Here is a 53505-nt window from a genome sequence, read left to right as displayed (position 1 = left end):
CTAAAGCCACTACTTCTAATTGATTTCTTCTCTCTTCTTCACGTTTCGATAACATGTTCATCCCCCGCAGAATTGTGTTATTACCCTTATTATACAAAAAAGCTTGTAGACTTTGTCTACAAGCTGAGAACCCCAATAGATGGGGTTCTGGGTTCTTTTTTTATGCTGTAATTAATGTTGATTGAACATAGTGATAAAGAAGGTTGGCTGTATGGATCAGCGAGTCTTCATGTGTTCTTTCAAAAGCATGCGAGGAGTCAATACCAGGACCGATCAGTCCATGAATGATATCGTGACCGGCTCTAATAGCTGCTGAGGCATCTGAGCCATAAAAAGGATAAATATCAAGTCGGTAATCAACCTCATTCTCTTCTGCTAATGTCGCTAAATGCTTGCGTAAACCGTAATGATAAGGCCCACTTGAATCTTTCACACAAATGGACACACTGTATTCATCCGTTGATTGACCGTCGCCGATGGCTCCCATATCGACAGCCAAATACTCCACCGTTTCTTCTGGAATATTCGAGTTTCCGCCGTATCCGATTTCTTCATTATTAGAAATTAAGAAGTGCGTCGTATGTGGCAATGTGATGTTTTCTGTTTGAATGCGGTGAATCAATTGCAGCAATAACGCCACACTTGCCTTATCATCAAGATGTCTAGATTTAATAAAGCCTGAAGATGACACTTCTACTCTAGGATCAAACGAGATAAAGTCCCCTACTTGGATTCCAAGTGCTTTGACATCGTCTGCATTTTTCACCTTTTCATCTAGACGAATCTCCATATTCTCTTGGTTTCGTTTCGCCTTTCCAGCATCCTCATATACGTGAACAGACGTTTGATGCATGAGGATTGTCCCTTTATATGTTCGTCCTGATACTGTTTCAATTTCACAATATTCTCCTTCAATTGAGTTATATTGGAAGCCCCCGATTAGTGCAAGACGAATTCGACCATTTGACTTAATTTCCTTGACCATCGCACCAAGTGTATCAACATGCGCGGTCAGCATGCGGTGTTCCCCGTCATCCGATCCTTTTATTGTGGCAATTAATCCGCCTTTTCGATTTCGCTTTGTCTCTATATTCAAATCTTGTAAAAAACATTCAACAAAACCGATTATCTTTTCTGTATTTCCTGATGGGCTTGGAATTGATACGAGCTTTTGAATGAGTTGAACCGTTTCATTTACTTCCGTTGTCATTCGACATTTCCTCCTTTGTCTGAAAGCAATTCCTTCCATGTATACCTTTTTCAGCATCTCTTCTTAAAATATATCGCTTCGGGTTTCTGATGTCTAATGTTCTAATAGAAAAAATCCTTTCTCATTGAAAGAGAAAGGATTTACTCCTTAAGCTTCGTCTTGTTTCACTTTTCTTACGTTCCAAGCAAAGTATGCTGTGGTTGCCGCCATCATGATGATGGCAACTGTTCCAAGGATTGCTGCTTGATGCCATAGATAGCTGTAATCACCGCTTGCAATGATCGTTCTAAATCCATTGATTGTATACGTCATTGGAAGCAGATTATGAATGACTTGGAAAAATTTTGGTACAAGCTCAAGCGGGAATGTACCCGCACTTGCTGCAAGCTGAAGAACCAACATAATGACAGCAATGAAGCGTCCTGGGTTCCCCATTGTTGTCGCCAGAAGCTGAATGATTGCTAAGAAGGTCAGACTGACGATGATTGCAAAGAGATAGAAGCGCCAGAGACTCTCCACCTCAAGTCCAAGTCCAAAGATAAGCATAGAGCTTGCAATCACTGCTTGTAAAATACCAACAAGTAGAAGCACACTATATTTGCTGATAAACCATTCAAACGCATTTCTTGGGTGTCCAGCAGGTTCTTTCATCGGGAATACGACGGTGAGCATGAGAGACCCTACAAAGAGTCCCATAGATAAAATATAAGGCGTGAGCCCAGTTCCATAATTATCAATCTTTTTCGCCGTATCGTTCTCTGTTTTGACTGGGCTGGCAATTTTATTGTAATTGTCCTGACCTACATCAATTTCCCCTGTTTCATCTGCGGCACTTTTCAATTTATCGGAAAGTTTTCCTGTACCGCTCTTTAAGTCTCCCAATCCTTTATCAAGCAATTTTGAGCCTTCAGCAAGCTTAGATGTGTTGCTTTGGATACTCGCTGAACCACCTTCTAGCTTATTTAACGCTGCACTAAGCTGGCTTGAACCATTTGCGAGCTTATCTGCACCACTTTTCGCTGTATCAAGCTTCCCATTTGCTGTTTGCAGTCCTTCTTGTAATTGACCTTGGCCAGTTTGAAGATTGAGTGCACCTTGATACAATTTATTTGTACCTGTTGTCATTTGATCAATGGCGTTTTGTATCGCAACTGTGGATGTGTACAGCTGTTCTGTTTTCTCTGGCAGCTGCTTTATTTGCTGTAATTGTGCTTTTGCAGAAGCAACCGCAGATTGAACTTCACTTGCGTCAGGCAGTTCCTGTAAGGCTGCTAAGCTTTGCTCAAGTCCAGATAGGTCAGGCAGTTCGATTTTAGGAAGGCTTTCAAGCTGATCCATTGCCGCCTTTTTCTCTTCATCTGTCATTGAGCTGTTTTGAATTATGCTTTTTACTTTTTCATCTCGATTAGACAGTGCTTCTTTTAAAGAAGCAAGTTTTGTATTAAACGCTTTTGCATTTTTTTTCACCTGATCTAGCTTTGACGACATCTTTTCAAGATTCGCTAAATCTGGTGAAGACAATACATTCTCTACTGCTGCAATTTTCTCTGAAAATGATTGTGCTTTATTGTTGAGTTGTTCAATGCCTGCTGTGAATTGTGGCATTTTAGAAGCAAGCTGTTGATGTCCTTCAAGGCTTGTGTTTAATCCTGCAGTCAATGTATCAATTCCTGTGCCAAGCTCTCCAAATTTCTGATCAATGGTTTGATAACCCGTTAAGAGCTGAACAAGCCCGCTGTCAAGAGATTGAATCCCTGAGTTCAGTTCCCCCATTTTTCCTGCGAACTGATGAACACCCTCACTATATGTCAACGTTCCTTCTGCCAATTGAGCCATGTTGTCTTTTAACTTTTTACTACCGTCTTTTGCGCTTTTTGTTCCGTCATCAATTTTCTTCGCACCATCGCTTGCTTGATCTAATCCTTTTGCAATGGTTTTGAAGTTATCAAGGATAACTTCTGCATAATTTTTTGTGACTTCCTTTGAAACCGAATCTTTTAATTTGATAATGGCATTATTCGCAATTTGTGACGCAGCATAGTTTGCGCCTGGATTCGTATAATATTTCAAATTCGATTTTTTCGGATGTTTGTCTAGCACTGTACTTGCATTTTTAGAGAAATCTTTTGGAATTTCTACGACAAGGTAATAGGCCTTGTTATTTAATCCATTGATGGCCTTTTTTTTACTATCGACAAAGTGCCATTTAAAATGATCATTTTTCTTTAATTCCTTCACTAAATCAGCGCCAACTTGAAGTGTTTTACCTTCATACTGACTGCCTTCATCCAAGTTCACGACCGCTACAGGTAATTGATCAACTGTACCGTATGGATCCCAGTAAGCCTTTAAAAATACACTACTATAAATCAGCGGAATAAATAAGACAGCGAAAATCGGGATCAGTAGTTCTTTGCTCGTCACAATGTCTTTCCATTGATTCCGAATTAAATTCATTGCTGTTTTCCTCCCATTGATGATTGACTAAATTTCAAATTTGGTCATTTGAACTCAAAAAAAATTACGTTGTTGCAGAAAGTCCTTTTAATACATAAAGCTCCAAAGATTCAGCTACCTCTTCTTTTGTTAAAGGCTCATATCGCTTTTCCCAATCAAAAATAAGTGCAATATATAGTTTTACCATCACAAATGCAGTCAATTCAGGATCACAAGGCTTAATGTCGCCTTTTTCAATCGCTTCATTTACTTTTGTTTTAATATAGCGAATAATCATTTGCTCCATCTTTTCAATCATTTCCTTGACAGTTGACGTGCCAATCTCAGCATTTTCCTGAAAGATTTTAATTGTAAGTTGGTGGTTTTTTCTAAATTCCAATATTGCAAAGAGTGCTAAGTGAAGGTTTTCAGAGAAACGATTCTTCTCATCAATTGCCTCGTCCGCAATTTTCTTCATCTCCAATAAAAGTGATGTAAAAATTTCATCAAACAGCTCTTCTTTGTTTTTGAAAAAGGTATAAATGGTTCCTTTACCGACGTTGGCAAGCCTCGCGACAAGATCCATAGTCGTGGCTTTATACCCGAATTGAGTAAACGCCTTTGTAGCCCCATCTAAAATCATTTGTCTCCTATCAACATTCATGATCTCACTCCTGAAATGACTATTTGAACATTTTGGTCATTAAGTACAGAATGTAATATACCACATCCCTTTCCTCAGATGCAACTACTTTGTTCACTTTTATTTATTCACATCTCTTTTCTAAACTTACCGAACATAAAAAACTCCCTTTCTATGACACAAAGGGAGTTGATATTTAGGAGAATAGATAAGATACAGCCTCTTTGATGGCGGCTTTTCCTTGATCAATACAATCAGGGATACCAACACCTTCAAAAGCAGCACCTGTGATATAAATACCAGGATATGATTGCTTAAACCTTTCACGCATGTTCGAAATCTGTTTTTGATGACCGACGTAATATTGCGGCATGCTCGTCTTCCAGCGAGTCACTGTCGTCAGTTCTGGATCTGCTTTAATATCCATTATTTTCTTCAAATCTTCCAGCACGATGCTGACGATTTGACTATCTGACTGCTCGACAATCGATTCGTCACCAGCTTTTCCTACATACGCACGCAATAGCGTTTTTCCTTTAGGTGCTGTATGCGGCCATTTTTTGTTCGTCCACGTACAGGCTGTAATGGAGAAATCACTGTTTCTTGAGATGACAAACCCTGTGCCATCATATTCATTATGAACATCCTCTTCTTTAAAACCGAGTGCAACCGTTGCAACAGAGGTCGATGTCATGTCATGCAAGTACCCAAGCCCTGCTTCTTTTGGAAACATGGAATAGAACGATTGATGGGGAGTAGTGACAATGGCTGAATCTGCAAAAAGCGTTTGACCGCTGTCTAATTGAATGCCATAGCCTCCATCTGTTTTTTCGATCTGTGTGACTTTTGTTCCTTTATAAATTGTCGTCAGCTTGAGCTTGCTTTCTACCGCTTCAACAAGCGCTTGCAGCCCTTGATTGATCGTTTGAAACTGTCCTTGCTTTTTCGCTGTCACTTGCTGCGCTTTCGCATGCTGCTGTGACTTTTTCATCCCTAGAATCAAACTGCGATGCTTTTGTTCCGTTTGATAAAATTGGGGGAATGTGGACATTAAGCTAAGACGATCTATGTCACCTGCGTAAATGCCTGATAGTAGAGGTTCGATTAAATTATCGACCACTTCATCGCCCACACGTCTCCTAAAAAATTCACCAAGCGACTGATCTTCTGTCTGCTTGCTTTTTGGCAAAACGAAATCCATCGCCGCTCTTGCTTTTCCTGCAACTGAAAAAAGACCAGTTGTAATGAAAGGACTGATTTGAGTTGGAATTCCCATGACAGCACCCTTTGGCATCGGATGGAGTGTTTCATTGACTAATACATACGCTTGTCCTGTTTCATTATTGACAAGCTGATCGGACAGACCGACATCTTTTGCTAGCTGCTGTCCGCTGACCTTCCTTTCTAAAAATGAATCGGGTCCGCGTTCAATGATGTAGCCATCTTTATATAAAGTTTGTATTTTTCCACCTAGCCTTGGACTCGCTTCAATAAGAGATATTCGGATAGGAAGGCCTTTTTCCTCGGCTTCTTTTTCCAAATAGAAGGCGGCGGCCAAACCAGTGATGCCACCGCCAATGATGACAAGGTGTTTTTGATTGTCATGCATAGGATCGCCTTCTTTTTATATGATTACTTGTTTTCGTCAAGCTTCTTTAAAACGACTGTGGCGAGCGCATCAATAAATGCTGGCTTCGCATTAGGCATTTCTGGACGATGGTAGACTGCACCTATTTCATCTGTCACGACTTTACATTCAAAATCGTTGTCATATAACACTTCAAGATGATCAGCTACAAACCCAACAGGCACATATACGAACGTTTTATAGCCTTTTTGTTCAAATAGATCTCGCGTTAAGTCTTGCACGTCTGGCCCAAGCCATGGATCAGGCGTATTCCCTTCACTTTGCCAGCCAATTTCATAATGTTCAATTTCCGCTCCCTCTGCAATCATCTTTGCAGATTGCGTGAGCTGATCAGGGTATGGGTCTCCTGCCGCAATAATTTTTTCAGGAAGGCTATGTGCAGAGACAATCAGCACTGCCGATTCTCTTTCTTCTTGACTCATGGATGCATACGTATCTTTCACTTGCTTCACCCAGTAATCCACAAACTTCGGCTCATCATACCAGCTTTCAACAGAAGTGATCTTCAGATTGCCAAGCTTATCTGCCTCATCTTGCGCACGTTTGTTATAAGATTTCACACTAAATGTGGAGAAGTGCGGCGCAAGAACAATACTCACAGCTTCTGTAATGCCATCTTGGTGCATCTTAGCAACCGCATCCTCAATAAATGGCTCAATATGTTTTAACCCAATATAGACATGAAATTCAATGTCTTCTTGGATGTTATTCAAATGATCACACAAGCCATTTGCCTGCTGTTCTGTAATTTTTGATAAAGGTGAAATACCGCCGATTGCCTTGTAACGATCCTTTAAATCTTGCAGCATCTCTGGCTCTGGCTTTCTGCCTCTACGAATATGTGTATAGTAACGGTCAATGTCTTCTTCTTTATATGGGGTGCCATAGGCCATGACAAGAAGTCCCATTTTCTTTTTCTCCACAACCAACACTCCTTCAGATCATTTGAAATAGTTTAGATGGATAGTTTTTTCTGTTTAGCAGAATAGTCGTGGATAAAATCCGTTAGCTTCTTTAACGTTTCTGGTGAAACATCAGGAAATACTCCATGACCTAAGTTAAAAATAAAGTGATCTGATTTCATCCCTTGATTCAAGATGTCTTTTACTCTTTCTTCAATTACTTCCCAAGGGGAAAGTAAGATGGTTGGATCAAGGTTTCCTTGTAACGTTTTCGTTAAACCTTCTTTTCTCGCTTCGTCTACACTCATGCGCCAATCAAGTCCAACGACATCAAGCGGCAGGTCATGCCAATCTTTCGCTAAATGACTCGCGCCAACTCCGTACATGATCATGGGCACATTTTCAGATTTAAGCTCTGTGAAAATACGCTGTATGACCGGCTTAATAAATGTTCGATAGTCTGCTGCATTTAAAGTCCCAACCCAAGAGTCGAAGATTTGAAATGCACTAACTCCTGCTTTCACCTGTGCCCGAATGTACGTGATGGTCATATCAGTTAATTTGTTCATTAACCGCATCCATGTCTCTGGATCACTGTACATGAGTGCCTTCGTTTTATGATAATTTTTAGATGGACCACCCTCAATCATATAGCTTGCCATCGTAAATGGTGCACCGGCAAAACCTATGAGCGGAACATTCAGCTGCTCCTTCGTTAAAAGCTTGATTGTCTCAAGGACATATGGCAAATCTTCTTCAGGATGAAGCTCCCCGAGACGTTCTATATCTGTTTTTGTCCGAATGGGTGAATCAATCACAGGTCCAATACCATTTTTAATTTCAACGTCCACTCCAATAGACGGGAGTGGGGTCATAATATCTTTATATAAAATAGCGGCATCTACACCATATTGTTCTACTGGAAGTCTTGTTACATAAGCACACAGCTCTGGCTGATGCGTGATTTCAAATAGCCCGTATTTTTCTTTAAGGGCACGATATTCTGGCTGCGAGCGTCCTGCCTGTCTCATGTACCAAACAGGCACATGGTCTGTTTTTTCCCCTTTGCACGCCTTTAAGAACGTGTCATTAAAAGCCTTCGTTTTTCCCATTACCTTTCATTCCACCTTTCGCCTCACACTCTCTTTGTATAAGGCTCAAACAATGCTTTCACTATACCGTTTTTTCAAGGCACGGTACACTAAAGCGGCTCAATGTTCAAAAAATCGCCGAATATTAACGTCCAAAAGCCTCTGGCTTGACATAAGAACTGCCTTCGCCTTCTTCTTTTGTCTGGGTATTGTATGGGACGACCTTATACTGCACATCTGAAAACACATTGGCATACGGCATTGTGTAACTGTTTGTGCCTGTGACCGAGTCAATCAAGGTCTCACTTCCGTTTCTCTTTTCATAAATACGATATTCAACCCGTTGATCCTCTTGCTCATCCCAAGACAGCTCCAATATAAACAATTCTTTTATTTTAAATGTATAGCGGGCTTCAAATCCTGACAACCCTTCTAAACGGATGGGTGATTGAAGTTCCTTGATTCCCTCTGGCTTATCAAATGTTTCATTCGTGATTTGGGCTATCGTTAAAATATCTTTAAACATCTGGACTGGATAATGACTGCCGCCAGTTAAATAGTGACTGTTATCGGTTTTGTCATACCCCATCCAAATCGCACCCGTTGTACTAGGAGTATAACCAGCAAACCAAGCATCTTTCGTTGCACCTTTCACACCTGAATAGGTTGTCGTTCCTGTTTTGCCCGCAAGATCTCCAGCATATGAACCGCTCTGAGCTGTCCCGCCTTTGACGACTTGCTGTAGCATTCTCGTCATATACCAAGCGTTTTGCACACTAAACACTCGCTCTTGTTTGTTCCGATTCTTCTTAACGGTTTCCCCTTCACCATTGGTGATTTTCTCAATGAAGAAGGGCTTTTTATAGACACCTTCATTTGCAAATGTATGAAAGGCTCCAGCGATCTGCAAAGGAGAGACTCCATTTTCTAAGCCGCCAAGTGCCATGGCAAGTCCTTTATCCGAAATATCAATCCCCATTTTTTCAAGATATGATTTTGAAGTGTCAATGCCAAGCTGACTTAACGTCCATACAGCAGCTGTATTTTTACTTTTCATCAGGGCATCCACCATCGTGACTTGACCTTCATACTGTCCATCGTAATTCTTTGGTAAATAGCCATCATAGTTTTTTTCTTTGTCTTCAAGCAGTGAATAAGGTCTAAACTTTTTTTCCTGCAACGCCGGACCATAAACAGCAATCGGCTTAAAAACAGACCCAGGCTGTCTCAAAGCCGTTACCCTGTTATAGCCTCTTGCCTGATAACCTCGTCCTCCAATGGCTGCTTTTACTCCTCCAGACGCGTTGTCAATAAACACGGCGCTACTTTCCGGTGAACCGCTTTTTCCCGGGAAATAACGGTTGTTTTTCATCGCATCATAGGCGACTTTTTGCAAGTTCATATCGATCGGTACAGTAATCGTATAGCCGCCTTGGAGTAACTGCTCATGTGAAATGGCATACTCTGATTCTGCTTCTTTAATGATGAGATCTACATAACTGTCCATCCACGGCGTTTCTGATTTCTTTTTTAAATGGAGACCTAGTGTTCGGCCTTTCGCTTCAATCGTCTCTGTTGACGACAAATAGCCTTGCTCATTCATTAAATTCAGTATCGTATCTCGCCTTTGTTTATTTTTATCAGGGTGCAAAACAGGCGAGTAAGTAGAAGGTGCCTTTGGCATAGCGGCAAGTGTAGCACCCTCGCTAACAGTTAAATCTTTGACATCTTTATTAAAATAATAATTGGACGCTGCCTGAATACCATAGACCCCATGGCCGAAGTAAAGCTGATTCAAATACATCTCAAGCAATTTATCTTTTGAATAATCTCTTTCTAAATTAATAGCAATAATGACTTCTTTTGTTTTTCGAAGAAAGGTTTTATCGTTTGTAAGAAAAATGTTTTTTGCGAGTTGCTGGGTAATCGTGCTACCGCCCTCTACCTTTCCTCCAGCTAATATATCTCGATAAACCGCCCTTGAAATAGATTGTGCATCAATACCATGGTGCTCGTAAAAACGCTTGTCTTCTACAGCAACAAACGCCTTTGCTACTTTATCAGGTACCTCCTTCAATGACACAGGATCTCGATTTTCTGAATACATACTTGTGAGTTCTTTTCCATTCTGATCAATGATTTTTGAGGAAGCATGAAAAACAAGCTTCTTCTCATCTATGACATAATGTCCTAAAAATAAAATGGTCAGATAGCCAATAAATGAGAGTACAAGTGTACTTCCTACAATGACTAATGGAATGATTATCTTCTTTTTTTTCAAATTAGGGCACCTCATTCCTTTATACGATTAGTATGGGATGTATTGCTTCATAATATGTTTTATGGATTGACTACCAAAGAATTATATATCATTCTTTTGTTATACTATCAAGCAGGAGGCGGTTTAGATGAATGTCTATATAACATATGGAACAGCAGACTTTTTGCACAAAATCGCAAAAAACATCAACAGGAAAATCTGCTGTATATGGTTGGGAAAGAACAAGCTGCTCTGTGTCATGAAACAGAGGGCGATACTGTCTTTAAAGCTCCTCATGCATATGATGTGATTTACGCGAAAGGCGAGCTCGTCCAATCTGGCTTCGTCACCTTAAATCATATCCCCGTAAAGCTTGAAAGCAGACCCCTTTTTGAATCCACATTCCAGAAAAAAACAAACATTTCAGAACATCAGCGTGGCTTTCAGTCACTTCGTGTCCTAAGACCCCAAAAAGATGAAGAGGTCTATCTCATTTTGACGATTTGGAAATCAGAGGAGTTATTTCAAGACTTTCAAGCATCAGAGGCATTCTTTCAGCCACACGAAGATACAGGCTCTATCTTCTCTCGTCCTGCCTATCTGACATCCTACCATGCTGCCACAGACAATTAAGGAAGTGTTGCTTGCAGCACTTCTTTTTTCATGAAAAAAGCCCATTAGCTGGGCTCTCTTCTTTTAACCGTCTTCATTTTAGCTCGTACCGATGAATAATAGGCTGAAACACATAGAAATTCAGCAATATCCACCCTAATAAGATCGGCCACTTCAACATAGGTGAAGCGCCTTTCAACTGAAGAAGCATCACCAACAGCGGAATAAAGCAGAGCATGAAAAAGCTCATCTTTGAGACAAACGTTTCCTTGATTTGGTGCTGACAGCTTGGACACATCATCATTTTCGTATGAGATAAATGAAACTTTTCGACGAAAGAAAATGCTTTTGAACAACTTGGACAGCTTCCCAACGCCACGTCCCCCCCTTTTCCAGAGTTTCCAACCTTCGACTTTTATGTAAAATGACCTTTTATGTTGAACGGAAGTCCTCTTCTGTTGAAAGATTCTAACAATTACCATACAATCAATAAAAGAGCATGAAGGAGGTTTTCGGTTCAATGACAATATCCACTTTAAAAAGCATCAATGAACGTCTTGATGAACATTATGAGGAAATGGTTGAAATTAGACGCCATCTCCATATGAATCCAGAACTTTCTTTTCAGGAAGAAGAAACCGCCGCTTTTATCTCAAACTACTATGACACATTACATATACCGACACACACTCAAGTAGGTGGTCATGGTGTCCTCGCCTTTATTGAAAGTGCTGCACCGGGGCCAACCATTGCCCTCAGAGCTGACTTTGATGCGCTTCCCATTGAGGATGAAAAGGAGGTGACTTATCGTTCGACAAAGCCTGGTGTGATGCACGCATGCGGTCACGATGGGCATACAGCGACGCTTCTTGTATTAGCGAAAATTTTACATGCGCATCGGGATCAATTAAAAGGAAAAATTGTCTTCATTCATCAGCATGCTGAAGAATATGCCCCAGGCGGTGCAAAGCCGATGATTGAAGACGGCTGTTTAAACGGAGTTGATGTCATATTTGGCACTCACCTTTGGTCGTCAGAGCCTTGTGGCACGGTTCTTTATAAAAGCGGGAACTTCATGGCCGCCGCAGACCGTTTCTCTATTCAGATCCAAGGAAAAGGCGGACACGGCGCCCAGCCTCACCTAACGAAAGATGCCGTACTCATCGGTTCACAAATTGTTGCAAGCTTGCAGCAAGTCGTCGCCCGTAAAGTCAATCCAATTGATTCTGCTGTTGTATCAGTTGGAGGTTTTGTAGCTGAAAATGCCTTTAATGTTATTGCCGATTCAGCTGTGTTAACCGGTACTGCACGATCCTTTGAAGAAAGTGCAAGACATATCATTGAACGTGAAATTGAACAGGTGGTGAAAGGGGTTTGCCACATGCATGATGCTTCCTACACATATGAATATATCCGAGGATATCCAGCTGTCCAAAACCACCCTAAACCAACTGAATACATCGCTGAAATAGCGAAACAGACTGAGGGTGTCACAGAAGTAAAAGAAGCGGAAACACAAATGGGCGGAGAAGATTTTGCTTATTACCTTCAGCATGTCCCTGGTACCTTTTTCTACACAGGAGCCATGCCAGAAAACAGCCAGGATGTATATCCACATCATCATCCGAAATTTGATATTAACGAAAAAGCAATGCCCGTCGCCGCAAAGGTACTGGCACATGCCGTCCTTTCCTACGATGAATGAAAAAATCCGCTAACGAAAGCGGCTTTTTTATTTCATTTCTTTCAACACCCTTAAGCGAAACACGTGGTTGCCAGCTCATTTCGCTCTACGATCGATCACTAAAAATGAAGTGAATGTATAACAACTACCGTGGATTTCGACCATTGTTTTTACTGCACTTGTGATGACTTAATAAAACCTGGCAGGGATTAGGCGATTCAATTGTGCTGAACTCCTTTTGAAAACCGCTCAAGCTTTGGAGGTTTTCTTAAAAAATGCGTTTGAAAAAGAATGACCTCTTTAAACAACTCCCGTTCAGCTGCATTCATCCGGTCCCCTCCTTGATGTCATCATACGTTCGCTGTCAAAAACATATCTCCACTTATCTCATCTTTTTTAATCGACTTTGTACGTAAGGTTTGAATAGGACAAGCACAAATGCCAATGAAATGAGAAGAGCAAGTCCACTTCCCTTCCATCCTCCTGCTGGCAAAAGCGCACAGCTAAGCAGAATTGATTGAATGATGAGCACATTACGGACGAGAACAAAAAAGCTTCGATCGTTTTCTTGCTTTGAGACTGGATAAAGTGACTGTAACGAAAGATGAGCAAAGTGCTTCGTTAATGGAACAAGCTGTACACCTGTGATAAATACTGTGAACAACACAAGTAAAGCGCCCACCCAATCTGCTGCACCTGTATACAGGATGATGAGCACAAACAAGACCGTTAACCTAAACACAAGTCCAATATAGTCATTTGAACGTAAAAACGCCCGCACATACATGTAAGAAAAAGTTTTACGCTGCTCGTATGGTACAAACTGCAAGAGCCAGTCCATATAAACTCTTCTCTTCACTTGCTTTTTTAAGTGAGGCACATCTGTAAATAAATTCGCCAAGCGATAAAAGCGCTGCTTCCGCTTTAATTCATCAGAAATGTGCAATTCCCATTGAAAAGGCTGTTTTTTCACTGCAATTGTTAAGTAAATAAGATAGACAGCATATAAAAGATAGAAAACGATTGTAATCGCATAGACTGACTGTAAAACGGAGTACATTAAAATCGTATTCAATAGAAAACGAAGCGCTGCATCAAGCCACCTGACATGTTTTCCTTGAAAATAAGTGATCCGCCACTGAATCGCTGTATTCAGACCCTTTACCAGAATCATTTGCGCCAAAATAAGGGCGTACAGCACCAAGTCTCCTGAAGAGACAGCCGAATAAAAAGGGAGTGCGATAATCGATACAGCAATTAAAGAAAATAGCTGAGAAATGAAGCTAAAGTTAAAGGCTTGCTTTAAATAAGGCTCCATCTTTCCTTCCAAAGGAAGCAAAAACACCAAATCTGCCTCTTTAATCAACGTTCTCACGTAAGAGCTCGTCAACACCAAAGAGAAAACAACGGCCATCAACCAATACGAAGGGAAGTGGGTTGGGATATGTTTAAGCCAACCGCTATACCAGCTCGCTCCACCTGCAAGGAGAAAAATAAGCACAATGACAAGATGATCATTGAGCATGTATTTTAAATATTTTCTTGTTTCTTGTACGTGTTCCTCTAATCGTGATTTCCAAATGGTTTGCGTTGTTTTACTCATAACTTTCTTCCTTTGTTAATTCCAAATAAAGATCATCGAGTGTTGCATCTCTCATTTTGAACTGCTCTCTTAGCTCTGTCAGTGTCCCTTTCGCTCTAATTTCCCCTTCGTGCAAAATAATAAAGGCATCACAATAACGTTCAGCTGTCGCCAAAATATGCGTTGACATCAGGACACTAGCCCCGCTTTTCTTCGCAGCATTCATACGTTCCAACAGCGCATTTATCGCAAGTGGATCAAGCCCTAAAAACGGTTCATCAATAATATACAGCTCTGGTTCTACAAGAAACGCACACATAATCATGACCTTTTGCTTCATTCCTTTGGAAAAATGAGCAGGGAACCACTTTAAACGTTTCTCCATTCGAAATTCTTTCAGCAATGATGGTAGACGTTCTTCTAATTGTTCCTTTGAAAGACCGTACGCCATCGCTGTCAGCTCTAAATGCTCTTTTAGCGTTAACTCTTCATATAAGACGGGTGTTTCTGGAATAAAGGTAAATTGCGAACGATAAGCCTCTTGATCTTCTTGAAGGGTTCGTCCATTCAGTTCAATCACACCTTTATGCGGTTTCATCAATCCGATGATATGACGAATGGTTGTACTTTTGCCCGCTCCGTTTAAGCCAATGAGACCAACGATTTGATTTCTTTCTAGTTCAAATGAAATATTTTTTAGAACGGGATTTTTCGTATATCCGCCCGTTACATCTTTTACAGTTAAAAGGGACATGAGTTCGTTCCTTTCTTTCTTTTTTCCTTTATAGTACCAAAAACGAAAGATAATTTGAAATGTTTACCTATAGTCGAGACATGAATAAAAAATGAGCGCATTGGTCATCATAATGGAATGTAGAAGAAATGAACTTGATGACCAATACGTAAATGAGGTGTTTGTTAAAGGCAAAGAACCGCATGACAAGTTGGGTTTTCGTCTAAAAACCTTAGCTCCTGTTTTGCTTCACTGATTCTTGATTTTTGTGTCCTATACAATCTTGTATTCGACAAACCAAAACGTCAAATGAGGTGTTTACGGCAGAAATAGCAGGCATATGAATTCTTTATTCGTGTAAATGGAGAATTCAAAAGGCATATCGATTGAAAGTATCAGCATTTCTTCTACAGGAGCAGGATAAGCGACCAAAGGAGTTCGTTTTATCCTGTTTCCTTTTTTGCTTCTTTTTGTGATACGATAAAGAAAAAATAATGAGGAGTGACATGGCGTGAGCGACTGCATTTTTTGCAAAATCATTGATGGAGATATTCCATGTGCAAAAGTATATGAAGACGAGCATATATTGGCTTTTCTTGATATTAGCCAAGTAACCAAAGGACATACCCTTGTTATCCCAAAAATACATAAAGAAAACATTTATGAAATGACATCAGAAGTGTCTAATCATTACTTCCAAGCCATTCCGAAAATTGCAAGAGCAATCAAACAGGAATTTGAACCAATCGGTTTAAACCTCCTTAATAACAACGGTGAAAAAGCCGGACAATCAGTGTTCCATTACCATATGCATATCATTCCACGCTACGGCAAAGGAGATGGTTTTGGAGCAGTATGGAAATCACATCAAGAGCAATACACTTCAGAGGATTTAGCAGACATTTCTTCTGCCATCCAGAAACGACTGACCTCATCTTAATAGATTTGAGGTTTTTCTTTTTCTCCCCCTTTTTCTAGGCATCCATCTCTTCCATCCATACCGTAAGATATTTAGAACGACTCAAATTTTTGTCCAAATCCCTCAAATTTGTGATAGGATGGTTTTATCTTTTAATCCATTAACGCGAGAAATAGGGAGAGATTGTGATGAAGCGAACGACGAATTTTAATGCTGGTCCGGCGGCACTGCCGCTAGAAGTACTTCAAAAAGCACAGGAAGAACTTGTTGATTTTAAACAAACTGGGATGTCTGTGATGGAGCTTTCTCATCGCAGCGGTGAATATGAAGAGATCCATAATAAAGCAAAAACGCTTTTGGTGGAGCTGATGGACATTCCAGAAGATTATGAGGTCCTTTTTTTACAAGGCGGGGCAAGTCTTCAATTTGCGATGATTCCAATGAACTTCTTACATGAAGGCGAGACCGCTCATTTCATTCAAACGGGGGCTTGGTCAGAAAAAGCATTGTCAGAAGCAAAAGGGTTTGGTGAGACGTCTGTGTTTGCCTCAAGCGAAGATGAGAACTATTCGTATATTCCTGATGTAGATGGATCCAGTTTGACCGATGGGGCTTACTTGCACATCACATCGAACAATACGATCTTCGGTACTCAGTGGAAAACATTCCCTGACATTTCATTGCCACTCATTGCCGACATGTCCAGTGATATCCTCAGCAAAAAAATAAACGTTTCTTCATTTGATTTCATTTATGCCGGGGCACAAAAAAACCTAGGGCCTTCTGGTATCACGATTGTGATCGCGCACAAACGTTTATTAAAGAAAGAAAAAAGCGGTACACCAAAGATATTAAAGTATTCAACACACGCAAAAGCTAACTCTCTTTATCACACACCTCCAACTTTTGCGATTTATATGCTGTCTCTTGTTCTTGAGCATGTCAAAAACGCTGGCGGCGTAGAAGCAGCGGAAAAACGCAACGAACAAAAAGCAGCCATTCTCTATGATACGATTGATCAAAGTGATGGTTTCTACAAAGGGCATGCCCGCTCTGATAGCCGTTCACATATGAATGTCACGTTTACCCTTCGTGATGATGCGCTCACTACATCTTTTGTGGAGAAAGCAAAACAGGAACAAATGGTTGGACTTGCTGGACACCGTTCCGTCGGTGGATGCAGAGCGTCTATTTACAATGCGGTGTCTATAGAAGACTGCCAAAAGCTTGCGGACTTTATGAAAAAGTTCCAGCAAGAAAATGAGAAAAAAACTTTCCTATCGTGAAATAAATTTGTTATAATAACGAGAAATAAAAGTGATGACTCTTGCAATAAATGATGAGCCATATTATTGGAGAGTCCTTTAAGAGCTTAGCAGAGGAGAGCATAGAAATGAAAACAAAAGAATTAGTGATTATGTCATTGCTTGCAGCAATGGGAGCTGTTTTGCATACGATTTTCCCGCCCATCTTCTTCGGAATGAAACCTGATATGATGCTGGTCATGATGTTTTTAAGCATCATCCTTTTCCCTAAGGTACAGCATGTAGTCGTCATTGCCCTAGTGACTGGGGTCATTTCCGCTTTGACAACAGGTTTCCCCGGCGGACAAATTCCAAATATGATTGATAAACCGGTGACGGCCTTTATCTTCTTAGCCCTTTTCTTATCTTGTCAAAAGATGAAGAACAAAGTGATGCTGACTGCTGTATTAACAGCCATTGGAACCATTGTATCAGGCATTATTTTCCTATCTGCTGCTTTACTGATTACTGGACTGCCAACTGCATTACCGGCACTTCTTGTGGGCGTTGTCCTACCAGCAGCCGTGATTAATACCATCGCGATGGTATTTGTCTTCCCGATTGCTCAGTCCATTCTAAAGCGTGCAAGAATGATAGAAGTCGCTTAACGAATAACCGAACCTCTTCATCAAATGAAGAGGTTCTTTTCATGCTTTTATAAAAGAAAAAGGGTGAGCAGCAAAATGGAGAGCGAAATCCCTGCACCTGCTGCACACACAAGTGCTTTTTGTTTTAATACATGTTTTGGCGGATATGACCCTGCATACCCAAGCTGTCTTATATAATGAATGGAACCACATGTGAACACAACACCCATACACGTAAAAACGAACAGAAAGACAGACAACCTTCTCCCCTCCCTTTTCTTCAAAAGTATGCTAAAATAAAGCAAGCTATGTATGGAAGTTCAATGAAGCTGATCGTCAGCTCAGAGAGAACATGCGAATGTGTAAAATTTGACTAGAGGTGATTTGAATGGCTAGTGGACGTTCTTTATTAACAGGATTATTTGTAGGCGGTCTCCTCGGAGGTGCGGCAGTGCTCCTGACGACTCCCTCTTCTGGCAGAGATGTACGCGAAAAGGTGAAAGACAGCTATGACAAATTCGAAGATACGCTAACAAGATTAAAAAAAGACGGGCAAGCTTTAAAAGAGCAAATTGTTGAAACAGCAAAAGAAAGTGCAGAGGTCATCAAAGAGGTTGGATCTGAATTACAAACATCTATTCAGCAATGGCGAGAAGAAATCAAACCTCATCGGCAGGACTTACAAAAGGAAATTCAGGAAATTGAGGAAAAGCTTAAACAACTGGAGAAAACCTTACAAAACTAATATGCTCACAAAAATATTCGTTTACAAAAGTGTGCGGGGTGCGTATCCCGCACTTTTTTTGATGAAAAAAGGTTATTTTGTCAATGTTTTTCATAACTTTTTAAAATTCTTGAATTTTCAGCTTTATTAATCTTTATTTTATTGGCATAATAGAATTACAAGAAAAAGAGAAGTAGGTGAAATGGATGAATCATTCGGAACAGCCTTTCGATGTAAAAGAAGCACTTTTATTCAGTCAAAGAATGGCCCAATTGAGTAAAGCTCTTTGGAAATCCATTGAGAAAGACTGGCAGCAGTGGATCAAACCGTATAACCTGAATATCAATGAACATCATATTTTGTGGATTGCATATCAATTAAAAGGAGCTTCAATATCAGAAATTGCAAAGTTTGGCGTCATGCATGTATCAACGGCGTTTAACTTCTCCAAAAAACTGGAGGAAAGAGGATTTTTAAAATTTTCTAAAAAGTTAAACGATAAACGCAATACGTATATTGAGCTAACGCCAAAAGGCGAAGAGACATTCCATAAACTACTCGAAAATTACGACCCGGCCCGAACTGGAATTGTCAAAGGCGCACAGCCGCTTCATGACATTTACGGAAAGTTCCCTGAAATTTTAGAAATGATGTGTATTATCCGAAACATTTATGGTGAGGATTTCATGGAGATTTTTGAGAAATCGTTTTCAAATATTGAGAAGGACTTTTTGAATGAGCATGGGAAAGTCACGAAAAAGCCTGAGGAACTTGAAGATTCAGAAAAAGCGGCTAAAGCAAATCAAATTGTTTAATGATCTTTATAAATTCATTCATTAACGGCTGAAACAACCCTTGATCATGCAGAGCAAAAATCGTTTCATGAACATCTAGCTTCTCAATTAACTGACCAGCAAAAAGCGCAAGGAGATCGTCGAACATGACATAGCCTTGTGCTTTTTGTTTGTCCATTTCGTCTGAAAGCTCAGCACAAATACGCTCAATGTCTGTTGCCTCTTCCTTAGATACACGCTGCTGAATCAATAGCGCATAATATGGATAACGGCTCATATCAGTCGTCGTTAGTAAAAGTTCCATATAATATTCGAGCTGGCTCATTCGTTCCTCAATACTCATGTACGTTACCTCTTTCTCTTATTCTTTCTATTTTAGCCGAAATGACTCATTGACGAAAGAGACGAACTTTCCCCTTATGTCATTTTTTCTTGAAAAAACCAAAGTTTCCTCTCTTTATTCCATATGAATGTAACATTTTATTTTTTTTCACGAAAACCATTGATTTTTATCCTCAGGAAGAGTAAATTATCTTGAGATATTCAATTAGATTTTTGAGATTGGAAGGATGAAAAATGAATTGTTGGAAGACCATTAATCTGGAAAAGGATTATGGTTATACGAGAATGATCATTTCAGCAATAAGTCTTGCTATACTCTTTTTCATTTTTGCTTTTTTATGTTTTCAACTGACTCATCCTGAAACGAAACTAAGTAGTCACAATGCACCGCTTTTTGCCGTGCTTTTACTTGCGACACTGCTTGTCCATCGTGTGGTTCACTTGATTCCGGTCATGAAGAACAAGAAAAAAATGACGTTATTTAAACGAAATTGCTGGCAGCGCGTGCCAAAAAGAGTGATGCTTTTCTCCCTGCTCAGCCCGTTTTGTGTCATCTCACCTGTTTACTTTGTTTTAGGCATAGCATTTCCAATGTACGCACACTATTTTATCATCATCGCAAGTATTCATGCAGGCTATTGTTTGCCTGACTTTTTATTTGCATGGAAACTGCTAAAAGCACCAAAATCATGTATCATCGATCAAGCCAAAGACGAGTTTGATATTTTAGTTGACCAAACTTCCTCATCATGAGGTTTTTAAAGCCAACTTCTATCTTTTTCATAAAAAATTTGGTAATGTAGTATGGGAATAGCATAGAGAGGGGGGATCTCCGATAGTTTTATTTTACTTCATCGCCTTTGCCGCGTTTATTGTGTATTCAATAAACAGGCTTACTAATACATTATGCCTTGTCAGAGAGATTCCTGAAGAACGGCAAGATAAGGTGTTTCGCTTTATCAATGTATCAATACTGATTTTACTTATCTCATCATTTGTTGAAATTACCATTTCTATTTAAGCTCAAAGCAAAAGCTGCCTGTATGAGGGCAGCCTTTTGTGTTATATGATCGATTAACAAATCCAAGATGCACCGATAATGATCAATAAGATGAATAACACGACGACTAGTGCAAAACCGCCAGCAAAAACTTCTCCTCCCATGTGAAAACACCTCCTGCCAGTTCTTCCTCTGTTCTAAGCTCAGTGTATGCAGTTAAATTGAAAACGTTTAGGCACATGTCATCGTTTTAAAAAAGAACCGCCCGCACGCATGGCAGGACGGCTCCTTCTATAACAGCGATTTAATTAGTAAAGATATGCTGCACCAACGATGATCAGCAAAATGAATAGCACGACCAATAAAGCAAATCCATTAGAATATCCTGCTCCCATATAATTCAGCCTCCTTTTTGTGATCACTATATATGTATGTCGTGAGCAAAATTTTGACTAGACGGATGCCCTCCCATTTGCATTTCTTTTTACAGCGTGTCACAATATGTTATGATACAAGCAATGATAAATAAATTGGAAAGATTAGGAGTGTTTTTTGAATGAAAAAAATGGCTTTAGCAGCTGTAACAGCAGTAAGTGTTTTAACTCTTGGCGCATGCAGTAGCGGTGATAAAGAAGTGATCGCAACAACAAAATCAGGAGATGTCACAAAAGAAGAGCTTTATACAACTCTTAAGAAACAAGCGGGTGGAGATGCTTTAAATCTACTTGTTCAACAAAAGGTTCTTGCTGACAAATACAAAGTATCAGATAAAGAAATTGATAAGAAAATGGAAGAATATAAAAAGACACTTGGTGAAGACCGTCTAAAACAACTTCAAGATGAATTTGGAAAAGATTACATCAAAGATCAAGTGAAATATGAGCTACTGACTCAAAAGGCTGCCAAAGCTAACATCAAAATCACTGATAAAGAAGTAAAAGCGTATTACGATGACCTAAAAGGAAAAATCCGCGCGAGCCACATTTTAGTTGCTGATAAGAAAACAGCTGAAGAAGTAGAAAAGAAATTAGATAAAGGTGAAAAATGGGATGACCTTGTGTCTGAATATTCAACTGACACGGCTTCAGCAGCAGAAGGCGGCGATGTCGGCTGGTTCGCAAAAGATGGCCAAATGGATGAGAATTTCAGTAAAGCTGCATTCAAGCTAAAAGTAAATGAAATCAGTCAACCAGTGAAATCACAATTCGGCTACCATATCATTAAAAAGACCGAAGAACGCGGAAAATACGATGACATGAAAGCTGACTTAAAAAAAGAAGTGCTTGATCAAAAACAAGCAGACACAAATGAAATCCAAACGATCTTAAATAAATTGGTGAAAGATGCCGATGTAAAAGTAAAAGACAAAGAGCTTCAAAAGACGTTTAAAGAAAAATCTCAACAAACAACACAAAACCAAAACCAATAATCACAAAAAAACCTCCTCTTCGATTGAATGCGTAGAGGGGGTTTTTGTATGAACAGATGTTTAAGCAATCGAATGGTCCTCATGTTTCGCAGTTTCCTCTGATCTTTTCACTTGCTGATCCTGATGTCTGCGCTCTCTTTCTTGTTCCATTCGCTCGATAAAGATTTCTCCCTCCTTTTCAATAAAGGATTGATCAATCTCTTGCTCTTCTTTTGCTGTCGTCATTAATTTATATGCACAGAAAATAATGCCAATGGTACACGCATACACCCACCATGGAAAAAACAACATCTTGTCATCGCCTCCTTTTTTTCAGAACATCCCTCTTTTCCTTTGTGTTACATGCTTATGCGACAAGAAGACAAGTTATGAAAAAAAACGCCCGCTTTAAACGGACGCTTTGACATTCTTATTTATGATGAAAGGTTGGTTTATAAAACGAACGATTCTCTAATGCAAAAATACGTTCTGTATATTCTCCTGGCTTCACATGTTCAAGGGCACGATCCATCATGTTCATTTTCGCATCTAAATTATCAATATAGTGGAGAATTTCGGCTTCCTTCACCATTGGTGGTTTAGGACTTCCCCACTCCCCTTTTCCATGATGACTCAGTACTAAGTGCTGTAAAATCAGAATTTCTTCTGAATCAATTCCCAGCTCTTCTGCGGCTTTCGCAATTTCTGTCACCATAATGGAAATATGTCCAATTAAGTTCCCTTCGACTGTATATGTGGTGGAGACTGGACCCGAAAGCTCTTTGACTTTCCCTAAATCATGTAGAATGATTCCTGAGTATAAAAGATCTCGATCTAATGATGGATATAGGTCAACGATTGATTTCGCTAAATGAAGCATGGACACTACGTGATAGGCAAGACCAGAGACAAATTCATGATGATTTTTTGTAGCTGCTGGATAATCAGCAAATTCCTGTCCATATTTTTTGATCAGATGTCTTGTGACACGCTGAATATTAGGGTTTTTCATATCAAAGATATATTGCATAATCGTATCCATCATATCATGTTTTGGAATAGGAGCTGTTTCTAAAAAATCATCAATTCGAATTTGCTCGTTTTCAGCAACAGGGCGTATATTCCTAAGCTTCAGCTGATTCCTCCCGCGATAATGATGAATGTCACCTACTATCTTCACGATTGTTTGTGGTGCATATGTAAGTTCATCAGTCTGCTTTGCATCCCACAGCTTCGCCTCAATATCTCCACTTTGATCTTGAAGAATTAACGTTAAAAATGGTTTGCCATTGCTCGCAATACCTTTAGTAGATGATTTAATTAATAAATGCAGGTCAACTTGTTCGCCGACATCATAGGTCATAATCCCTTTAGCCATTCAATAAAAGCTCCTTCCATGTTTCTGCTTATTTAAGTATAACATAAGTCATTATTTGTCAATCATTCAACTGCTAAACTCGTAACCTGGCCACCTACTGCTGCTTGTTTCATATGATGATGACAGGTGAAATAAAACAGTTGTGTCTCAAAACAAGTCAGTTCATTCATCATCTCCAGCACTCGTCCTAGACGAACATGATCAAAATGTACGAAACTGTCGTCCATCATAAACGGAAGGTGACAATCTTGCTGGTGAGACAAAGCGAGCGCAAAACGAATCGCGAGATAAATTTGTTCACATGTTGCCTGTGAAAGCTCTTCTGGTCGGAATATTCGTCCATCCATCCTTTTCACAATCAGCCGGTCATCTTCTGTTGAAAACAAGATCGCTTCATATCGATCATTCGTTAACGGCTGAAGAAAGCTGGAAGCTGTATGAAGCAGTGCTGGCAGCCTTGTTTCTTTATGTTCATTCAATTTTTCACGAATAACGAAGCGAACAAGCTGGATTCCCGCCCATTTTTTCACAAGGTGCTTCGCATGCTCCTGCTCTACTGCAAGCTGATGAGTCAAATCAGACACCGTACCTGAAGCTTCCATTTGCCGAATTTCCACTGCTTGTTCTGCTGAGCGTTTCTCCATATTGGTCAAATTCTGTTGAATGTCATGTAGACGCTTTTTCGCTTCTGCACACTCTTCCTCAAGGCTGCGCAATCCTTTACGAGTAATCCATTCTTCTTCATCAAAAACACCGCTTCTATGCAGCTCTTGATTTAGCTGCTGCAAGTTGTACAGCTGCTCCCGGTATTCTTTAGATAGATGAGAAAGTAAATGGTAATCTTCTTTTGATTCTGCTTCTACTTGACAAAAGAGCTCGCCTGTTTGTTTTTCGTAATATTGGATTTCTCCTTCTAGCGTTGTCAGCTGCTGTTTTACATGTTGAATGGATACATTCAATGTCTGACGTTCTTTTTCTCTTTTTGCCTCATCTTTCAATACTTCCTGAAAGGCTGAGATGCTTTCTTGAAAGGTTCCTTCTTTACTTTGGAGATGGCTGCTTAACGCTGACACTCTTTGCTTATAGTTTGATTGCTGATGAGTAAGCGCTTCTATTTCTTGAGCAAGCGCCTCATATGCCGCTGAATTCGTTTTTAATTGTTTCAGGATATGAAAGGCTTCTACGAGAAAAGAAAGCTCTGAGGACAAGCCTAGCTGGCTTTTCATTTCCTCTACGTGCTGCTGAACAGGTTCTAGCTCTCGCTCCCAGTCTTCATATTGCCTTATGATTCTTTCGTACAGAAGTTCCTTTTGCCTCACAAGCGTTTCAGCTGAAGCTGCTTGAATTTGAAAATAATCATGATTTTCGCTTCTTCCTCCATGGCTCATCTTTGTATTTTTAAGTAATGGAGAAAATGCTGTGAAGACAAAAACAGAAAACCCTGCAAACAGCAAAGTCACCCACCACTCTGCTAAAAAGAATAAGATGAGCAGAATTACAGCATCAAACAAAAACATCAGCGGGAATAACCACGTTCGATAATGAACTTGTTTCTCTTTGGCTCTTGTTCCTCTGACATCTTCTGCACCCTGCTGCCTGACTTGCTGATCCTTTAATCCTTTTAGAGCGGTTTCCGCTTCTTCTAACTCATGTCTTGCGTGATCAAAGCGTTCGTCTAGTTGTGCCTTTCTATCCATTAAACGAACGTATTGGCTGACAGCCTCCTTTAATTCCCACTCAAAATCTAGTGAATCATCGATCTGATCCAGCCTGATGGGACGCTGCCACTTCAGCTTCGCTGTCGCTTCTTCTATTTTTTGTTTTAATAAATGACTTTCTGCTTTACCTTCTGCTAAGCGCTTCGTCACAAGCTCATCATCAAAGGACTCATTAATGAGACGCTTCATCTCCATGAACGTATCCTTGTCATAGAGTGGTTGAACTTGCCCTAGTGATGTTTGCAAGTGATCTAATTTCTGCTTCAGTGCTGTCAATTGAGCCTTCTTCGGGTGAAGGTGCGATTCTAATTTATCGAGTTCATGCTCGGTTTCTTGTCTAAACTGTTTGACTCGCTTTGGATAACGCCCTAATTCTTTTTTTAACTCCACCTTTTTCTCTATCAAAGGATAAAGGCGAATATGTTCATTCAATTGTTGAATATCTTCTTCTACATGCTTTATTTCTTGTTGAAGCTCTTCTATCCCCTCTGTTAATTGGGCTTGTTCCCGTTTCTTTTCAGCATAACGCCATGCTATCAATTTGGCCTGTTTCAGCTCGCCTGTAAGCTCTTTTATACGATTAAGCTGTTGGTTTAATTCGGGCTTGCGTCCATTGGGTTTAAAAAGCTGCTCCTGCTGCTTTAGAAGCCTGCTATCCATCTTGGAGGCCGCATCTGAGCCAAATAAACTGGAAAAGAGAAGAAACTCACCAATTTGGTCTTGGTTTAAGGCTTGAACATTTTGCAGTCCAAACACATCAAATGAATAAATCGACTGGAATAATCTGCGGTCCGTTCCCTTTAAAATAGTGCACAGAAAAGCTTCGTCTTTTACTTCACCATTCGGTAGCAACACCTGTGCTTGACCGCCTCGATCGGACGTTCTTTCAATATGAATGACACCTAACTCATCATCTAAACAAGTGAGGAAGCCGCCATAAAATGATCCCTGCTTTAACTTATACATTTTGCTTTTCGAAAAACCAAATAACATCGATTCAATAAATGCCTTCAATGTCGTTTTCCCCGATTCATTCAGACCATAAACGAGCTGAAAACCGTCACTAGAAAAGTGAAAGGTTCGATTGGAAAATTTCCCGAAATTCGCAATATGGAGTGAACGTATTTTCATTATGCCTCTCCTTTTCTCATAATTGCTTTAGCTGTTCTGTCAGCAACCTTTGCGCTTCTTCTTTTATATCCCCTTCATCCTCTTTTGTGAGGGCTTTTCCTGACTTCCTATAGGTTGGATGACGCTTGATCGGTGAGAGCAGCTCTTCATACGCCTCAAACTGGGCAATTTCTGATGTGAGTTCCTTTAAAAAGGAATCTTCTGGATAGACAACATCCTCGTTTGTACGACAATCAATAGACATCACCCAAACAAACACGTCTTCATCTTCTTCCTGCTCATGAAGAACAGCCAGCAGCTCCTCTAGCACCTCTAGCTGCGCAAGCTCAAAATAAGCTGGTGCATCACCAATCAATTTAATTTTCACAAAATGAGGAACGCCCCGCTCTTTCAGCTCACAGATCTTTTTTTCCACAAGCGTTACAAGATCCGTCATATGAGCCGTTTCTGTGATGTTTATTGTCAATGTCTCAAAGATGACATCAGCACAGCCAATAAACTCCGCTGTCTCAGAAGTATCGGATAGGTGAACGAAGTAACAGCCTTTCTCTCCTGTTTCTTTTATATGTCTTCCCTGCATGTTGCCAGGGTAAATAATCAATGGGTCTTCATGTAGAAGGGCCCTCTTATGAATATGTCCAAGCGCCCAATAATCGAAATCCTGAGAAAGGAGCTGCTGAAGCTGAAATGGTGCATACGCATCATGTCCTTCTTGTCCCGCTAATGTGCCGTGAAGCATCGCAATTTGGTAAGCAGCATCTGTCGTTTTGATGTAATGAGACGTCATATTTTCATACACAGCTCGCTCTTTGTAACTAAATCCATAAATACTTGCGACAAGCTGCTCTCCTCTATAAAAGGATTGTTCACTTGGTGTACTGCTCGAAAAAACGTGGACATTCTCTGGCCACTCAATTGGTGTCCATTCACCACCTAAATGATCATGGTTACCATAAATAATAAAAGCTTCGATCCCATGTGTTTGCAGCCTTAAAAACTGATTTCTTAAGAAAAGCTGTGCTTTCAGGCTGCGATTTGATTCGTCAAATAAATCTCCGCTCAGCAGCACAAAGTCTACTGCTCGACCAATGGCAAGATCAAACATGTTCTTGGCACTTTGAAATGTACTATCTTTCAACCTCTTAAATATTTGGCTTGGTATTTTCGATATTCCCGTAAACGGACTATCTAAATGAAGGTCTGCGGCGTGAATAAAGGTGAGCTTAGTCAAACGTCTATCTCCTTCTACGATACTGTAGTTGTCCATATTTTATCATGCTATTTTTACGAATGCACGTTCTATCGCTCTGATTCTAAAAAACACATTTTTGAAGGAAAAAAAGAGGTTTTGCCTTACTCTTTGTTTAATTACATTAAAAAACAGAAGAGAGGAAGATGAGAAATGGAGAAGACATACTTTTTGACCGTATTTGATCGGTCAGGTGAGACCTTAATAAATGAAAAAATCACCACGGATAGTGATGAAAAGGCAAAGGAATTAGGACGTCATCGCCTAATCGAACAACAATACACGAAGCATTCTCATCGGCTCGTTGATGATGCAGGCAAGCTTCTTTTATTTGAACGTTAAAAAAGCCGGCACTCGCCGGCCTTACATTCGTTTATACTTGATGAAACACAGGTCGTCTTTTTTCTAAAAAGGCTTGGATGCCTTCCCTATGATCATGACTTTGTCTGAGTCTTGCCTGCGCTGCTCGTTCCTTTTGAAGAACTGCTAACAGTTGTGATTCTGACTGCTGAAAATAGATCATCTTTGTTTCAATAAATGCTTGAAGCGGCATGTTGACAAATGGCTTCACACAAGCTTTTTGATACATATCAACCTCTTCTTGAAACACGCCGTCTGCGAGACCCAGCTTTAGCGCTTCATCAGCCGACAGCTTTTGTCCGCTCCAAATTAATTGTTTGGCGGTTTGTTCGCTTACTCTTTTAGTGAGGAAAAAATGTCCTCCGCCATCTGGAATTAACCCTATTCCATTAAAATTCAAGGCTAGTTTTGCCTTCTGATGTATAAACAAATAGTCACAGCTTAGAGCAAAGCTAAAAGCAAGACCAGCCGCCGCCCCGTGAACAAGCGCGATCGTCACTTTTTTCATACGGGCTAGAGAAAGTGTAATCCCTTCGATTAAATCCATCACACGATGGAAATCTTCCTCGCGATCTTGTTTCAGCATCATTCCAATATCTCCGCCTGCTGAAAACCCTTTTCCCATTCCCTTCAGCACAACGATTTTTGCACTGCTTTCACTTGCTGTATCACACGCCTCCTTAAGTTCTGCAAACATATCAACATGAAATGCATTATAAGCTTCCGGCCTATTGAAAATGATTTCAAAAATATCCCCGTCTAACTGACAATTGATATATGTCATCATCCATACCCCTCTTTCTTTTTGAGCTTATGACTTACTTCCCTTTCCATCGAACAATTCCTTTTCCTCTAAACAAAAAATTTCAGGATCAATTGATACTAAAATAAGCGTAATTGTTGAAAAAAGAAATATATTTATTAGAATCTGTGAAACCTCTTTGATAATTAAAAAAGTATATTTCCTCCTTGGATTTTCTATCGTCACAAGGCCCGCTAGAAAGGAAACTTGCAAATCAGTTCATTTAACCAGCATGCCAAGCAAACTCGAACTCCTGTTCAAAAAATAGCACGTGATATCTTCATACTCCTCTAATAACGCTGTAATCCTAAATGTGAAGGGCCCAGTTCCAATTCCGATCACACAACCATATGTACACCTGCTTTAACCTTTATATACCCTTTTATAAATGAAAAAAACACTGCGTCACCACAGTGTTTAAATGTGAGAAATAAATAATGACTCAAGGAATTGAATCTTCTCCTCCGTATAGTGCTCATAGCGATCATTATACGATTTTGGATCTTTTGGATTGGCATACTGCGTAATTTTTCCTGATCGTGGATCAATAAATTTACTGGCCGCACCGCAACCAATTCCAATGATCGTCTGCACTTCTTCCATAATGATGATATTATACAAACTTTCCTGTCTATCTAATGAATACCCGACATTTTCGAGATTCCCCAAGATGTTTTTTTGTCTATATAAATAATATGGATGATATTCATGTGCTTTCGTCCAAGCAACCGCTTCATCCATCATACGCATGATTTCCTGTCGGTCTGCCACTTGATATTTCTCCTTATTGCGTGTCATTTCAGACGCCCTTTTAAATGAGAGTGTATGCACAGTTAAAGATTCAGGCATTAGTTCTTCAGTCTGCTGCAAAGAGTGCTGAAATTCCTTCAGCCCTTCCCCCGGCAAACCAATAATTAAGTCCATGTTAATATTATTCATCCCGTACTGTCTTGATAAATGATACTTTTCAATCGTTTCTTCGACACTATGGTGACGGCCAATGGCTTTCAGTGTTTCATTCTCATACGATTGTGGATTAATGCTAATTCGGTCAATATTGTAGCGGTTTAGCACCTCTAGCTTATCAGGCGAAATGGTATCAGGACGTCCAGCTTCTACAGTGATTTCCCTAATGTGTTTCACATCAGGAAAAGAACGATACATTTCTTCATACAGCAAATCCATTTCTTCCGCTGTAATACTCGTCGGAGTGCCCCCACCAAAATAAACGGTCGTTACTTTAACACCATGTTCTTTGAGCCATGAGCCTATTTTTTGCATCTCATAATGCAACCCAAAAAGAAACGTCCCCACTCTTCCAGCTTGTCCTTTAATGGCATAAGCAGGGAACGTGCAATAAGCACATTTCGTTGGGCAGAAAGGAATACCAATATAAATACTCACTTCCTGCTGAAGGTCATACAAATCTGGAATCGCTTGTATTTGACGGTCGACAATTTCCTGCATCAAATTGATTTTTTCATCATGAATGAAATAATCACGCTTTAATGCAGCATGTGCCTCTTCCCTTGTCATGGCTTCTCTGAGCATTTTATGAAGTAATTTCGTAGGACGTATTCCTGTGAGGATTCCCCATTTTTGCGTGATTCCTGTATGTTCCTGAAGCAAGTGTAAATAAACAGACAGCACCGTGTTTTTGATTTGCTTCCAGCGTTCCTTGTCGTTCAAACCCTCTGGAACAGCTCTTGTAAAACAACTGTTTACGTCTGACCCCGCGATATGACCAGATGCTTCAACCATTCCATGTTCCTCTTTCCAGCTAAGTACCATCACTAGACCATCATACAGTTCGTCTGGAATAAACTGTACTTCACTATCTTCTTCAAATAAATTTGCTATATTGACAAGCGGGCGATGAAATCGTTCATCAGACAGCCCTTTGATTAAAATTCGCATCGTATCATCTTTATCTTCAAACTTGTTTCATTTTACAAAATTCATCTAGGGAAAGCAATGAAGAGAACAGACGAAGGCCCTGTCATTTCATGATTGACAGGGCCCTTCACCGTTTTATCGTTTAATATCAAATTGATGTAAAAAGCCTTCTCTTTGCTGCATTCTAAAGTATTCTTTGATCATATAAGCGACACCCTGTTCATCATGAGAACGTGTCACCCAATCGGCTTTACGCTTGACCGAATGAGGTGCATTTCCCATAGCAACACCTAGACCAACTAATTCAAGCATTGGAATATCATCTATCCCGTGGCCAATGACGACCGTATCTTCTAATGTAAAACCTAACGCTGAGGTTAAAAGAGAAAGTCCCGTTTCTTTAGAAACCCCTTTACAAACAATATTCATTTTCTCATGACTGATTTTGATCAGGTCAACAGATGGAAACGCTTGTTGAATTGTCTTGTGAATCTCAGGCTGAAGCTCTTCGGTCGAATACACTTCAATCACAGGTGTGCTGACCGGTTCATCCATAAGCATATCACTTAATGATTCAACAAATTGAACGGGATAGAAGATCGGATCAGACGGATGAATCAACGTTTTTCCCATAAGTTGAGACTGTGTTTTTTTTCGATTTCCGATAGAGAATTTTTCATGCAGCAAGCGCACATTACAATCAAAGCTTTCAAGAATTTGAACAAGATTAAATGTTTTTTCTTCCGTTAATTTTTTCACATGAAGCGGCTCATCGAGTTTATCAGCGATAAATGCACCACTATGTGTCACAAGTGTTGAAGTTGGAATTTTCAACGCCTTGGCAATTTTTTGTGCTGATCGAAAATGCCGGTTTGTGACAATCGTCACGTAAACCCCTTTTTTCTTTACATATTCCACAGCTTCTTTAGTAGCGGAGTGGATTTTTCCATTGGAACGAAGTAATGTTCCATCTATATTGAGTGCAAGTAGTTTTTTTGACACTGAGGCATCCCCCTTCTTGATGACTGTACTTACGATGAGGATATGCCCTAGCTAGGTGCTTTAGAACATGCAGTTCAAGCAATCACTGTTTTATATGAATGAAAGGTAAATAAAAAAGCCTACCCCTAGGCTTTTTTTATGTATGGTTTGGATGCGTAACAATGGAGGAGTGATGAAGCTCCCCATGATCCCCTAATCTTAACACACCAAAGCATTGCTTATATCAGATCCCCTTATGCTTTGCGTTTCTCCCAGAAGCGCTTCTCGTTTGGCTCATCGCCTTAAATCCCAAGTGAAACGCACCCAATTGTTCATGAGAGCACTCATTGAAAGCACTTTCAATAAGTATTATCGCAAAATTTTTGAGCTTAGACAACCTTTTTTTAAAGATGTCCTGATGAGATGTCAAATAAAAAAGGGCGATGACATTCGCCCTTTCCATTAATTTTCTTCTGTATTTCCATAAAGTTCTTCAAGAGGCTTCATGATAATTTTATTTAGCTCACCGATGAGCACACTCACACGTTGTTCTGCTTCCATCAACTGAGAGATTTTATCGTGCTGCTGCACAAGCGCAACTGTTTTTTGAGCTTGCTCAACCTCTTCTTGTGTAATCTCTTGACCAGTCATTTGTTTTTGTTGAAGGTTTACTTGAATGTCACGGAAGTTCTCAAACATTCTTTTAGAGGACTCATCCTCGTTTACCTCATCATAAAAATTTCTTAAAGTTGAATATTCTTCGCTATGACGCAGTGCTTTTTCAAGGTCATATGCAACATCATAAAGATTTACAGACATGTTATGTCTCCTTTCTATCCGTTATCACCGATATGATCGGCGGACACCACTCCACTATAACAAACTATGGCTTTCGTTTCACATATATACAATGAATTCATCAAAATTTCTCTAACTTGTCTTAGAATAACGTGACAAAGATAGCTTGGATTGCGCCGATCAATCCGCCTAAAAAACCGCCTAAGAACGTAATCATTTTGAGTTCTTTATTTGAAATACTGATTACAAGCTCCTCCATTTTTTGAAGCGGGAAAAGTTCAATTTGCTCACGAATGACTTCTTCAAATTGGAGCTTCGCTAGCAGCCCCTCTAAAGCATTCGATGCCGCTTTCATCCCCTTATCTACCAGCACTGGTGCAAAGTGAATTTTGAGATCATCCGCCACAGCACTGACATATGTTCCAACTGATCTGTCTAAAATCAGCTTTGTAGAGAAATGTGAAAGCAATTGCCTTTTCGCACTAAAGACAAGCTCTTTCACATTCCATTTCTCATCAAGCTCATGAAGAGAAAACTGCTTTATCTTGTCCCATTCTTGAACAAGCAAATCTGATAAAAACTTCTTTGTTTCTGCATTTCTTAAAAACTTGATGATTTCGGGATGTACACGATCAATTAAGCTTGAATTCCCAAGAAACATTTGAACCATACTGCCAAGCATTCCTCGTTCTTTTAAGAAGTCATCGATCATATTGCTAAGCCGTGCTTTTCCTTCCTCACTTTCAAAGTAATGAATACCCCGATTTAAAATATACTCTGCTACATCTGGAATTTTTGATGAGAGCTTGTTTTCGACTTCCTGCGGGAGCAGTTCAAATAAAGTTTGCTGGTCATATTTTTCAAGTAGTGAATGGAGTTTTTTGTCTGACCATTGGTGGAGCCATTCATCCGCTTTTATATCAGCCTGTGACATGCCGTATCTTTCTAACAAGGACACTACTGACATCTCCATCTCAGCCCCCTTGTCAATATATCGATGGACTGTATGCAATATCTCTTGCCTTGCCTCCGACGATTCAAATCGTTTTTGAATACCTTCTGGCGTCAGCAAATGCTCCATGACCATGACACCTACTTGCTTGGCTACTTCATCTCTTCTTTTAGGAATGAGGCCTGGTGTAAATGGAAGATTTTTCCCAAATAAGTAATATGGCTTATAAGGACGAAAAAGCATTTTAATCGCAAGATGGTTTGTCGTTGCTCCTATTACTGCTCCTATCACAATCATAAAGACAAATGTTGTGAATATATTCAAAGTCGTCATCTACCTTTCAAACAACACCCAATGTTTATTGTTTTTATCTATACGTATTATAGTTGTTGTCAAGATCCCAAGCAAATGAAGCATTCAATGAGACATATGATAAAGTGATCTGTCGTAATGATAAAGGAACAGAAGGTTTATGTAAAATACTGAATATGTGATTTTGGGGTGTTAAAAATTGAAGTAGAAAAGTAGGTGTTTTTTCATGACGTTAACATTAGGCATTGTAACCCTTTCTCTGCAGCATGAAGAGGGATTCACACTTTAGCTTGCCAAAGCTGCCTCTTCTTTTGATTTAGAGGTCGTTCGTTTTACACCTCTTGATTTAAAGCCTGCTTCAAATCTGATCCAAGGTCAAAAATATACGATTGGTCAAGGGTTTACAAACGCAGAATTTCCGATTCCTGACTTGATTTACGATCGATGTCTTTATCAACATGACACTCAATCTAAAAAAGCAAAACCAATCATGGAATGGTTAAAAAAGTATCCAAAAACAGCATTTTTGAATACTGGGCTCCCAAATAAAATGACGCTATTCGAGCAGCTCTATCTTCATTCTCCTTTACAGCCATATTTACCTGTCTGTTCATTATTGAATGAGCCTTCAGATCTGTTCAACATGGTCAAGGGGGAGGGATATTGTAAAATGCAGCCGCTCTCTCAACAGCATGCAGCACCCACTTACTTCATTTACTTAAAGGACAAATCAACATTTACTGTTCAACTTCATCACAAGCAAGTCATTACATTTTCTGGTCCATCAGAGATTGAGCGCTGGTGCAGAAAGTATATTGGTCGATATTTCCTCCAATTTTTTAACACAAATGATCAAAAAGAATTTTTATTTAATGAAATCAGAATTTCCCTTATGAAACAATCACAAAATCAATGGAAACGCATAGGGATTCATACAAAATCACCAGCAGAAAATAGCCTTTTAAACAATACACAAAATTCAGTTCATGTGCTAGGATTTAATCACTATTTAAACTCATTGCAGCCAAATATCAATGAGCTTCTTTTAGATGATATCGTATCCATTCAGTCATCTCTTCCAGCGTATTTAGATAAAAGCTTCTCTCCCTCCATAGAATTTGCTGTAGATCTACTTCATACAAATGAAGGAAAACTATTCATCTCAAATGTCAGTTCCAAGCCAGGAAGAACCTCCTTTTTAAAAACTTATCCTGAAAAAGAAAATCAATTGATCAACATCATTCTTGAATATGCGCAATCTACAATGTCTCAGCCGAAGGAGGTTCTTTATGAACAAAAAACGTTTCACCATCGTATCTCACCTCACAAGTGAAAAGACAGTACATCTTCCTATTCAATTTAAACAGCAAATAGAGATACATTCCGTTGCTTTAGGGTCTCATTTAGTAGACGGATTCACTATTTCCTACCATCAACACTCACATAAAATATTATTATCAGCAGATATATACAGTGATTTACTGATTCCTTACGAATCAAAAGCTGATGTAGTAATCGTTGATCAAGCCCTTTATATAGGGCCACTCATCGGTATTTTCACTGCTGGCTTTGAGTAGAAATCGCAGCCTTTAGGAGCAAGGTCAGATTTTTTTATCAAGCTTCTACAATCTTTCAGACAACACGCTGGTATTGCCTACCTTTTTGGCACTCATTCTATTGATTGGGAACGAGGAACAGTAGAAGGACTGCTGTATCAGCAGAAAAAATGGATCAAAAAACGACTTCCTCTGCCATCTGTTGTTTATGACCGGCTTCCAAATAGAAAAGCTACTCAGTCAGCATTTGTTCAGGAAACAAAGCGAAAACTCACTCAAGAATATGATTTCCCTTGGTTCAACCCTTATTTTTTTAATAAATGGCATATTCATGACCAACTAATGACAGATGAGCGAACAATGTTCTTCCTCCCCCATTCCATACAATTAGATCCTGCTGATGTTATAATGAAAATCAAAACACTTCTCCATCTTCATCATGTTATCTACTTAAAACCGATGAATGGAAGTCACGGAGACGGTATTTATCGGTTAACAGCAACGGAAAGCGGGATGACTATATGTACAAATAGAGGAATGGGCATTCGATATGAATCAGTAGACGATTTTATTAAACAATTCCGAAAGGATTGTGTCATTCATGACTATATAGCCCAACAAGGCATTGAATTGCTGCAAATAGAGAACCAACTGCTGGATTTCAGAGTTCATACAAATAAAAATAAGAACGGTCATTGGACAGTCACGGCAGTAGCGGCAAAAGCCTCAGGAGATCACACAGTCACCACCCATCAGTTACATGGTGGAACTGTCAAAACACTGAATGTTGTCTTTCCTGAAGCAAAGACGCGATTACAGATGCTGCAACAGCTTTCTGAAACCGCTATCACCCTTAGTCAGGTGATAGATGAAAAAATGCCAGGCTTTATTGGTGAAATTGGCTTTGATTTAGGAATTGATCACACTGGTGCTATTTGGATGTTTGAAGCCAATTCTCGTCCCGGTCGTGAGATTTTCCAGCATGCGTCATTGAAAAACTCAGAATGGCTCATTGGCAAAAGAATCGTGGATTACTCTTCTTACCTATCACAAACAGCACTCACTATTACAGACCACGCTACAGTCAATTGATTGTTTTTCTATTCTCGTGACGGTGGTCTTAAATCTATGCTTTTCCTATGCTATTTTCACTAGATGAGATACAATACAATCAAATGCAAAGGTTGTTTCCGTATTGTCGTATGTACTTATTGTTTCATCAATAAAAGCAAGGAGGCAATGAAGATATGATTTCTCATTTTCAATGGAAACCCCTTTTTAGAAAAGCACAAATGCCAGGCTGGAAAATATCCTTTTTCCACAATGGTGCACACTATGAAGGCATTTACCACAAAACAGGTGATATAGAATGGGGCTCCCAGCTTCCGCCATATGAAGTCGAACCAACCTTAAAAGAAGAAATCCACGAACTAATGCTATTCCATGTCTATGATTAAACTGTTTAAGGAGCCTCTCTATTTAGAAAAGTTTAAGCTTGTTTACGGACACCATATCATCAGCTAACCAACAACTGACAAACACATTCTTTGAAAAAGGTGAACTAAATCGTCCAAATGATTTGTCTCAGGCCATCACAAGTGACTTTCTAACAGATTCCGTCTTTTTACAACCAAACGAGCATTACATGCAACGAGGAAATCTTAGATCAGGGGTTACAATACTTTACCAATTTTTCATCCCTCATTCAATATGATGCCTCCGTGTTTCTAACGCTATTTCTGATGCATTTAAAGAAACAGTCTTTGATCGGGATGTTTTCCGCACCCTTATGACCTATATGCAATGTAATTTAAATACATCGCAGGCATCAAAAACTTTATACGTTCTCAGAAACAGCCTTCAATATCCAATCGATAAATTTATTGAGCGAACAGGACGACATTTTCAATAAGCTTCGGCTGCCTATTTTATGATGAATTTTTTCGATCTTTCATAAGAAACGGTTTACGTAAGCACCCTGCCCAAAAATAAAATAAGATGTTGTGCACGTTGTCCATTTACAGAATCTCACCTATTTTATACACTTTATTCATTAGTAAAACGCTTTCAAAAAGGGACTGGGAGGCTATCATCTATGGCTGAAATGATACTCAATCAAATTTATAAAGTGTACGATAACAAGGTAACAGCAGTAGATAACTTTGATCTACATATACAGGATAAAGAATTTATTGTGTTTGTTGGTCCATCGGGGTGCGGAAAATCAACCACCCTTCGTATGATTGCAGGTCTTGAAGAGATTTCACAAGGGGACTTTCTGTTAGACGGTAAACGGATGAATGACGTGGCACCAAAAGACCGGGATATCGCAATGGTTTTTCAAAACTATGCATTATATCCTCACATGAACGTGTACGATAATATGGCTTTTGGGTTAAAGCTTCGGAAGTTTCCTAAAATAGAAATTGATGAGCGGGTTAGAAATGCCGCTAAAATATTAGGGCTTGAACAATACTTAGACAGAAAACCAAAAACATTGTCTGGCGGTCAAAGACAGCGTGTTTCACTTGGCAGAGCGATTGTGCGCGATGCAAAAGTCTATCTTTTGGATGAACCGCTCTCTAACTTAGATGCGAAACTACGTGTTCAAATGCGAGCTGAAATTTCTAAACTTCATCAGCGCCTGCAAACGACATTTATCTATGTTACACATGATCAGACTGAAGCGATGACAATGGCTACCCGTCTTGTAGTCATGAAAGATGGCTTTATTCAGCAGATTGGTGCGCCGAAGGATGTTTATGAAAACCCAGAGAATGTTTTTGTAGGCGGATTCATTGGCTCTCCTGCGATGAACTTTTTTACAGGAAAGCTTTCTGAAGGCACCATAGCCATTGGAAAAACGCACATTCGTGTGCCAGAAGGAAAAATGAAGGTATTACGTAGGCAGGGCTATATTGGAAAGGATGTCATTCTAGGCATCAGGCCAGAAGACCTCCATGATGAGCCTGTGTTTATACAGGCATCTGAAGGAACAAAAATTGAGGCAAATGTAGAAATGGCTGAATTAATGGGAGCAGAAAAGATGCTTTATTCTTCTCTTGATGGTCAATCGTTTATTGCACGTGTTGATTCTCATACAGATGTTCAGACAGGTCAGTCTATACCACTTGCCATCGATATGAATAAAGCTCACTTTTTCGATGCTGAAACTGAACTGCGCATTCGCTCAATTGAATAAGAGAAGTTCTCGTGCACCATCACTCACTATCGGGTGATGTTTTTTTGCATGTTGAAACAACATTTACCATGGCCTTTTTTCGTATGTTTTCATCGCAAATATCCATAATACTTAGTATCAGGCGGATATCGTATTGGGTTTCGCCAAGTGGCAAATGACTTGAACATTTCGCTGGTGCGATTCCAGAAAACCCAACCAAACTAAATCATATATAAAAAGGAGATTCACATCATGGAAAATTCTAATAGATCAAATCAATTACTCGTTCCAGGAGCAGAGCAAGCAATCGATCAAATGAAATACGAAATCGCTTCTGAATTTGGTGTAAACCTTGGAGCAGAAACAACAGCTCGTGCTAACGGTTCAGTTGGTGGAGAAATCACAAAACGTCTTGTGTCTTACGCTCAGCAAAACCTTGGCGGAACAAAAGCTTAATTTCATATCTGGATCATAGAAGGCACCTCTTATGGTGTCTTCTTTTTTTGCTTTTATCCCTCACAAATTCCCTTTCTACTCATACTATGTATGAGAAAGGAGCGGATCTTCATGGACATTATTTCCGGTATGAATTTTGAGATTTTCCAATTTGTAGGACTCTCTCTATTATGTGAATATGCTCATAGTATTCGATCCTTTCATCTTTACAGAAAAAGCATGACATAAAATTGTACCATTTTGGGTTCTTTTCACTTATAGTATGTAGTGGAGGGATCGAACAGATGAAAATAGCACTTTTCGGTGCTCATGGACGTGTAGGACAAGCATTTCTTCGTTTTGTTCAAGTAGATGATCGTTACATGGTTCGTTCTTTAGTTCGGACAAACCGGGAAGGAATGCTTGCGGGTATGTTTCAAGTCACTGGCAATTCAAGAAATCAAGAGGATGTGCTTGAGACAATCAAAGGATCAGATATTGTTGTGAGCTGTCTATCGACAGATGGTGATGATACATTATCTATTTCAATGGAGCATATCGTACAAGCCATGAAGCAAACAGGGACATCAAGAATCATTACGATTGGCACTGCGGGTATTTTAAAAGCAAGGCAGCAACCGGAACTTTACCGCTTTGAAACAAATGAATCAAAGCGAACCACTACCCGGCCAGCCAAAGAGCATGCGAAAGCCTTTGAAATCATTCAATCGACTGAACTAGATTGGACCATTATTTGTCCAACCTATTTACCAGATGGAGAAGTGACACGGTCATATCGCTATGAAAAAGATTTTCTCCCTATAGATGGAAAGAAAATTTCAGTTGAAGATACGGCACACTTTTTATATCAGCAGTTAAATTCGAAGGAATTTTTGCATCAGCGAGTCGGCATCGCTTATTAACCTTTTGCCCGTGCAAACCATATACAACAAGGAAAAAGTCGAGGCGATAACATAAAGCCTCGACTTTTTTCGTCACTTAATGGTATCAAAAAGAGCCGCTTTCGAACTGAAGGAAACTCTTTTTTTGGCTGTTCACTTTTAGCTGCTAGCAACGGTTTGACCTTTTTTGGATTCAAAGGTGAAGTTCTTTAATACATTTTTTCCTTCGTTATAGGCAAAGGTGACATCCTGAAACTGAACGTGTCCCTCTATTTTCTTCTGCACAAGTTCTTCCATTTCAGTTCGTGGCTCATTTAATAATCGAAAGACCCTTTCAGATGATACCCTTGCTAATTCTAATCTGGAAAATTGATTCACGATGCCTGTAATCGGCTGGAACAATCGATTTAAATAATCGACAAACGCATAGAGTGCCCCAATGGACACAAATTGACCAGAACGAATGTCATCAACTGCCTGTCCAAGATACCTTTGGGGTAGCATTTCAAGCACATTCACAATAAGGAGCAGCATAATAGCAATCGTATATCGCCTCCACTCTTCTTTAAAGAACCAGCCTAATTTCGCAAATACTGAAAACATGTTCTTCTCTCCTTTTAAAGCTAGCCGCTTTCTATATTTTCTTGGCTGTCACGCATGTTGACAAATACGCAACATACGCGTTGATTCATCCGATCAATTGGCACAACATCGTTCCTTTTCAATGACCAATGAAGGTGTAATTGTCACGTGAATCAACTCATTCATGCAGTTTGATTTCATTCTTCCAAAGTGCATATGACATTTCCTCTTTTTGGATCTTGAGGATTTTTTTATCTTATAGTATCTGTAGCTATTTTCAATAAATGAAATTTTCTAACAAAAATACGTGACCATCATGTGTATGTTTTTCTCATAACGGGTATATCATGAGTGTAAAAACTCCTTTTGAAAGGAATGATGATATTGTTTCAAGCTGATCGGATGGTCATTGCGTTTGATGGACATGAAGACAGTAAGAAAGCGTTAAAAAAGGCAATCGCCTTAGCCAAAACCTTGCATGCCAAGCTCACCGTCGCCTATGCACATGATCGCAAATCAGGCAGACAGGTGTTTGATGCACCGCGCCCAATGACTGGCGGCGCTTATATCGGCGGCGGCATGGCAGACCTTCAAACACCCCCTATATATGTACCTCATGATGAACAGCAAAGTCCCTTGATTTTTGAAGACCATACAGAAGAGGTCGTTGCAGAAGCGAGGATGATTTTGAATGAGGAACAGTTTGAAGCTAAAATAGAAATTGTCGAGGGAGAGCCTTCAGAAGCAATTATCGAATATGCTGAAGACATATCAGCGGACCTCATCGTCATGGGAGCACGTGACCAAAGCAGATTAAAAAAAATGCTATTTGGCAGTGTGAGTGAAAAATTATCATCAAACTCAGATATACCTGTGCTTATTGTGAAATAAATGCATTACAAAAGGCTGTAAACATTGGTTTACAGCCTCTTTCATTTATGAAGTAATCGATGCTTCACTTTCTTGCTTAATTTTTTTTTGGAAACCTTCCTGAACACGCTTCGTGATCTCTCCAGGAACACCTTCTCCTACTGATTGACCATCTATCTCAACAATCGGAACGACTTCAGCAGTTGTTGAACTGATAAAAATTTCTTTAGCACGCAGCAGCTCTTCTTTGCTGATACGTGTTTCTTCGACACTGCACCCCTCTTCCTCACATACCTGTAGCAGTTTTCTACGGGTAATGCCGTTTAAAATGAGGTTGTTTGCTGGGTGTGTACGAATCACGCCATCAATGACAGCATATACATTCGAGGAGGTTCCCTCCGTCACAAAGCCGTCTCTGATTAAAATGGCTTCAAACGCACCAGCTTCCGACGCTTTCTGCTTTTCCATGACGTTATATAATAGGTTTAAGCTCTTAATATCACATCTTAACCAGCGAAGGTCATCAGATAATAAGGCCTTTGCACCAGTTGTCTGCTCTTGAACAGGCTTTTTCACTTGGAACGTATACGCCGTGATTTGAGGAGTGAGAGAATCACCATATTGGTGTTTGCGAGGTGCTACCCCTCGTGTCACTTGAATATATACGGCGCCATCTGTTAGTTGATTGTCAGCGACTAGCTTTTTTAATTTTTTTTCCATATCCGATACCGTACCTTGCAGATGAATGCCGATTTCTTTTGCACTCTTGAACAGACGCTCTGTATGCTCTTTTAATGTAAACAAAGTACCATTGTATACACGGATGACCTCATAGACTCCGTCGCCAAATTGGTAGCCTCTGTCCTCAATATCAACATGTGCATCTTTTTTTTCAATGAAATCTCCATTGTACAATACTTTCATATGGATTCTCCCCTTCGCTTTGCTTTAATGGTTGGATCTGATGCTATCTTAGCCGATAAATGAAAACGTTTCAATGATTATTCAGAATGATTTTTGATCAAATAAATGGATCACTTTCTATTGAAACAAATATAGATTCATAACGAAAAAGATTCCAACTTTTTAGCATCTTCTATATTCATAGGCTCTTTTTTCCTGTATACTTACTCAATATAAGCACGACAAAAAACAGCGAAAAAAGACAGAATCCACTACATGATTCGACACAAATTTTTGATTTATTGGAGCGATTGTAATGCAACGGGTTACGAAAAAACAGACACCTTCAAACACGCTGCTGCTCTCAAAGGCTATTGGTTTAGTGATTCTTACACTGATCCTCTTTTTAATATGGGATATGTCAAAAACCAATATGCAGGCAGCAGATCAACCGGCTGAAATGTCTGCGAGCAGTCAATTCCGAGACACAATCATAAGTCTGAAAGCAAAAGATGATTCTACGAAAACATTAGATGCACATTTTAAGATCAACCCAAACAAACATGTAACGGATCAAACGATCTTTTTAACCTTTGATGATGGTCCTTCTGCTACATTAAATCAGCTGTTAGATGTGCTAAAGGCGCATCAAGTGAAGGCCACATTTTTTATGCTTGGGCCAAAGATCAAAGAACACCCAGCAGCTGTGAAAAGGCTTCATCAAGAAGGGCATCAATTAGGGCTTCATGGCATCACGCATGATGTGAAACGCTTTTATCAACAAAGTGATTCTCCCGTCAACGAAATGAAAGAAGATCAGCGCATTTTAGCTTCTGTCACAGGTGAATATACTCATCTGGTGAGAACACCCTATGGCAGTGTTCCAAATTTAACAGATCAGCAAAAAATACGTTTAAAACAAAAAGGCTTTATTTATTGGGATTGGACAATTGATAGTCTTGACTGGAAATATAAAAGCTCAAAATACGTACCAGAGGTATTGAATCAGCTGCAAGTGCTTGAGACAAAACATCCAAAAGAACCAAAAATCATTTTAATGCATGATCACCCAGCTACCGCAAAATACTTAAACAGTCTGATCACACAGCTAAAAGCAAAGGGCTATACATTTGAAGTCCTTGATGAAACAATGAAGCCGCTACAACAATAAAATTTGAAACGTCAAAGCCCCGCAAAAAGGTGCGGGGTTTCTTTATGATTTATATTTATAGAGATGTCGTAGATAGGGTAGCTCATATTTCGTCTGGCACGAAGGACAAGTGGCAGTCTGAATGAAACCATGCAGTTCATAGACATGCTGACTTCCCTCTTTTTTTGCAAGCCGTCAATATTTTGTGTGAAGATATCCACATGCTTCCCTTGCTTCTCAAGGTTTGCCAAAAAGTAATGTCCCGCATTTGGTTCGTACTCTCCACTCATTTTCATTTGAAATAATTCCTTGAATTTTGGCCAGAATTGATGAGGGTGTGATAAAAAATAGGATCCGCTCATTGCCTCCATTCTAGAGGTATCTTCTGTCCACACACCACCTGTTGATCTAAAATCGGGGATACCCGATTCTGTGCTCATACCAGCACCTGAAAGTACTGTGATATGTGAAGCTTGTGCCACACTCTCTCTTTGCGCTGCCACCTTTGCTTTATTCACCTTGCTGTTTCTCACCCTTTTGTTCCATATAAATGGTCTGTCCAGGGAAGGCGAATTCTACACCTTCTTGATGGAAGATATCGATGATACGATAGTTAATGTCTTGCCTAATATCAAGGTTTTCAGACCATGCCGTTGTGTTTGTGTAAAAGTTAAAAAATAAGTTCATATAGCTATCTGCCAGTACATCGAGGTTCACCATAATGGTTTCCTTATGAACACCGTCATGCTCATACAGCATTTGTTTAAGACGCTTAATACAATTTTCAATATTTTCCTTTTGTGTATTATAGGCCACACGAACTGAGAATGTAATCTGGCGTTTATTCATTCTCGTCCAGTTTGTAATCGGCTCCTTTGAAAGCGTGGAATTTGGAACTGTCACGACTGCTTCAGCAGGCGTTCTAAACTTTGTGCTTCTAAATGTAATGTCCTCTACTGTTCCAAGTACACTTGGGGTCTCCACAAAATCGCCCATCGTAAATGGCTTCTCTGTAATAATAACAACACCTCCAAAAAAGTTCGCCACTGTATCCTGCGCAGCGAACGCAAAAGCTAGACCTCCTAGACCAAGTCCTGCCACAAGCCCGTTCACGTCATAATTAAATTCTTGTGCAATGACACTAATACTCAGTGCAATAATAATAAAACGAAGTACCTTTGATAAAAATGGCGCTAAAATATCATCCATTTCTAATTCAAACTTTGAATTCACCTTTTGAAATAAGAATGAAGAAGCAGCGGTTAAATTACAAAGCCCCCACGTTAGCATCAATATAATCGAAGACCTATACAATTTAATGATGACACCCATATGGTGCTCAAAGTACGGCGCCTGTCTAAACGCAAAATATAAGCCAAGTACCACAAAAAACAGCCTTGCAGGTTTTTCGAATGCCACAACAATTTGATTAATGACCTCAGTTTTAGACCGATTCGTCAGCCTAAAAAGGAGATGAAACAAGTACTTCGCAAATACTTTCCGAAGCAATAAAAAAAGCAAAAAAATACATAGGCTAATGCCAATTTGGATCGCAATTTCTACTGTAAAGTATGTATCCATCCATTTTTGTGGAAACATGTCTGTCTCTCTCCTTTAAAACAATCCTCTCTAGTTTATATTATAAACTTCGTATGTGTCCTCTCTTAAATGTCTGACCTGAATATAAAAAGCCTCGAGATACATCCCGAGGCATGATGTTCAATATGAAATTTTGGCTTGAGACATAACGACGGGCAGCAAACTACTTTTTCTTCTGAGTCTGATCAAGGAGAGTCGCTTTAAACATTTCAGCATCCGTTTCGACCTTAATACGTTCTTCTACTCTAATTCTCCCTTTACCCAATCATCTCGCCTCCTTTTCATCATTATAAAACATCAGAATTTTCAGTCAACATGACGAATGTACTAATATTTTGACGAACGCTGACGATTTGGACAAAATTGATCGAAGAAAAATTGATGTAATTCAGATTTACTCAATGAAAGCTTGGGATATTCCTGGAACTTTTCACATTTACACAACATGCTTTTTTACATACCGCTACCTTCCCCTCCTGATAGTAAAGCAGGACAATATATAAGGCATTTGATATGATATGATAAGATCAGAACTTATGTCAGGGAGCTGGATCATGTGTATATTATTGCGCATAGAGGATCATCAAGCGCTGCCCCAGAAAATACAATCGCTGCTTTTGATTTAGCTGTTCAGCAGGGTGCAGATTATATTGAGTTAGACATTCAGCTAACAATGGATCAGCACATAGTTGTGATCCATGATGATACCGTTGATCGAACGACAGACGGAAGTGGGCCAGTCAGAAGTTATACACTCGATCAGCTTAAAAAGCTGGATGCAGGGAGCTGGTTTGATAAACGGTACGCCAAAGAAAGAATCCCAACATTACAAGAAATTCTTGAGAGATACAGCCAGTGTATCGGTATATTGATTGAAATCAAGCATCCAAAACGGCAAATTGGGATTGAAAAAGCAGTTGTGGACATCATCAATCGTTTTTCCTATTCTCGCCATATCATGGTTCAATCTTTTGATGACACTACACTTCAAAGAATCAAAGCTGACGCCCCTTCTCTTCAAACAGCTTTTATCATGAAACCTTCCGCCTTAAAACTGACGAAAAGGAAATTAGCGGTGTACAACTCGTTTGCTGATTGTCTTAATATGAAGAAAACGATGATCAACAGTTGGTGGATAGACCATATCCACTCATTCGGGATGGATGTGTTTATATGGACAGTGAAAGATCAAAAAACAGCCAACTGGATAAAAAAATACCCAATTGATGGAGTGGTGACGGATCATCCGCCATTTTTTTCAAAAGGAGAAATGATGTAAATGAAAACTTATCTCGCCGTTTTTATTGGTGGACTGATTGGTACGTTTTGCAGATATAAGCTAAGTCAATCCGTTGTCAGCCAAACATTTCCCTACTCAACACTCATCGAAAACGTTGCAGGCAGTCTGCTTCTTGGTTTTGCCACAGGATACTTTATGTTTCATAAAGAAAAGAAATATCTTGCAGCTTTGATCGGAACAGGATTTTGCGGTGGTTATACGACCATGTCCACTTTTTCTAAAGAGGCAGTTCTCTTATTACAAGCTGGGCAATTCAATTCAAGTGTAATGTACATACTACTGTCAGTGATTGCTGGAGTAACTGCTGCCTTAACTGGATTTATAATCGCTCAGCGGCTTTTACATCAACATCACCAGCAGAAAGGAAGCAGATAAATGATTGATTTTTATACAGCGGTTGCAGGAGGGATTGGTAGTGCCCTTCGTTTTTTCATCAGCCAATCTGTTCAGAAAGCCCAATCCCATGCGCGTTTCCCATATAGTATTATGCTCGTCAATTTATTAGGTGCAGCCGGTTTAGGTTTACTGACAGGTGCAGTGATGTCCGATCACCCACTACTTGTAATCATTGGAATTGGTTTTTTCGGTGGTTTTACGACATTCTCTACTTTTAGCGTAGAGTCGGCAACCATGCTGATGCACCGTCAAATAGGGAAACTTGCTGTCTATTTAGTTATGACGATTCTCGGGTCTTTAAGTCTCTTTGCTGCGTTCTATCAAATAGGACAAATCCTTTTTTAAATATTCGTGATGGTTGCTAAGCTGATGAGTAGTTGATTCATTAGTTGCCCTTCTATGCGAACATATATTCCCTAAAAAAGAAACTTAATACCTAAAAAAACCTTGAGCTTATTTTTTGCTCAAGGTCATTTCGTTTACTAACAGCGGCTCTTTTATATCAAGCCTAGTTCGTGTGTTTCCTTTTTCTGATGATGTGATGCCTTTTTTCAGGTCAATCTTTTTAATATAACGTCCATCCATTTCCAGCACCTTTATCCGAATATCATCAAGATAAATGGATTGCCCTTCTTGGATATCAATATTTTCCTTTAAGATTAACCCGCCAATTGTATCAATCTCTTCATCCTCATAGGAAAGCTCGATCAAATCTTGAATGTCACTTAATCTAACTTTGCCATCTAGTACATAATGATGATCGGCTCTTTTTTGAATGATTGGCTGTTCATCTTCATCAAATTCATCCCGAATGTCTCCAACAATCTCTTCTAAAACATTTTCTGTAGTGACAAGTCCAGACGTTCCGCCATATTCATCGGTTAAGATCGCCATATGCATTCTATCACGCTGCATTTTGACAAGTAACTCCTGAATTGGAATTGTATCAATCACTTCAATCACTGGATAAATATAATCTTGAATCTTCAGGTGATCTTTTTCTCCTTGATACACAATATCTGCAAAGAGCTGCTTTTTGTTCAGCATGCCAATGACATGATCTTTATCACCTGAAAACACAGGAAAGCGCGTATACTTTTCCTTCGTCATGATGGCGAGTATGTCGTCAAATGGCATATCTTCCGGGATGGCACAAATTTCTCTTCGCGGTATCATGATCTCTCTGGCAATTCGATTATCAAAATCGAAAATTTTGTTCATATAATTATATTCTGATGGGTTGATTTCCCCATTTTTTAAGCTCTCAGATAATAAAATCTTCAATTCCTCTTCAGAATGGGAATGTTCTTTTTCAGACCCCATATCGATACCCATCATTTTGGTTAACACACGGGCTGACCCGTTCAATACATAAATGAAAGGGAACATAAGCATATAAAATGCATGCAGCGGGCCTGACAGCCATAGCGTCATTTTTTCTGCCTTTTGAATGGCAAGTGTTTTTGGTGCAAGCTCACCTACGACTACATGCAAAAAGGTAATTATAGAGAACGCAAGTGTTGCTGAGATCAGGCTGATTGCTGAATCAGGAATGTTTGTCAAACCGAACCCTCGAACCAAAAGTTCTTTCACTGCCGGCTTACCGATCCACCCTAAACCAAGTGATGTCACCGTAATACCAAGCTGACAGGCTGACAAATATTCATCTAGCCTTGATGTCACCTTTTTCGCCATGGTGGCCTTTTTAGACCCTTCGGCAACAAGCTGATTAATTCTTGAACTTCTCACCTTCACAATGGCAAACTCAGATGCAACAAAGAAAGCTGTTAAAGCAATCAAAACACCGACTATACTCAGATTAACAATATCGTCCATTTAACCTTGCTCTTTCTTAGAAGAACAAGGAGTCACCTCCTGATTGATGATGTTGTCTTTTGCAAAACGGTTAACTGATTAAATAAGACTACATTGAGGGTCCCACTTAACCACCTCCGGTTCACATAAAATCCGCCTCTCTGCATATATATGAAACGGTATTCATTTTATCTTACCATAAATAATCTGAAAGTTCCTGTATCATCATGTTATTTTTGACATGATAGCCTAAATTGAGGGAAGTCCCCTCTGCATATTGGAAGGGAATATGAACGATTAACTTGTATTTCAGACTCGAATTATATTAAACTATTTTCATAAACTATAACGTGACGGTTAGGAGGAGATGTTCAGATGGGGCTGAGAAAAAGTATCGTATTGGTGAACTAGCACAAATTGCACAGGTGACGAAACGAACTGTAGATTATTATACAAATCTTGGACTGCTTGCGCCTGTTAGATCTTGTTCAAATTATCGTTATTACGATGAACTTGCTTTAAAACGATTACAATTAATCGTTCTTTGCAAACAGCAGAGATTGGCTCTTTCTGACATCAAATCCAGATTAGATGAACAATTCCCTTCTCAAAAAGAAGAACATGATGAACTTGTCCATTTAACCACTGATATCGATCGTATGAATGAACATATGGACCGCATTTTGACACGTTGTAAGCAGCTTCAACCAGAACAACGTGAAAAACTAAAAGAGCAGCTTACTCCAGAAAAAATGACGGCTGTCCAATCATTTTTACTGCTGTTAAGTTAAAATCTTTACTAAACAGGAGGTGTTACCTTCGTTCTCAAAGTCAGAACGAAGGCCTTAATTGGACATAGTTAATTTATTCATAGTTGCTTTACTTATAGCTTTAACCGCATTTTTCGTTGCATCAGAGTTTGCGATCATTCGCTTAAGAAGCTCAAGAATTGATCAATTAATTGCAGAAGGTAATAAAACCGCAATTGCTGTAAAGCATGTAACGACTCATCTTGATGAGTACTTATCTGCCTGTCAGCTTGGGATTACCATTACCGCCCTTGGGATTGGTTGGTTAGGGGAAGAAACGATTTCGCATATGCTTGCACCACTCTTTGCAGAGCTTTCAATTCCTCAATCAGCTAGTCACATCGTCACTTTTATTATTGCGTTTAGTATCATGACGTTTTTACACGTTGTGGTTGGAGAACTTGCACCTAAAACACTCGCCATTCAAAAGGCAGAGCAAGTATCCCTTCTTTTTGCTAGACCACTCATGATTTTTTACAAAGTGATGTTCCCGTTCATCTGGGTATTAAATGGATCTGCTCGTTTGTTAACGAAAGCGTTCGGTCTTCAGCAAGTATCTGAGCATGACATGGCGCACTCTGAAGAAGAATTGCGAATTATTTTATCAGAGAGCTATAAGAGCGGCGAGATTAACCAGTCTGAATTCAAATATGTGAACAAAATTTTTGAATTTGATGACCGTCTTGCGAAGGAAATTATGATTCCGCGGACCGAAGTTGTCAGCTTCCCTCACGATATTACCATTGAGGAAATACTGAAAGTGACCAAGGTGGAAAAATATACACGCTATCCAATTGAAGATGGCGATAAAGACAACATTATTGGTGTTGTGAATATTAAAGAGGTTCTCACTGCTTGTATTAGTGGTGAATGTTCTACAAGTGATACGATTGAAAAGTTTGTGAACCCGATTATTCATGTGATTGAAACCGTTCCTGTTCATGATTTACTGCTCAAAATGCAGCGTGAACGAGTACACATGGCCATTTTATCAGATGAATATGGCGGTACAGCAGGTCTTGTTACCGTTGAAGACATCCTTGAAGAAATTGTCGGAGAAATTCGTGATGAATTCGATATTGATGAAATTAACGAAGTGCGTAAACTTGGAGAAGACCATTATATCTTTGATGGGAAGGTCCTTGTCGATCAAGTCAACCTGCTACTAGGTACGCAGCTTGATAACGAAGAAGTCGACACGATCGGCGGCTGGTTCCTTACACAGAAATATGAAGTGGAGAAGCACGACTCTATTCGTGAACAAGGCTATGAATTTATCATTAATGAAGTCGATGGACACCACGTCTCATACATCGAGGTCAAAAAGCGAAATGAACAACAATTAGAAGCAGCCGAAGAAGGCGCTTCGTAAGAAAAAAACGACCCTTGCTTAACAGCAAGTGGTCGTTTTCTTATGCCTTTTCCTTTTCGATTAATTGAGCTTCAAGTTCTTTGATTCTTGTATTTAACACTTCCGCCGTGGCACCTAGCCTTTCTTTTGACGGCAGATGGTCAAATTCTGACAGCTCAATCGGCTCACCGATGATTAAGCGCATTTTCCCCTTCTTGAAAAGACTTTTTGCATTTGATGGTCCTTTGTAAGCCGCTGGTATAATTGGCGATTTACCTAATTGTGCAATGGTGACAGCCCCTCTTTTTAAAGGCACATCCTCTGTTGTCCGTGTGCCACTTGGAAAAATCCCAACGATCTTCCCCTCTTTTAATAATTTAATGGGCGTTTTAATACTGCTTGGCCCAGGATTCTCTCGATCAACTGGAAAAGCATGAATCTTTTTTAAAAATCCGCCGATCCATTTATTTGCAAACAATTCTTTTTTCGCCATGTAGTGGATCTCAAACGGAAGAATTCCTGCGCCTAATGCAAGAACATCCACAAAACCCTCATGCGTACAAGCAATGACAAAACCCCGATCTGTTGGCAGATTCTCTTTTTGATACACTTTGATTCCACCTCGGAGAGCAAATAATGCTTTGACGGTATAGCCTGAAAATTTATACATAGTGCACTTCCTTTGTTTGAAGAATGGAGGATTTGTTTCTATTATAACAAATTTTTTATTACCTGGTACTAAAAATTTTCTGATGCTGTCAAAATGATGGCTGTTCATTAAAATGATGTTTTTTTGTTTGAATTACGGGTCCTTCTGTATTCTGGCATAAGGTTTTAGGAAAGAATAGAATAGGAATTTTATCCAATTTTGTCTTTTTTCGAGTTTTTATCCTGATTTGTTCTATTAAAAATGCTTTATAAATGATGCAAATTTCGCTATGATAAGGAGAAATGATTTTGAATCGGCGAAAGAAATGATTAATGTACGGTCTATGAGAAGTTTCGTGCAACTTTATGCCTTTCTTATTCGTGTATAACATAGAGGGGAGAAAAATCAGTGACAATCGATGAAATTTATCAAATGTATATGAACGATGTTTACAGGTTTCTGCTCTCCATGACAAAAGACAAACATTTGGCAGAAGACTTATTGCAGGAAACCTTTATGCGTGCTTATATACATATTCATTCCTACGACCATAGCAAAGTGAAACCTTGGTTATTTCAGGTGGCACGAAATGCTTTTATTGATTATGTCAGGAAACATAAAAAAGAAGTGACCATATCGGATGATCTCATTGGCGGTCTTTTACAAACGTCTGTACAAAGTCCTGCTGAACAGGTTGAAATAAAAGAAGTCCTCAACATGTATTTAGAGCAGCTTCCAGATAACTACAAGGAAGCATTGACATTGTATTATTTAAAAGAATTGAATTACAAAGAAGCATCCAAGGTCATGAATATTACTGAAGCAAATTTTAAAAGTGTTTTATTTCGTGCAAGGCAGCGCCTAAAAGCACTTTACAACAGAGGTGTTAATGATGAATGAAGAGTTTAACAAGCGATGGGAACAATATAATAATGGCGAAATGAATGAGGAAGAAATGATGGCGTTTGAAGAAGAGCTTGAAGAAAATGAAAAGCGCTTAAGCCAGGAACTGAATGACTCAGAATGGACGGACTTTTCCATCAGTCCTGAAAAGCAAAAAGCCATTTTACAATATGGAAAAAGAAAGTCATATATGCGTATTTCCGTACTTGCTGTCATATCGACGCTCATTATTTTACCGCTTTGTACACTAGGAAGTTATCTATACTATGGGATTGGCGGAGCAGAGAGCAGGGGCAATCATTTTATGGAAACAGCCGCAGTGACAGTTGCTCTGACAGAGCCTAATGTAGCAATTGATATGAAGGATTTAAAAGGACAGGTCAAGCTGTTTGGTATGAATACTGAGGTTAAGCTGCAAAAACAAATTGGCAATAAAACAGAAGCCATTGGCATTGAACAAATTGACATGTTTTTCGATAAACTAAAGCAGCCTACGATCTCTTATTATGGTGACAGTGCGCGCGATACAGAAAAATTCTTTAGCCACCCATCTACGCAGGCAGATGCATCAAAAAGACAAACACTCACCACGCTAAACAAGCTTCCCGAAGGAACAGTGAGTGAAGTGTATGTATCCTATGTCACAGCTTACACACCAAAGGAGGTTTATTCATTTGCTGAAAAGTATGATATGAAAGTCCTCTGGAATGCGATTAAAACAGAGGATTCATTAAGTGGAAACCAGCTCCCAATCGGTTTTCCTGCAAAAGACTCCGAATTTTTAAAGGAGCTACAGCACACGTCAAAAACAGAGGTAGATCAATTCAAAGATGCCCTAGCCTATGTCAATCAGCATCCAACCTGGGCAAAAACAATCTCTGGCAGACCTGAACTTGATCTCTCTAACCGAATACGTTATATCAATCAAAATGGTGTCACTGTTTATGGCTCTGTTGTGACGGGTCCTTCTAAGGAAATTGAGAAATTTGTGAAGATGAAACGTATTAAAACGGCAAAAGTGAGCGAGGTGGAATTATGGAATTGGTAAGAATTTTTAAAGAGCATAATGTATTTGGCTGGATTTCTGTTGGCACAGCTATTTTATCCCTGCTCATGCTGAACCTCGCCATTATCAGTAACGTGACATTTTATTCTTTTCAGATGCTCCCTTTTGCAATGGCTGCAGTTCCATTTGGCATTATTGAACTGTTCATTAAAAAGGGGCGTACGGGCCCAGGTTTCCTAGGCGTCGTTTTGAATATTTTTATCATCGTTTGTGTCTATACCATTGTATCGATCGATGTAGATCTTCAATTAGGTTTTTAATGGCTCACAAAATGAAAAGCCAGTGATACTTGACTACACCGAGTATCACTGGCTTTTTTGGTTTATTGTTTATTGAATTCTGTGTGCTTTGTGATGTGCAATGATAGTGCTGATAAATGACAGCAAAACAGGACAAATCCATAAGGTCTATCATCTCTTGTGAATGATATATGAAAAAAAGACTGCTCATGAGCAGTCTCAGACCGTAGACAAACCCCACCTTTACTTCAAGTAAAAGTGGGGTTTTCACTTATTTTGATAAAATTTATCAGTTGTCTTACGCTGGACATGGTCCTTTCCATGTCCAGTTTGCTAGCTTTTT

Annotated in this window: 57 protein-coding genes and 3 pseudogenes; 29 read left to right on the top strand and 31 right to left on the bottom strand. The window is 39.5% G+C overall.

All coding sequences use genetic code 11. The features are described 5' to 3' along the window. Positions 1-160: 160 nt before the first annotated feature. The 7 genes from WAX46_RS08785 to WAX46_RS08755 form a co-directional block, all read right to left on the bottom strand. The gene (locus WAX46_RS08785; protein WP_226567146.1) at positions 161-1210 is read right to left on the bottom strand and encodes a M42 family metallopeptidase; all 1050 of its coding nucleotides are present in this window, start codon (positions 1208-1210) and stop codon (positions 161-163) included. A 147-nt stretch (positions 1211-1357) separates the two neighbouring features. Next, positions 1358-3667 (bottom strand): YhgE/Pip domain-containing protein, encoded by a 2310-nt coding sequence (locus WAX46_RS08780; RefSeq protein ID WP_226567145.1) that lies wholly within the window; start codon positions 3665-3667, stop codon positions 1358-1360. 64 nt (positions 3668-3731) lie between these two features. Next, complete coding sequence (locus WAX46_RS08775; protein WP_226567144.1) at positions 3732-4310, bottom strand: TetR/AcrR family transcriptional regulator; 579 nt, start codon at positions 4308-4310, stop codon at positions 3732-3734. 175 nt (positions 4311-4485) lie between these two features. Then, positions 4486-5898, bottom strand: a complete 1413-nt coding sequence (gene hemY / locus WAX46_RS08770; RefSeq protein WP_336493674.1) for a protoporphyrinogen oxidase — start codon at positions 5896-5898, stop codon at positions 4486-4488. 23 nt (positions 5899-5921) lie between these two features. Then, the gene (hemH, locus tag WAX46_RS08765; RefSeq protein WP_336493672.1) at positions 5922-6860 is read right to left on the bottom strand and encodes a ferrochelatase; all 939 of its coding nucleotides are present in this window, start codon (positions 6858-6860) and stop codon (positions 5922-5924) included. A 32-nt stretch (positions 6861-6892) separates the two neighbouring features. Then, positions 6893-7951, bottom strand: coding sequence for a uroporphyrinogen decarboxylase (gene hemE, locus WAX46_RS08760; RefSeq protein WP_336493670.1), 1059 nt, complete (start codon positions 7949-7951; stop codon positions 6893-6895). Positions 7952-8075: 124 nt separating this feature from the next. After that, on the bottom strand, positions 8076-10226 hold the full coding sequence (locus tag WAX46_RS08755) for a transglycosylase domain-containing protein (RefSeq protein WP_336493669.1): 2151 nt from the start codon (positions 10224-10226) through the stop codon (positions 8076-8078). A 112-nt stretch (positions 10227-10338) separates the two neighbouring features. Between WAX46_RS08755 and WAX46_RS08750 the strand changes: the two are divergent. Next, positions 10339-10823 (top strand): annotated as a pseudogene (locus WAX46_RS08750) (antibiotic biosynthesis monooxygenase family protein). 44 nt (positions 10824-10867) lie between these two features. Here WAX46_RS08750 and WAX46_RS08745 read toward each other — a convergent pair. Beyond that, complete coding sequence (locus WAX46_RS08745; RefSeq protein ID WP_226567138.1) at positions 10868-11158, bottom strand: hypothetical protein; 291 nt, start codon at positions 11156-11158, stop codon at positions 10868-10870. Positions 11159-11322: 164 nt separating this feature from the next. Between WAX46_RS08745 and WAX46_RS08740 the strand changes: the two genes are divergently transcribed. Continuing rightward, the gene (locus tag WAX46_RS08740; protein ID WP_336493668.1) at positions 11323-12507 is read left to right on the top strand and encodes a M20 family metallopeptidase; all 1185 of its coding nucleotides are present in this window, start codon (positions 11323-11325) and stop codon (positions 12505-12507) included. A gap of 361 nt (positions 12508-12868) precedes the next feature. Here WAX46_RS08740 and WAX46_RS08735 read toward each other — a convergent pair whose 3' ends face one another. Together WAX46_RS08735 and WAX46_RS08730 are read right to left on the bottom strand one after the other, a co-directional pair. Beyond that, positions 12869-14089 (bottom strand): ABC transporter permease, encoded by a 1221-nt coding sequence (locus WAX46_RS08735; protein ID WP_226567137.1) that lies wholly within the window; start codon positions 14087-14089, stop codon positions 12869-12871. Continuing rightward, positions 14082-14822: an ABC transporter ATP-binding protein gene (locus WAX46_RS08730; RefSeq protein WP_226567136.1), complete on the bottom strand. Its 741-nt coding sequence runs from the start codon at positions 14820-14822 to the stop codon at positions 14082-14084. The genes WAX46_RS08735 and WAX46_RS08730 overlap by 8 nt, the downstream gene beginning before the upstream one ends. A gap of 490 nt (positions 14823-15312) precedes the next feature. Between WAX46_RS08730 and WAX46_RS08725 the strand changes: the two genes are divergently transcribed. The 3 genes from WAX46_RS08725 (at position 15313) to WAX46_RS08715 (ending at position 17632) form a co-directional block, all read left to right on the top strand. Beyond that, positions 15313-15741 carry an HIT family protein gene (locus WAX46_RS08725; RefSeq protein ID WP_336493667.1) on the top strand — a complete coding sequence of 143 codons (429 nt, stop codon included), beginning with the start codon at positions 15313-15315 and terminating at the stop codon, positions 15739-15741. A gap of 167 nt (positions 15742-15908) precedes the next feature. Next, positions 15909-17006: a 3-phosphoserine/phosphohydroxythreonine transaminase gene (serC, locus tag WAX46_RS08720; protein ID WP_226567134.1), complete on the top strand. Its 1098-nt coding sequence runs from the start codon at positions 15909-15911 to the stop codon at positions 17004-17006. 107 nt (positions 17007-17113) lie between these two features. Beyond that, a complete protein-coding gene (locus WAX46_RS08715; RefSeq protein ID WP_226567133.1) occupies positions 17114-17632 on the top strand; it encodes a tryptophan transporter in 519 nt (172 codons plus the stop codon). A 47-nt stretch (positions 17633-17679) separates the two neighbouring features. On the opposite strand, the gene WAX46_RS08710 is transcribed toward WAX46_RS08715, so the two are convergent. Then, positions 17680-17871 (bottom strand): hypothetical protein, encoded by a 192-nt coding sequence (locus WAX46_RS08710; protein ID WP_226567132.1) that lies wholly within the window; start codon positions 17869-17871, stop codon positions 17680-17682. A 128-nt stretch (positions 17872-17999) separates the two neighbouring features. Between WAX46_RS08710 and WAX46_RS08705 the strand changes: the two genes are divergently transcribed. Both WAX46_RS08705 and WAX46_RS08700 read left to right on the top strand, forming a co-directional pair. Beyond that, entirely contained in the window at positions 18000-18356 is a 357-nt protein-coding gene (locus WAX46_RS08705) for a YtxH domain-containing protein (RefSeq protein ID WP_226567131.1), read from the top strand. Between the two features lie 185 nt (positions 18357-18541). Then, entirely contained in the window at positions 18542-19150 is a 609-nt protein-coding gene (locus WAX46_RS08700) for an HTH-type transcriptional regulator Hpr (protein ID WP_226567130.1), read from the top strand. Here the strand turns inward: WAX46_RS08700 and WAX46_RS08695 are convergent. Beyond that, positions 19128-19472 (bottom strand): YhaI family protein, encoded by a 345-nt coding sequence (locus WAX46_RS08695; protein WP_336493666.1) that lies wholly within the window; start codon positions 19470-19472, stop codon positions 19128-19130. The genes WAX46_RS08700 and WAX46_RS08695 overlap by 23 nt on opposite strands. A gap of 233 nt (positions 19473-19705) precedes the next feature. On the opposite strand from WAX46_RS08695, the gene WAX46_RS08690 reads away from it, so the two are divergent. Together WAX46_RS08690 and WAX46_RS08685 are read left to right on the top strand one after the other, a co-directional pair. Further along, positions 19706-20224: a DUF3267 domain-containing protein gene (locus tag WAX46_RS08690; protein ID WP_226567128.1), complete on the top strand. Its 519-nt coding sequence runs from the start codon at positions 19706-19708 to the stop codon at positions 20222-20224. Between the two features lie 82 nt (positions 20225-20306). Then, positions 20307-20492 (top strand): hypothetical protein, encoded by a 186-nt coding sequence (locus WAX46_RS08685; RefSeq protein ID WP_226567163.1) that lies wholly within the window; start codon positions 20307-20309, stop codon positions 20490-20492. 53 nt (positions 20493-20545) lie between these two features. Here the strand turns inward: WAX46_RS08685 and WAX46_RS08680 are convergent, their stop codons facing one another. Together WAX46_RS08680 and WAX46_RS08675 are read right to left on the bottom strand one after the other, a co-directional pair. Then, the gene (locus WAX46_RS08680; RefSeq protein ID WP_017360317.1) at positions 20546-20635 is read right to left on the bottom strand and encodes a YjcZ family sporulation protein; all 90 of its coding nucleotides are present in this window, start codon (positions 20633-20635) and stop codon (positions 20546-20548) included. Positions 20636-20779: 144 nt separating this feature from the next. After that, on the bottom strand, positions 20780-20866 hold the full coding sequence (locus WAX46_RS08675; RefSeq protein ID WP_008361129.1) for a YjcZ family sporulation protein: 87 nt from the start codon (positions 20864-20866) through the stop codon (positions 20780-20782). A gap of 161 nt (positions 20867-21027) precedes the next feature. Between WAX46_RS08675 and WAX46_RS08670 the strand changes: the two genes are divergently transcribed. After that, positions 21028-21900, top strand: coding sequence for a peptidylprolyl isomerase (locus tag WAX46_RS08670; RefSeq protein ID WP_226567127.1), 873 nt, complete (start codon positions 21028-21030; stop codon positions 21898-21900). Positions 21901-21960: 60 nt separating this feature from the next. Here WAX46_RS08670 and WAX46_RS08665 read toward each other — a convergent pair whose 3' ends face one another. The 4 genes from WAX46_RS08665 to WAX46_RS08650 all read right to left on the bottom strand — a co-directional run bounded on the left by WAX46_RS08665 (position 21961) and on the right by WAX46_RS08650 (position 27337). Next, a complete protein-coding gene (locus tag WAX46_RS08665) occupies positions 21961-22191 on the bottom strand; it encodes a sporulation YhaL family protein (protein WP_226567126.1) in 231 nt (76 codons plus the stop codon). A 118-nt stretch (positions 22192-22309) separates the two neighbouring features. Then, positions 22310-23257: a 3'-5' exoribonuclease YhaM gene (gene yhaM, locus WAX46_RS08660; protein WP_226567125.1), complete on the bottom strand. Its 948-nt coding sequence runs from the start codon at positions 23255-23257 to the stop codon at positions 22310-22312. A gap of 62 nt (positions 23258-23319) precedes the next feature. After that, the gene (locus WAX46_RS08655) at positions 23320-26106 is read right to left on the bottom strand and encodes an AAA family ATPase (RefSeq protein ID WP_336493660.1); all 2787 of its coding nucleotides are present in this window, start codon (positions 26104-26106) and stop codon (positions 23320-23322) included. 16 nt (positions 26107-26122) lie between these two features. Next, the gene (locus tag WAX46_RS08650; RefSeq protein ID WP_226567123.1) at positions 26123-27337 is read right to left on the bottom strand and encodes a metallophosphoesterase family protein; all 1215 of its coding nucleotides are present in this window, start codon (positions 27335-27337) and stop codon (positions 26123-26125) included. Between the two features lie 171 nt (positions 27338-27508). Here WAX46_RS08650 and WAX46_RS08645 point away from each other — a divergent pair, with 171 nt between their 5' ends. Beyond that, a complete protein-coding gene (locus WAX46_RS08645; protein ID WP_226567122.1) occupies positions 27509-27697 on the top strand; it encodes a YhzD family protein in 189 nt (62 codons plus the stop codon). Between the two features lie 31 nt (positions 27698-27728). On the opposite strand, the gene WAX46_RS08640 is transcribed toward WAX46_RS08645, so the two are convergent. From WAX46_RS08640 to WAX46_RS08615, 6 genes are all read right to left on the bottom strand, one after another. Next, positions 27729-28502 (bottom strand): enoyl-CoA hydratase, encoded by a 774-nt coding sequence (locus tag WAX46_RS08640; protein WP_226567121.1) that lies wholly within the window; start codon positions 28500-28502, stop codon positions 27729-27731. 24 nt (positions 28503-28526) lie between these two features. Then, the gene (locus tag WAX46_RS08635; protein ID WP_336493659.1) at positions 28527-28730 is read right to left on the bottom strand and encodes a SidA/IucD/PvdA family monooxygenase; all 204 of its coding nucleotides are present in this window, start codon (positions 28728-28730) and stop codon (positions 28527-28529) included. A gap of 204 nt (positions 28731-28934) precedes the next feature. Further along, entirely contained in the window at positions 28935-30434 is a 1500-nt protein-coding gene (locus WAX46_RS08630) for a coproporphyrinogen III oxidase (protein WP_226567119.1), read from the bottom strand. A gap of 114 nt (positions 30435-30548) precedes the next feature. Beyond that, on the bottom strand, positions 30549-31415 hold the full coding sequence (locus WAX46_RS08625; protein WP_226567118.1) for a Cof-type HAD-IIB family hydrolase: 867 nt from the start codon (positions 31413-31415) through the stop codon (positions 30549-30551). Between the two features lie 441 nt (positions 31416-31856). Then, positions 31857-32213: a YlbF family regulator gene (locus tag WAX46_RS08620; RefSeq protein WP_226567117.1), complete on the bottom strand. Its 357-nt coding sequence runs from the start codon at positions 32211-32213 to the stop codon at positions 31857-31859. Positions 32214-32334: 121 nt separating this feature from the next. Further along, complete coding sequence (locus WAX46_RS08615) at positions 32335-33468, bottom strand: DUF445 domain-containing protein (protein ID WP_336493658.1); 1134 nt, start codon at positions 33466-33468, stop codon at positions 32335-32337. Positions 33469-33946: 478 nt separating this feature from the next. Between WAX46_RS08615 and WAX46_RS08610 the strand changes: the two genes are divergently transcribed. From WAX46_RS08610 to WAX46_RS08575, 8 genes are all read left to right on the top strand, one after another. Next, positions 33947-34789 carry a YheC/YheD family protein gene (locus WAX46_RS08610; protein WP_226567115.1) on the top strand — a complete coding sequence of 281 codons (843 nt, stop codon included), beginning with the start codon at positions 33947-33949 and terminating at the stop codon, positions 34787-34789. Continuing rightward, entirely contained in the window at positions 34746-35033 is a 288-nt protein-coding gene (locus WAX46_RS08605) for a hypothetical protein (RefSeq protein ID WP_336493657.1), read from the top strand. Before WAX46_RS08610 ends, WAX46_RS08605 begins: the two co-directional genes overlap by 44 nt. Positions 35034-35069: 36 nt before the next feature. Further along, the gene (locus WAX46_RS08600) at positions 35070-36104 is read left to right on the top strand and encodes a YheC/YheD family endospore coat-associated protein (RefSeq protein ID WP_336493676.1); all 1035 of its coding nucleotides are present in this window, start codon (positions 35070-35072) and stop codon (positions 36102-36104) included. Between the two features lie 155 nt (positions 36105-36259). After that, complete coding sequence (locus WAX46_RS08595) at positions 36260-36469, top strand: YheE family protein (RefSeq protein ID WP_226567113.1); 210 nt, start codon at positions 36260-36262, stop codon at positions 36467-36469. A gap of 332 nt (positions 36470-36801) precedes the next feature. Next, positions 36802-36924 (top strand): helix-turn-helix domain-containing protein, encoded by a 123-nt coding sequence (locus tag WAX46_RS15825; protein WP_376776406.1) that lies wholly within the window; start codon positions 36802-36804, stop codon positions 36922-36924. Between the two features lie 183 nt (positions 36925-37107). Continuing rightward, on the top strand, positions 37108-38214 hold the full coding sequence (locus WAX46_RS08585; protein WP_226567112.1) for an ABC transporter ATP-binding protein: 1107 nt from the start codon (positions 37108-37110) through the stop codon (positions 38212-38214). Positions 38215-38445: 231 nt separating this feature from the next. Beyond that, positions 38446-38649 carry an alpha/beta-type small acid-soluble spore protein gene (locus WAX46_RS08580; protein ID WP_226567111.1) on the top strand — a complete coding sequence of 68 codons (204 nt, stop codon included), beginning with the start codon at positions 38446-38448 and terminating at the stop codon, positions 38647-38649. A 284-nt stretch (positions 38650-38933) separates the two neighbouring features. After that, positions 38934-39551 (top strand): NAD(P)-dependent oxidoreductase, encoded by a 618-nt coding sequence (locus WAX46_RS08575; protein WP_336493656.1) that lies wholly within the window; start codon positions 38934-38936, stop codon positions 39549-39551. Positions 39552-39698: 147 nt separating this feature from the next. Here WAX46_RS08575 and WAX46_RS08570 read toward each other — a convergent pair. Next, positions 39699-40133, bottom strand: a pseudogene (locus WAX46_RS08570) (hypothetical protein); the annotation flags it as partial. Between the two features lie 363 nt (positions 40134-40496). Here WAX46_RS08570 and WAX46_RS08565 point away from each other — a divergent pair. Further along, entirely contained in the window at positions 40497-41003 is a 507-nt protein-coding gene (locus tag WAX46_RS08565) for a universal stress protein (protein WP_226567109.1), read from the top strand. 45 nt (positions 41004-41048) lie between these two features. Here WAX46_RS08565 and dat read toward each other — a convergent pair whose 3' ends face one another. Continuing rightward, positions 41049-41906, bottom strand: a complete 858-nt coding sequence (dat, locus tag WAX46_RS08560; RefSeq protein ID WP_336493655.1) for a D-amino-acid transaminase — start codon at positions 41904-41906, stop codon at positions 41049-41051. 295 nt (positions 41907-42201) lie between these two features. Between dat and WAX46_RS08555 the strand changes: the two genes are divergently transcribed. After that, positions 42202-43056 (top strand): polysaccharide deacetylase family protein, encoded by an 855-nt coding sequence (locus WAX46_RS08555; protein WP_336493654.1) that lies wholly within the window; start codon positions 42202-42204, stop codon positions 43054-43056. A gap of 69 nt (positions 43057-43125) precedes the next feature. Here the strand turns inward: WAX46_RS08555 and WAX46_RS08550 are convergent. The 3 genes and pseudogenes from WAX46_RS08550 to WAX46_RS08540 form a co-directional block, all read right to left on the bottom strand. Beyond that, positions 43126-43538: pseudogene (locus WAX46_RS08550) on the bottom strand (Sir2 family NAD-dependent protein deacetylase); the annotation flags it as partial. Positions 43539-43545: 7 nt separating this feature from the next. Further along, a complete protein-coding gene (locus tag WAX46_RS08545; RefSeq protein ID WP_226567106.1) occupies positions 43546-44634 on the bottom strand; it encodes a mechanosensitive ion channel family protein in 1089 nt (362 codons plus the stop codon). Positions 44635-44797: 163 nt separating this feature from the next. Next, a complete protein-coding gene (locus tag WAX46_RS08540; protein ID WP_226567105.1) occupies positions 44798-44899 on the bottom strand; it encodes a YhdX family protein in 102 nt (33 codons plus the stop codon). A 291-nt stretch (positions 44900-45190) separates the two neighbouring features. Between WAX46_RS08540 and WAX46_RS08535 the strand changes: the two genes are divergently transcribed. From WAX46_RS08535 to crcB (WAX46_RS08525), 3 genes are read left to right on the top strand one after another with little or no spacing between them, the layout of a single operon-like run. Next, positions 45191-45913, top strand: coding sequence for a glycerophosphodiester phosphodiesterase (locus tag WAX46_RS08535; RefSeq protein ID WP_226567104.1), 723 nt, complete (start codon positions 45191-45193; stop codon positions 45911-45913). Beyond that, positions 45914-46309 (top strand): fluoride efflux transporter CrcB, encoded by a 396-nt coding sequence (crcB, locus tag WAX46_RS08530; protein ID WP_336493653.1) that lies wholly within the window; start codon positions 45914-45916, stop codon positions 46307-46309. Continuing rightward, positions 46310-46675, top strand: coding sequence for a fluoride efflux transporter CrcB (gene crcB, locus WAX46_RS08525; RefSeq protein ID WP_336493652.1), 366 nt, complete (start codon positions 46310-46312; stop codon positions 46673-46675). Between the two features lie 108 nt (positions 46676-46783). Here the strand turns inward: crcB (WAX46_RS08525) and WAX46_RS08520 are convergent, their stop codons facing one another. Further along, the gene (locus tag WAX46_RS08520) at positions 46784-48166 is read right to left on the bottom strand and encodes a hemolysin family protein (protein WP_226567101.1); all 1383 of its coding nucleotides are present in this window, start codon (positions 48164-48166) and stop codon (positions 46784-46786) included. A gap of 329 nt (positions 48167-48495) precedes the next feature. On the opposite strand from WAX46_RS08520, the gene WAX46_RS08515 reads away from it, so the two are divergent. Beyond that, positions 48496-48936 carry a MerR family transcriptional regulator gene (locus WAX46_RS08515; protein WP_226567100.1) on the top strand — a complete coding sequence of 147 codons (441 nt, stop codon included), beginning with the start codon at positions 48496-48498 and terminating at the stop codon, positions 48934-48936. Between the two features lie 58 nt (positions 48937-48994). Continuing rightward, on the top strand, positions 48995-50326 hold the full coding sequence (locus WAX46_RS08510; protein WP_226567099.1) for a hemolysin family protein: 1332 nt from the start codon (positions 48995-48997) through the stop codon (positions 50324-50326). Between the two features lie 40 nt (positions 50327-50366). On the opposite strand, the gene WAX46_RS08505 is transcribed toward WAX46_RS08510, so the two are convergent. Then, the gene (locus WAX46_RS08505; protein WP_226567098.1) at positions 50367-50975 is read right to left on the bottom strand and encodes a lysophospholipid acyltransferase family protein; all 609 of its coding nucleotides are present in this window, start codon (positions 50973-50975) and stop codon (positions 50367-50369) included. Positions 50976-51362: 387 nt separating this feature from the next. Between WAX46_RS08505 and WAX46_RS08500 the strand changes: the two genes are divergently transcribed. The 3 genes from WAX46_RS08500 to WAX46_RS08490 are packed head-to-tail and all read left to right on the top strand — an operon-like array spanning position 51363 to position 53183. After that, positions 51363-51854, top strand: coding sequence for a sigma-70 family RNA polymerase sigma factor (locus WAX46_RS08500; protein WP_003211938.1), 492 nt, complete (start codon positions 51363-51365; stop codon positions 51852-51854). Further along, complete coding sequence (locus tag WAX46_RS08495; protein WP_336493651.1) at positions 51847-52905, top strand: anti-sigma factor; 1059 nt, start codon at positions 51847-51849, stop codon at positions 52903-52905. The genes WAX46_RS08500 and WAX46_RS08495 overlap by 8 nt, the downstream gene beginning before the upstream one ends. After that, positions 52893-53183, top strand: a complete 291-nt coding sequence (locus WAX46_RS08490; RefSeq protein ID WP_226567095.1) for an anti-sigma factor — start codon at positions 52893-52895, stop codon at positions 53181-53183. The genes WAX46_RS08495 and WAX46_RS08490 overlap by 13 nt, the downstream gene beginning before the upstream one ends. Positions 53184-53505: the final 322 nt, after the last annotated feature.

It is taken from the genome of Bacillus sp. FJAT-53060 (genome assembly GCF_037104745.1).
Taxonomy (GTDB): domain Bacteria; phylum Bacillota; class Bacilli; order Bacillales; family Bacillaceae; genus Bacillus; species Bacillus stratosphericus_B.
The sequence above is the reverse complement of the archived record's forward strand: the minus strand, read 5'-3'. Positions and strand labels throughout refer to the sequence as shown.

Bases quoted from the DNA above. Each gene is read 5' to 3' on its own strand.
- WAX46_RS08785 (WP_226567146.1), bottom strand. From the start codon at position 1,210: ATGACAACGGAAGTAAATGAAACGGTTCAACTCATTCAAAAGCTCGTA.
- WAX46_RS08780 (WP_226567145.1), bottom strand. From the start codon at position 3,667: ATGAATTTAATTCGGAATCAATGGAAAGACATTGTGACGAGCAAAGAA.
- WAX46_RS08775 (WP_226567144.1), bottom strand. From the start codon at position 4,310: ATGAATGTTGATAGGAGACAAATGATTTTAGATGGGGCTACAAAGGCG.
- hemY (WP_336493674.1), bottom strand. From the start codon at position 5,898: ATGCATGACAATCAAAAACACCTTGTCATCATTGGCGGTGGCATCACT.
- hemE (WP_336493670.1), bottom strand. From the start codon at position 7,951: ATGGGAAAAACGAAGGCTTTTAATGACACGTTCTTAAAGGCGTGCAAA.
- WAX46_RS08755 (WP_336493669.1), bottom strand. From the start codon at position 10,226: ATGAGGTGCCCTAATTTGAAAAAAAAGAAGATAATCATTCCATTAGTC.
- WAX46_RS08740 (WP_336493668.1), top strand. From the start codon at position 11,323: ATGACAATATCCACTTTAAAAAGCATCAATGAACGTCTTGATGAACAT.
- WAX46_RS08735 (WP_226567137.1), bottom strand. From the start codon at position 14,089: ATGAGTAAAACAACGCAAACCATTTGGAAATCACGATTAGAGGAACAC.
- WAX46_RS08730 (WP_226567136.1), bottom strand. From the start codon at position 14,822: ATGTCCCTTTTAACTGTAAAAGATGTAACGGGCGGATATACGAAAAAT.
- serC (WP_226567134.1), top strand. From the start codon at position 15,909: ATGAAGCGAACGACGAATTTTAATGCTGGTCCGGCGGCACTGCCGCTA.
- WAX46_RS08715 (WP_226567133.1), top strand. From the start codon at position 17,114: ATGAAAACAAAAGAATTAGTGATTATGTCATTGCTTGCAGCAATGGGA.
- WAX46_RS08705 (WP_226567131.1), top strand. From the start codon at position 18,000: ATGGCTAGTGGACGTTCTTTATTAACAGGATTATTTGTAGGCGGTCTC.
- WAX46_RS08700 (WP_226567130.1), top strand. From the start codon at position 18,542: ATGAATCATTCGGAACAGCCTTTCGATGTAAAAGAAGCACTTTTATTC.
- WAX46_RS08695 (WP_336493666.1), bottom strand. From the start codon at position 19,472: ATGAGTATTGAGGAACGAATGAGCCAGCTCGAATATTATATGGAACTT.
- WAX46_RS08690 (WP_226567128.1), top strand. From the start codon at position 19,706: ATGAATTGTTGGAAGACCATTAATCTGGAAAAGGATTATGGTTATACG.
- WAX46_RS08680 (WP_017360317.1), bottom strand. From the start codon at position 20,635: ATGGGAGGAGAAGTTTTTGCTGGCGGTTTTGCACTAGTCGTCGTGTTA.
- WAX46_RS08675 (WP_008361129.1), bottom strand. From the start codon at position 20,866: ATGGGAGCAGGATATTCTAATGGATTTGCTTTATTGGTCGTGCTATTC.
- WAX46_RS08670 (WP_226567127.1), top strand. From the start codon at position 21,028: ATGAAAAAAATGGCTTTAGCAGCTGTAACAGCAGTAAGTGTTTTAACT.
- WAX46_RS08665 (WP_226567126.1), bottom strand. From the start codon at position 22,191: ATGTTGTTTTTTCCATGGTGGGTGTATGCGTGTACCATTGGCATTATT.
- yhaM (WP_226567125.1), bottom strand. From the start codon at position 23,257: ATGGCTAAAGGGATTATGACCTATGATGTCGGCGAACAAGTTGACCTG.
- WAX46_RS08655 (WP_336493660.1), bottom strand. From the start codon at position 26,106: ATGAAAATACGTTCACTCCATATTGCGAATTTCGGGAAATTTTCCAAT.
- WAX46_RS08645 (WP_226567122.1), top strand. From the start codon at position 27,509: ATGGAGAAGACATACTTTTTGACCGTATTTGATCGGTCAGGTGAGACC.
- WAX46_RS08640 (WP_226567121.1), bottom strand. From the start codon at position 28,502: ATGATGACATATATCAATTGTCAGTTAGACGGGGATATTTTTGAAATC.
- WAX46_RS08630 (WP_226567119.1), bottom strand. From the start codon at position 30,434: ATGCGAATTTTAATCAAAGGGCTGTCTGATGAACGATTTCATCGCCCG.
- WAX46_RS08620 (WP_226567117.1), bottom strand. From the start codon at position 32,213: ATGTCTGTAAATCTTTATGATGTTGCATATGACCTTGAAAAAGCACTG.
- WAX46_RS08610 (WP_226567115.1), top strand. From the start codon at position 33,947: ATGGAATGGTTAAAAAAGTATCCAAAAACAGCATTTTTGAATACTGGG.
- WAX46_RS08605 (WP_336493657.1), top strand. From the start codon at position 34,746: ATGAACAAAAAACGTTTCACCATCGTATCTCACCTCACAAGTGAAAAG.
- WAX46_RS08595 (WP_226567113.1), top strand. From the start codon at position 36,260: ATGATTTCTCATTTTCAATGGAAACCCCTTTTTAGAAAAGCACAAATG.
- WAX46_RS15825 (WP_376776406.1), top strand. From the start codon at position 36,802: ATGACCTATATGCAATGTAATTTAAATACATCGCAGGCATCAAAAACT.
- WAX46_RS08585 (WP_226567112.1), top strand. From the start codon at position 37,108: ATGGCTGAAATGATACTCAATCAAATTTATAAAGTGTACGATAACAAG.
- WAX46_RS08580 (WP_226567111.1), top strand. From the start codon at position 38,446: ATGGAAAATTCTAATAGATCAAATCAATTACTCGTTCCAGGAGCAGAG.
- WAX46_RS08575 (WP_336493656.1), top strand. From the start codon at position 38,934: ATGAAAATAGCACTTTTCGGTGCTCATGGACGTGTAGGACAAGCATTT.
- dat (WP_336493655.1), bottom strand. From the start codon at position 41,906: ATGAAAGTATTGTACAATGGAGATTTCATTGAAAAAAAAGATGCACAT.
- WAX46_RS08555 (WP_336493654.1), top strand. From the start codon at position 42,202: ATGCAACGGGTTACGAAAAAACAGACACCTTCAAACACGCTGCTGCTC.
- WAX46_RS08545 (WP_226567106.1), bottom strand. From the start codon at position 44,634: ATGTTTCCACAAAAATGGATGGATACATACTTTACAGTAGAAATTGCG.
- crcB (WP_336493653.1), top strand. From the start codon at position 45,914: ATGAAAACTTATCTCGCCGTTTTTATTGGTGGACTGATTGGTACGTTT.
- crcB (WP_336493652.1), top strand. From the start codon at position 46,310: ATGATTGATTTTTATACAGCGGTTGCAGGAGGGATTGGTAGTGCCCTT.
- WAX46_RS08520 (WP_226567101.1), bottom strand. From the start codon at position 48,166: ATGGACGATATTGTTAATCTGAGTATAGTCGGTGTTTTGATTGCTTTA.
- WAX46_RS08505 (WP_226567098.1), bottom strand. From the start codon at position 50,975: ATGTATAAATTTTCAGGCTATACCGTCAAAGCATTATTTGCTCTCCGA.
- WAX46_RS08495 (WP_336493651.1), top strand. From the start codon at position 51,847: ATGAATGAAGAGTTTAACAAGCGATGGGAACAATATAATAATGGCGAA.
- WAX46_RS08490 (WP_226567095.1), top strand. From the start codon at position 52,893: ATGGAATTGGTAAGAATTTTTAAAGAGCATAATGTATTTGGCTGGATT.